37 protein-coding genes and 1 pseudogene (1 of these 38 only partly in view) are annotated in these 49,727 nt (G+C 36.2%); 14 read left to right on the top strand and 24 right to left on the bottom strand.

Features of this window, described 5'->3' with window-relative positions; all coding sequences use genetic code 11:
* Positions 1-145: 145 nt before the first annotated feature.
* The gene (locus COD11_RS02810) at positions 146-502 is read left to right on the top strand and encodes a nucleotide excision repair endonuclease (protein ID WP_098795235.1); all 357 of its coding nucleotides are present in this window, start codon (positions 146-148) and stop codon (positions 500-502) included.
* 96 nt (positions 503-598) lie between these two features.
* Here the strand turns inward: COD11_RS02810 and ahpF are convergent, their stop codons facing one another.
* Both ahpF and ahpC read right to left on the bottom strand, forming a co-directional pair.
* The gene (gene ahpF, locus COD11_RS02805; RefSeq protein ID WP_098795234.1) at positions 599-2,128 is read right to left on the bottom strand and encodes an alkyl hydroperoxide reductase subunit F; all 1,530 of its coding nucleotides are present in this window, start codon (positions 2,126-2,128) and stop codon (positions 599-601) included.
* Positions 2,129-2,140: 12 nt separating this feature from the next.
* Positions 2,141-2,704 (bottom strand): alkyl hydroperoxide reductase subunit C, encoded by a 564-nt coding sequence (gene ahpC, locus COD11_RS02800; RefSeq protein ID WP_098795233.1) that lies wholly within the window; start codon positions 2,702-2,704, stop codon positions 2,141-2,143.
* Between the two features lie 377 nt (positions 2,705-3,081).
* On the opposite strand from ahpC, the gene COD11_RS02795 reads away from it, so the two are divergent.
* Positions 3,082-3,960 carry a TolB family protein gene (locus COD11_RS02795; RefSeq protein ID WP_098795232.1) on the top strand — a complete coding sequence of 293 codons (879 nt, stop codon included), beginning with the start codon at positions 3,082-3,084 and terminating at the stop codon, positions 3,958-3,960.
* A gap of 94 nt (positions 3,961-4,054) precedes the next feature.
* Here the strand turns inward: COD11_RS02795 and COD11_RS02790 are convergent, their stop codons facing one another.
* Entirely contained in the window at positions 4,055-4,393 is a 339-nt protein-coding gene (locus COD11_RS02790; RefSeq protein WP_176550951.1) for a DUF3895 domain-containing protein, read from the bottom strand.
* Positions 4,394-4,636: 243 nt separating this feature from the next.
* Here COD11_RS02790 and COD11_RS02785 point away from each other — a divergent pair, with 243 nt between their 5' ends.
* Positions 4,637-5,569: an L-lactate dehydrogenase gene (locus tag COD11_RS02785; RefSeq protein WP_098795230.1), complete on the top strand. Its 933-nt coding sequence runs from the start codon at positions 4,637-4,639 to the stop codon at positions 5,567-5,569.
* A 29-nt stretch (positions 5,570-5,598) separates the two neighbouring features.
* Positions 5,599-7,170, top strand: coding sequence for an L-lactate permease (locus COD11_RS02780; protein WP_098795229.1), 1,572 nt, complete (start codon positions 5,599-5,601; stop codon positions 7,168-7,170).
* A 46-nt stretch (positions 7,171-7,216) separates the two neighbouring features.
* Here the strand turns inward: COD11_RS02780 and COD11_RS02775 are convergent, their stop codons facing one another.
* The 11 genes from COD11_RS02775 to COD11_RS02725 all read right to left on the bottom strand — a co-directional run bounded on the left by COD11_RS02775 (position 7,217) and on the right by COD11_RS02725 (position 22,203).
* A complete protein-coding gene (locus tag COD11_RS02775) occupies positions 7,217-10,729 on the bottom strand; it encodes a bifunctional 2',3'-cyclic-nucleotide 2'-phosphodiesterase/3'-nucleotidase (protein ID WP_098795228.1) in 3,513 nt (1,170 codons plus the stop codon).
* 357 nt (positions 10,730-11,086) lie between these two features.
* Entirely contained in the window at positions 11,087-12,244 is a 1,158-nt protein-coding gene (locus tag COD11_RS02770) for an endo-1,4-beta-xylanase (protein ID WP_098795227.1), read from the bottom strand.
* 566 nt (positions 12,245-12,810) lie between these two features.
* Complete coding sequence (locus COD11_RS02765) at positions 12,811-13,791, bottom strand: glycoside hydrolase family 43 protein (protein WP_098795226.1); 981 nt, start codon at positions 13,789-13,791, stop codon at positions 12,811-12,813.
* A gap of 628 nt (positions 13,792-14,419) precedes the next feature.
* Positions 14,420-16,366 carry an ABC transporter permease gene (locus COD11_RS02760; RefSeq protein WP_098795225.1) on the bottom strand — a complete coding sequence of 649 codons (1,947 nt, stop codon included), beginning with the start codon at positions 16,364-16,366 and terminating at the stop codon, positions 14,420-14,422.
* A complete protein-coding gene (locus COD11_RS02755) occupies positions 16,356-17,117 on the bottom strand; it encodes an ABC transporter ATP-binding protein (RefSeq protein WP_098795224.1) in 762 nt (253 codons plus the stop codon). The genes COD11_RS02760 and COD11_RS02755 overlap by 11 nt, the downstream gene beginning before the upstream one ends.
* Before the next feature lie 128 nt (positions 17,118-17,245).
* Positions 17,246-18,250, bottom strand: a complete 1,005-nt coding sequence (locus COD11_RS02750) for a sensor histidine kinase (protein ID WP_098795223.1) — start codon at positions 18,248-18,250, stop codon at positions 17,246-17,248.
* Between the two features lie 2 nt (positions 18,251-18,252).
* A complete protein-coding gene (locus tag COD11_RS02745) occupies positions 18,253-18,936 on the bottom strand; it encodes a response regulator transcription factor (RefSeq protein WP_098795222.1) in 684 nt (227 codons plus the stop codon).
* A gap of 16 nt (positions 18,937-18,952) precedes the next feature.
* Complete coding sequence (locus COD11_RS02740) at positions 18,953-19,492, bottom strand: hypothetical protein (RefSeq protein ID WP_098795221.1); 540 nt, start codon at positions 19,490-19,492, stop codon at positions 18,953-18,955.
* A gap of 166 nt (positions 19,493-19,658) precedes the next feature.
* Positions 19,659-20,792 (bottom strand): NADH-dependent flavin oxidoreductase, encoded by a 1,134-nt coding sequence (locus COD11_RS02735; protein WP_231308694.1) that lies wholly within the window; start codon positions 20,790-20,792, stop codon positions 19,659-19,661.
* 193 nt (positions 20,793-20,985) lie between these two features.
* Positions 20,986-21,279, bottom strand: coding sequence for a Dabb family protein (locus COD11_RS02730; RefSeq protein ID WP_098795220.1), 294 nt, complete (start codon positions 21,277-21,279; stop codon positions 20,986-20,988).
* Positions 21,280-21,381: 102 nt separating this feature from the next.
* Positions 21,382-22,203: an ABC transporter ATP-binding protein gene (locus tag COD11_RS02725; protein WP_098795219.1), complete on the bottom strand. Its 822-nt coding sequence runs from the start codon at positions 22,201-22,203 to the stop codon at positions 21,382-21,384.
* A gap of 185 nt (positions 22,204-22,388) precedes the next feature.
* Between COD11_RS02725 and COD11_RS02720 the strand changes: the two genes are divergently transcribed.
* The 6 genes from COD11_RS02720 to COD11_RS02695 all read left to right on the top strand — a co-directional run bounded on the left by COD11_RS02720 (position 22,389) and on the right by COD11_RS02695 (position 31,014).
* Positions 22,389-23,438: an NAD(P)/FAD-dependent oxidoreductase gene (locus tag COD11_RS02720; RefSeq protein ID WP_098795218.1), complete on the top strand. Its 1,050-nt coding sequence runs from the start codon at positions 22,389-22,391 to the stop codon at positions 23,436-23,438.
* Positions 23,439-23,566: 128 nt separating this feature from the next.
* The gene (locus COD11_RS02715) at positions 23,567-24,406 is read left to right on the top strand and encodes an oxidoreductase (protein WP_098795217.1); all 840 of its coding nucleotides are present in this window, start codon (positions 23,567-23,569) and stop codon (positions 24,404-24,406) included.
* A 451-nt stretch (positions 24,407-24,857) separates the two neighbouring features.
* On the top strand, positions 24,858-26,030 hold the full coding sequence (locus COD11_RS02710; protein ID WP_098795216.1) for a ParM/StbA family protein: 1,173 nt from the start codon (positions 24,858-24,860) through the stop codon (positions 26,028-26,030).
* Positions 26,031-26,048: 18 nt separating this feature from the next.
* Complete coding sequence (locus COD11_RS02705) at positions 26,049-26,663, top strand: hypothetical protein (RefSeq protein ID WP_098795215.1); 615 nt, start codon at positions 26,049-26,051, stop codon at positions 26,661-26,663.
* A 574-nt stretch (positions 26,664-27,237) separates the two neighbouring features.
* Entirely contained in the window at positions 27,238-28,980 is a 1,743-nt protein-coding gene (locus COD11_RS02700; RefSeq protein ID WP_098795214.1) for an ABC transporter ATP-binding protein, read from the top strand.
* Positions 28,981-31,014 carry an ABC transporter ATP-binding protein gene (locus COD11_RS02695; protein WP_098795213.1) on the top strand — a complete coding sequence of 678 codons (2,034 nt, stop codon included), beginning with the start codon at positions 28,981-28,983 and terminating at the stop codon, positions 31,012-31,014.
* Between the two features lie 220 nt (positions 31,015-31,234).
* Here the strand turns inward: COD11_RS02695 and COD11_RS02690 are convergent.
* The 5 genes and pseudogenes from COD11_RS02690 to yfcC form a co-directional block, all read right to left on the bottom strand.
* Positions 31,235-31,956 (bottom strand): annotated as a pseudogene (locus COD11_RS02690) (DUF421 domain-containing protein).
* A 103-nt stretch (positions 31,957-32,059) separates the two neighbouring features.
* Positions 32,060-33,310: an MFS transporter gene (locus COD11_RS02685; protein ID WP_098795212.1), complete on the bottom strand. Its 1,251-nt coding sequence runs from the start codon at positions 33,308-33,310 to the stop codon at positions 32,060-32,062.
* Positions 33,311-33,519: 209 nt separating this feature from the next.
* Complete coding sequence (locus tag COD11_RS02680) at positions 33,520-33,960, bottom strand: GNAT family N-acetyltransferase (protein ID WP_098795211.1); 441 nt, start codon at positions 33,958-33,960, stop codon at positions 33,520-33,522.
* 105 nt (positions 33,961-34,065) lie between these two features.
* The gene (iadA, locus tag COD11_RS02675; protein WP_098795210.1) at positions 34,066-35,235 is read right to left on the bottom strand and encodes a beta-aspartyl-peptidase; all 1,170 of its coding nucleotides are present in this window, start codon (positions 35,233-35,235) and stop codon (positions 34,066-34,068) included.
* A gap of 27 nt (positions 35,236-35,262) precedes the next feature.
* Positions 35,263-36,765 (bottom strand): putative basic amino acid antiporter YfcC, encoded by a 1,503-nt coding sequence (yfcC, locus tag COD11_RS02670; protein ID WP_098795209.1) that lies wholly within the window; start codon positions 36,763-36,765, stop codon positions 35,263-35,265.
* Positions 36,766-36,943: 178 nt separating this feature from the next.
* On the opposite strand from yfcC, the gene COD11_RS02665 reads away from it, so the two are divergent.
* Complete coding sequence (locus COD11_RS02665; RefSeq protein ID WP_098795208.1) at positions 36,944-38,956, top strand: sigma-54 interaction domain-containing protein; 2,013 nt, start codon at positions 36,944-36,946, stop codon at positions 38,954-38,956.
* Positions 38,957-39,001: 45 nt separating this feature from the next.
* Here the strand turns inward: COD11_RS02665 and pepT are convergent, their stop codons facing one another.
* A complete protein-coding gene (gene pepT, locus COD11_RS02660; protein WP_098795240.1) occupies positions 39,002-40,234 on the bottom strand; it encodes a peptidase T in 1,233 nt (410 codons plus the stop codon).
* 164 nt (positions 40,235-40,398) lie between these two features.
* Positions 40,399-41,664 carry a DUF5068 domain-containing protein gene (locus COD11_RS02655; RefSeq protein ID WP_255301520.1) on the bottom strand — a complete coding sequence of 422 codons (1,266 nt, stop codon included), beginning with the start codon at positions 41,662-41,664 and terminating at the stop codon, positions 40,399-40,401.
* A gap of 336 nt (positions 41,665-42,000) precedes the next feature.
* Here COD11_RS02655 and COD11_RS02650 point away from each other — a divergent pair, with 336 nt between their 5' ends.
* The gene (locus COD11_RS02650; protein WP_098795207.1) at positions 42,001-43,032 is read left to right on the top strand and encodes a HEAT repeat domain-containing protein; all 1,032 of its coding nucleotides are present in this window, start codon (positions 42,001-42,003) and stop codon (positions 43,030-43,032) included.
* A gap of 60 nt (positions 43,033-43,092) precedes the next feature.
* Here COD11_RS02650 and ade read toward each other — a convergent pair whose 3' ends face one another.
* The 3 genes from ade to COD11_RS02635 all read right to left on the bottom strand — a co-directional run bounded on the left by ade (position 43,093) and on the right by COD11_RS02635 (position 48,119).
* Positions 43,093-44,832, bottom strand: a complete 1,740-nt coding sequence (gene ade, locus COD11_RS02645) for an adenine deaminase (protein WP_098795206.1) — start codon at positions 44,830-44,832, stop codon at positions 43,093-43,095.
* 171 nt (positions 44,833-45,003) lie between these two features.
* Positions 45,004-45,939: a DMT family transporter gene (locus COD11_RS02640; protein ID WP_231308684.1), complete on the bottom strand. Its 936-nt coding sequence runs from the start codon at positions 45,937-45,939 to the stop codon at positions 45,004-45,006.
* Between the two features lie 197 nt (positions 45,940-46,136).
* The gene (locus COD11_RS02635; RefSeq protein ID WP_141549640.1) at positions 46,137-48,119 is read right to left on the bottom strand and encodes a metallophosphoesterase family protein; all 1,983 of its coding nucleotides are present in this window, start codon (positions 48,117-48,119) and stop codon (positions 46,137-46,139) included.
* 517 nt (positions 48,120-48,636) lie between these two features.
* On the opposite strand from COD11_RS02635, the gene COD11_RS02630 reads away from it, so the two are divergent.
* Together COD11_RS02630 and COD11_RS02625 are read left to right on the top strand one after the other, a co-directional pair.
* Positions 48,637-49,392: a threonine/serine exporter family protein gene (locus COD11_RS02630; protein WP_098795204.1), complete on the top strand. Its 756-nt coding sequence runs from the start codon at positions 48,637-48,639 to the stop codon at positions 49,390-49,392.
* A gap of 48 nt (positions 49,393-49,440) precedes the next feature.
* A protein-coding gene (locus COD11_RS02625) for a threonine/serine exporter family protein (RefSeq protein ID WP_098795203.1) crosses the window boundary here: on the top strand, positions 49,441-49,727 show its 5' portion. It continues 166 nt past the right edge of the window; only the first 287 of its 453 coding nucleotides appear in the window; its start codon is at positions 49,441-49,443; its stop codon lies beyond the right edge, outside the window.

Below are 49,727 nucleotides of genomic sequence, written 5' to 3'. Positions count from 1 at the left end.
ACAAAGGGTACATTTTAAATAAGGCAGTCTTTTTTTATTAACTTAATTAGTTTTGAAAACGTAAAATAATCTGATTTAATAATTAATGAATAATGGTGTTAAACTAATGGTAGGATTTAAGGATATAGAAAAGGAGGTCATGTAAGTGATCAAAATATCGATTCCAACACCCGATGTTACAATTACCAAACAGCAGAATCCGGAGTTAAGTAATATTTACGGATTTACTGATTTTCACCTTATCACTAGAGATAAAGGTGGGATTTTTATGTTTTACAATGATAAAAAAGAATTATTGTTTGTTGGAAAGGCTAGGAAGCTAAGACAAAGGATAAAAAAACATTTCGAAGATAATGTCTCTCCTATTAAATTACATAGAGATGAAGTAACTAAGATTAGTGTTTGTTTGGTGGAAGACCCAGTCCATAGAGAAATATACGAAACCTATATTATTAATGAACTTAAGGCAAAGTACAACGTAGATAAAGTTTTTTATCGTTAATAACAAAAACCCTCTCTTCCATTGTAGTTAGAGAGGGTTTTTTATGGAAACTAAAAAATCGACTTGCATCATTCATATGATGCAAGTCGATTTGAATTAATTTCTAATCAAATAATCAAATGCGCCTAAAGCTGCAGTAGCTCCAGATCCCATTGAGATAATAATTTGATTATACGCACTATCTGTGCAGTCCCCAGCAGCAAACAATCCAGGAACGGTTGTTTCTCCGTGCTTATTAACGATAATCTCACCCATACGATTGCGCTCAACGACTCCTTCTAACCAGTCCGTGTTTGGAACAAGACCGATTTGAACGAACACACCCTGTAATTCAACGTGCTTTTCTTCGTTGGTATCACGTTCAATATATGTAATACCATTAACACTATCTGTACCAGTGATTTCTTTTGTTTGAACGTTTTTCAGTACTGTTACGTTTGGAAGGCTATATAGGCGATTTTGTAACACTTCATCAGCCTTTAGCTCTGGATTAAACTCTAGTACGGTAACATGCTGAACAATACCTGCTAAGTCAATTGCTGCCTCAATACCTGAGTTACCACCGCCGATAACAGCCACATGTTTTCCTTCAAACAATGGACCATCACAGTGAGGGCAATATGCTACACCTTTGTTTTTGAACTCTTGTTCACCAGGAACACCTACATTACGCCAGCGAGCACCTGTTGACACAATAACACTTTTACTTTTTAGAACAGCGCCATTTTCAAGCTCAAGCTCGAAAAGGTCTTTCTTTTCAATGCTTTTAGCACGTTGAAGATTCATAATATCAACACCGTACTCTTTAACATGCTCTTCAAGGCTTGCAGCAAGCTTAGGACCTTCTGTGCTTTTTACACTGATAAAGTTCTCGATGCTCATTGTATCAAGAACCTGACCACCGAAGCGTTCAGCAACGATACCTGTGCGAATCCCTTTACGAGCTGCATAGATTGCCGCGCTTGAGCCTGCAGGACCGCCTCCAACAACTAAAACATCGTAAGGTTCTTTGTTCTCAAACTCGGAAGCATCAGGGCCTGTACCGATCTTCGCAAGAATCTCTTCAATCGTCATACGACCACCGCTTAAGAATTCTGCGTTTAGGTAAACAGCAGGAACAGCCATAACGTTTTTACGCTCAACTTCTTCCTTGTATACTGCACCGTCAATCATTGTGTGAGTGATATTAGGATTTAAAACACTCATGATATTTAGGGCTTGTACAACATCAGGACAGTTGTGACAGCTTAGACTAACGTATGTTTCAAAGTGGTGTTCACCAGTAATGCTTTTAATTTGGTCAATCACACTCTGATCAACCTTAGGCGCTCTTCCACTAACCTGTAAAAGAGCCAACACTAAAGAAGTGAATTCATGTCCTAGAGGAATACCAGCAAATGTAACACCAGTTTCTTCACCAACACGATTCACGCTAAAGCTTGGCGTTCTTGGTAAGTCAGCTTTTTCAACAGTAATTTTAGATGACATGGAAGCTAGCTCATTCACTAGCTCCATCATGTCACTTGAAACCTTGTCATCACCAGCACTAAACTTTAGAACAATATCACTTTCAAGTAGTTGAAGATATTGTTCTAACTGTGCTTTAATTTCTGCATCAAGTACCATTTATTGCACTCCTTACAGCTTTCCAACAAGATCAAGGCTTGGCTTAAGTGTTTCGGAACCTTCTTGCCATTTTGCTGGGCAAACTTCGCCTGGGTTATTACGAACATATTGTGCTGCTTTTACTTTGTTAATTAAAGTGCTTGCGTCACGACCAATTCCACCTGCATTGATTTCAACAGTTTGGATGACACCATCTGGATCAATGATGAATGTGCCGCGATCAGCAAGACCTTCTTTTTCATCTAATACTTCGAATCCACGAGTGATTACTTGAGATGGATCACCAATCATCGCATATTTGATTTTACCGATTTTCTCTGAGCTATCGTGCCAACCTTTGTGAGTGAAGTGAGTATCAGTAGATACAGAGTAAACTTCAACACCAAGTGCTTTTAAATTATCATATTCGTTTTGTAAGTCTTCAAGCTCAGTTGGGCATACGAATGTGAAATCTGCTGGATAGAAGCAGAAGATGCTCCATTGACCTTTTAAATCTTCGTTTGTTACATCGATGAACTCACCATCTTTGAATGCTTTTGCTGCGAAAGGTTTTACTTCAGTACCAATTAATGACATATTATTTTCCTCCTATGTATTTGAGATGATAGAAAACATAAAAATATACTATCTATAATCTCTCTAATTTTAAATAAATTATCAAATAAAATTCATTATACGTCAAGGGTAACAGAATGATAAATTATTTGAAAGTGTATTTATAAATTAATAGTATATTAATTCACCTAAATTTTAACTAGTTGTAAAAATATGCTGTAGCTAGCCATTAACCATTATCTCCATTATTAGAACAAAGTATAATCACCTTTTCTCATTTGAATGTAACAATTGATACTAATCTATAGAGAAAAAGTTTATAGTAGAACAGTTATAGGAACTCGTTTAATTCAATAAGATATATAAGGACTAAAATTCAAGTAGTTAGGAGAAACCACATGGATCAATCTAAGGAACAATATGATTTACCCAAAGGGAAAAATATTACAAGCTTCCTGGAAATAATCAATATTGAAACTGGTGAAAGGAAGACACTAGCGTCCTTTCATAAGGTAATCGAAGCACCAAATTGGACCCGTGATGGAAAGCTTATTTATAACAGTGATGGTCATCTTTACTCCTTTGATTTAAATACCTATGAAAATAGCCTCATAGAAACAGGCTTTGCAACCTCCTGTAACAACGATCATGTTTTATCTCCTGATGAATCTCAGATTGCTATCAGTCACCACACTGCCCTGGATCATCAATCACGCATATACATCCTTCCTGCAAAAGGCGGCATTCCAACTCTCGTAACGCCAATGGCTCCATCTTATCTTCATGGCTGGTCACCTGATGGAAAGACATTAGCTTATTGTGCAGAAAGAAATGGCCAGTACGACATTTATACGATCCCAGCATATGGCGGAGAGGAAAAACAGCTAACAGATCTTCCGGGCTTAGATGATGGCCCTGAATACTCACCAGATGGAAAGCATATTTGGTTTAATTCCACTCGGTCCGGTTTGATGCAAATTTGGCGTATGAATGCAGATGGTAGTGAACAAACGAGAATAACATTTGAAGAAAGCAATAATTGGTTTCCACATGTTTCTCCTGATGGAGAGAAGGTAGTTTATCTTGCTTATAAAAAAGGAGAGGTGGAACCTGGGGACCATCCTCCTAATAAGGATGTTGAATTAAGAATCATGTCCAGTACAGGTGGAGAGTCAAGTTTGTTAATCAAGCTGTTTGGTGGTCAGGGTACGATCAATGTAAATTCATGGTCTCCAGACAGTAAGCAGGTGGCATTTGTCAGATACGAACTAAATTAAAGCATAAAAAAAGCAGTAGTTATCCATTTGTAGGGAAATTACTGCTTTTTTATAAATCAATTATAAGTAGTGTTAAATTTCATATCTTCACTTTTTAAAATAAAGTCATTTGCAGATCTTCATAATCATCATTTTTATTGTCATTTTCCTCGATCTTATCACTTTCTTTATGAGAATCATCTGGAATCTCTACAGTTAAGACCTTGTATTTACAATTCTCTTGGTTTTTTTCAAGAGCATCTAGATGCCCATTTTTTTGTAAGTTTTCAAGATACTTCACAACATCCACATATAATTTAGGTCTACCTGTAGAATAGGCATCACTTGAAAAACCATGATTTGTAATAAGATGTTGGCATAAATCTTTTGCAGATATAATGGTGTTTTCTTTTAAATACTGATTTATATAAGAATGAGCTGATTGAATCGTCAAATCATGACCACCTCTTTTGAGCATTTTTAAGGGAAGTAAATAATAGGATTACATTTCATTCTACTACAAATTAGTATCCTAGTTTATTTTAGGATCAATTTTTTTAATACCTTATGTGATCTTTCTCACATTCTTTATAAAATTACGATGTTACAATGATCTCAAGTTGATGATCAACACAACAATATATAATCTCTTGTGAAAAACTTCACAATATAAAACGATAAATTGGAGGAATACAAAATGAATTTAACACTTGGAAATAAAGTTGTATTAGTTGGTACTGGAGCGGTTGGATCAAGTTATGCTTATGCGTTAATGAATCAAGGAATCAGTGATGATTTAGTGCTTGTAGATTTAAATGAGGAAAAAGCGAAAGGTGACGTAATGGACTTAGATCATGGAATTGTTTATGCACCAAATTCTATGAGCATCAAATTTGGTACTTATGAAGATTGCAAGGATGCAGCACTTGTTGTTATTTGTGCCGGTGCAGCACAGAAACCAGGGGAAACAAGATTAGATCTAGTAAGTAAAAATGTGAAAATCTTTGAATCTATTGTAAATCAAATTATGAAATCAGGATTTAACGGAAATTTCTTAGTGGCAACAAATCCGGTTGATATTTTAGCCTACGCAACATGGAAATTTTCTGGATTGCCAAAAGAAAGAGTAATCGGATCTGGAACAGTGTTAGACTCTGCTAGATTTCGCTATTTACTAGGAGAAGAATTCGATACAGCACCAACAAGTGTACATGGCTATATTATCGGTGAACATGGTGATTCTCAGTTACCTGTATGGAGCTCTGCAAATATCTCTGGTACACAGGTTGCACCGAAATTAACAGAGGAACGAAAGCAGGAAATTGCCGTTCAAGTTCGTGATGCAGCCTATAAAATCATTGAATCTAAAGGGGCAACATATTACGGAATTGCAATGGGATTAGCGAGAATTACAAGAGCAATTTTAAAGAACGAGAATGTGGTTTTACCAGTTGGGGCTTATCTTGAAGGGGAAAATGGACACAGTGATGTTTATATCGGGGTACCATCTGTTATCAATCGCACAGGTATAAAGAAAGTTGTTGAGCTTTCTTTAAATGATCAAGAACAGGAAAAATTGACAAAGTCAGTACAAACACTAAAAGATATTCAAGCTACTATTTGGGGTTAGTTTAGAAACCACACAGAGGAGAAATCATCATGTTAGTTGAAACGTTTGACCCATTTCAGCATATCGCCATATCAGCATTAGTTGCAGCCATACCAATCATATTATTTCTATTATGTTTGACAGTATTCAAAATGAAGGGAATACATGCAGCTCTATTAAACTTAGTTGTAACCTTTTTAATTGTATTAGTAATCTTTAAGCTTCCTTTAGGGGAAGCAATCGGAAGTGTCATTCAAGGGGCAATAGTAGGATTATGGCCGATTGGTTACATCATTGTGATGGCAGTATGGCTATATAAAATAGCAGTAGAATCAGGGAAGTTTGATATATTACGAGGAAGTATAGTAGGCATTTCTCAAGACCAACGGATTCATCTATTATTAATTGGCTTTTGCTTCAACGCATTTCTCGAAGGAGCGGCAGGCTTTGGTGTACCAATTGCAATCTGTGCTGTACTTTTAGTTTCATTAGGATTTAAACCATTGCAGGCAGCGATGCTATGCTTGATTGCAAATGGTGCATCAGGAGCTTTTGGGGCAATCGGGATACCAGTAGGCATCATTGATACGTTTCATCTAGAGGGAGTTACATCAATGGATGTTTCAACGATGACTGCCTTAACATTACCAATTATCAACTTTACAATTCCGTTCCTGCTAGTTTGGTTACTGGATGGTTTTAAAGGTATTAAAGAAATACTACCAGCCATTTTAGTCACATCTGCTACTTATACAGTAACACAGGCAATTATTACAGTAACGATTGGACCAGAGTTAGCCGATATTATTCCATCTTTATTAGCAATGGGTACACTGGCGCTATTTCTTAAAAAATGGCAACCAAAAGAAATATTCTTACTTAATGGGAAAAAATGTGAAGTTGAAAAACATTCTATGAGTGAAGTAATCAAAGCTTGGTCTCCATTTTATTTGCTAACCATCTTTGTACTTATTTGGAGTTTACCAGTTTTTAAAGGGCTATTTGCAGAAGATGGCTTTCTTGCAGGAACAGCAGTGAAATTCATAATTCCTGGGTCTTCAATAGGGGTAGGTATCGATTTAATAGGTGCAACAGGAACGGCGATTCTTTTAGCAGGATTAACAACAGTCGCTTCTACTAAACAAATTCAGTTTATGGATAGCTTTAAACTGTTGAAAAAGACGATTTTAGAATTTAGAATTCCAATCATTATGATTTCTGCGATTATTGGTATTGCGAAGCTAATGACATACGGAGGATTAACAATTGCGTTAGGGCAAGCAGTAGCCACAACAGGGGATGTGTTCCCATTGTTAGCTCCAATATTAGGTTGGATTGGTGTATTCATGACAGGATCTGTGGTGAATAACAATACATTATTCGCACCAATTCAAGCAACAGCAGGTAACATCATTGGAACAAATCCATCTTTACTAGTATCTGCAAATACTGCCGGGGGAGTAATGGCAAAGCTTGTTTCTCCACAATCTATTGCCATTGCAACAGCAGCAGTAGGTGAAACAGGTAAAGAGGCGGAACTAACGAAAATGACATTGAAATATAGCTTTGGGTTACTAGGGTTTGTGTGCCTTTGGACGTTTGTTCTTGCATTGATTTTTTAGAAAAATAAAAGGAGGCTGACACAAATTAGGTCGCCTCCTTTTCAGTTTAGTTCACTCTTGTAATTCTTCCTTCAGATTTATAGTCAATCGGAGAAGGTAAACTCTTAACGTACTCAACTGTAGCATCAAGATCTACTGGGCCGACTTCCATGCTTGAAGAAAGTTTTCCAAAGCTAGTTTTAATGTTTTCATACATATAGTTGTTCACAACGACTGTATATTCTGTTGCTGGATCAACCGGAGTTCCATCAGGCAAAAGAATATCCTGGACTTTTCCCGTTTTAGCAGCATCATCATATGTGTAAGTGTATTTAAAGCCTGAAATATGGTAATCAAGACCTCTGTCAGTAATTTGTTCATCTAAAATAACTCTTAAATCTGCACCACTGAGGGTAGCTTTATTTAATACATTACCAAATGGTTGAACTGCGAATAAATCACCATATGTGATTTCATCAGCTTCAAGTGGTGAACGAACTCCGCCACCGTTCATAAGGGCAAAATCAGCGTCCATTGCATCCTTCATGCTATCAGCAATGAGGTTACCAAGTCCATTGTCACCGAACTCATTTGTTACAGTAGGGTAGTCTTTTTCAAGGGTAGATACTGATTCACCTACAACCTGTGCTTTGATTGGGGCAACCTTTGCTGCATACTTTTCCATGATAGCTGTTACTGCAGCATCTGGAGTATATTTATCCTGGAAAACTGTTTTAATTTCTGCTGATTTACTTGTAACATCTCCTGTTAAAGGATCGATAGTAAGTTCAACATCTGAGAAAGCAGAACCATAAGAATAAGCTTGTACAATTAACTTATTATCTACAACTCTATTAACCTTCACATGGTTATGAGCAGCAAAGATAACATCTACTTCATCATCAATTTGTTCTGCTATTCTGCTAGCATCAAAGGAATCGGTATAACCAGTTTGTGTAGCAGGATTGTGAGCTAAAACAACAATTGATTCAATACCTTTTTCTTTTAATTCTGCAGTATATTTATTAATTGCTTCTGCTTCATCTGTAATTTGTAAAGTTTCATTTCCTTTTGTCACGATCATTGAAGGTGTTTCTTGAGTGACAACCCCAATGACACCAATCTTTTGACCACCAGTTTCTAATACTGTGTAAGGATCAGTAATTAGCTTTCCATCTCTTGTGTCATAAGCATTAGCTGCTACAAGTGGAAAGTTCATTCCATCATAGTCTGGAGTGCCATTTGGGTGATTGCCGCCATTCATCATCCGTTTTAACTCATCAATACCCTCATCAAACTCATGGTTTCCTAAAGTTCCAGCATCAAATCCGATTTCTTCTAGAACTTCAATTGTTGGTTCATCTTGAAAAAGAGCTGAAATGAGTGGGCTTCCACCAATCATGTCACCAGAATGAAGAAGTAAAGTGTTTGGATTTGTTGCTTCTTCTGCTTTTAGAGCAGCAGCTGTATATTCCATTTGACCAGCCAAAGAAGTCCCTACTTTTGTAGCGGTATCTAATTGTCCATGTAAGTCATTTAATCCTAAAAGCTGAACTTTTACTCCTTGGTTTTGGTTTAAGTTAATAGTGAAAATTCCAAATCCATTAGCATCCGTTTTCCCTGTATAAGAGAATGGACTTGCTTCCGTAATGTACTGCTCTGCCTTCGGTGAGGTCGTAAATGTAACATTCACATCACCTGAGATTGGTGCAATTGACCAGTTATTATCAGCAGTTGGTGTAACTTCTTTTACTTCAGAAATATAATCCATTAAAATTTGGCGATTTTCATCAGCAGAATCAACCACTAACTCGCTACCTTTGAGACCAGGGAAATTCCCACCGCCACCAGCACGATAATTGTTTGTAACAACAACAAATTCTTGTTCTGGATCAATTGGCTCTCCGTTGTATTCTAAGTTCACAACACGACTAGACTCAGGGTTAATAACATTTCCTTTTGTGTCATATTTAGCAGGCTTTGTAACATCAATTTGATACTCAACTCCGTCAATCACATCAAAGTTATACACTGGGAAAGAAGGATTTAATAATTCTTGTGCTTCGGTTTTAGAAGTGTCAATTGTATTGAACTTACCAGCTGACATTTCAATCCATTCCTTCACGACGGAACCTGTTACTTTTACAGCTTTTAATGTGTTGTCATAAAGATACAAATCACCCGCACTGCGGATTGTTAAATCACCTTGTTTGATTTCTGTATATTCTTCAACACCATTACGTCCTGCTTTGAAAGGTGCTCCAACAGATAAAATTGGAAGATCTTTTAATTCAGGCTTGTTCAATGAGATGTAGTTTTCTACATACCATTTTTGCGCATTTGTTACGACTTGAACAGAAGGATCATCTTGAACAAGAGCAAAATAGCTGTAAATATCATCAGTTGTTGTTCCGATTGGTGTATTTACATAGTCAATTGTGTCTTCATGTGCAGCCTTGACAGCCTTGACAATTTCTTGATCTGGTTGAACTGTTTCTATTGATCTAGTAGAAGATTGAGAGTTAGAAACCTCCCATTTTCCTTTAATCTTTTGAAGAGTAAGGTCGATAATTCCAAGTGCACCACCGCCATATCCTGCTTGAACAGCAGCAACACCATTAATTGTGCCTTTATTATTATCTACTCCAGGTAATGGTTGTCCATCAGCACCTTTGAAAAGGGCATCTAAGCTGCCAACATCCTTAGCAGGAAATGTTTTATGAGTATGTGAGAATGTAATAGCATCAATTCCATCTACTTTACTTAAAGCATAAACCGCATCTTCTGTATTCTCTTCATTTGAACTAAAACCAGAGTGAGCTAAAGCGATCACAACATCTGCACCTTTTTTCTTCATTTGAGGTACATATTTTTTAGCACTTTCGATGATATTTTTTGTGATGACTTTACCATCTAGATGAGCTTTGTCCCACTCGTTGATTTGTGGGGGAGTAAAACCAATATATCCAACTTTGATAACCTTTGTTTTTCCATCTTCATCTTTTACTTTTTTATTAACAATTTTATAAGGGCTATATTTATTAATATCATTTGAAGGATTATCATCATGATCATCAATATAAACATTTGCATTTACAAAAGGAAATTCAGCATCATCATACACTTCATCTAGGTAGTCTAGACCATAGTTGAACTCATGGTTTCCAAGTGTAGCCATGTCATAATCCATTATATTCATTGCTTCAATTGCTGGATGTACCTCGCCGTCCTCTAGTGGATCAATCTTTGCTTTGTAGGTGCCAAGAGGGGTTCCTTGGATAAGGTCACCGTTGTCTACGAGGACAGAGTTATCTACTTCTTTTCTTGCTTGCTTAACAAGAGTTGCTGTTTTAGCTAGTCCTAGTTTAGGGGCTTCAGCATTTTTGTAGTAATCGAAGTTGAGCAGGTTCGTATGAATGTCTGTTGTTTCCATAATTCGAAGCTCTACTTGTGATTGAACCTTAGAAGTGGTAGGTTTGGCTGCATTTACAACGCTTGTCATAAACGGGGTTGATAACAGACTAATGGCAAGGGTGCTAGAGAGAATCGTATGACCTTTGAGTTTTTTCTGCAACTTCATTTGATACATCCATCCTTTAATTTTTTTGAGAGATTACTAGTCTCCAAGGAACATTTTATAATAGTGGAATACTTCAAAAGAATGGTTAATAAATACTGAAAAAATTACAGGAAATATAGAGTAAACTTATATCTAAATACTTAATTTTCAGAAGATAGAGTAAATTGATATAGGCGAAAATATATAATTTCACCAGCTTAAGTAAAAAAAAATTTACGCGTTTAGTCTAAATGGTACAAAACGCATAGGGGCAATGAATGGATTATTTCCGATGAAGGGGATGAAATATATAAACGGGTTATAGAAGAGAGAAGCTGTCTTTATAGTTGTAAGACAGCTTCTCTTCCTAAAAATATTTTATTTATGATCAATTATTGCCCAGTAAGCTGGTTTTACTTTGTAATTCGGATCAAATACAAATGGTGCATCTTTTCCTACGCCATCATTGTACTCCTCAGCACGATCATCTAGCCATGTATGGTTATCAGTAATTCCCCAGAAGGTAACGTTACTAATTTTGTCATCTAGTTTTTCGTATAATTTAAATAATGCATCATAGCGTTCTGCTTGAGCTTTAAAAACTTCAGCTGGGATTTCACCATATGTTTTATAAGCCGGTTTTGGTGGCCAACCATAAAGACTTACATCAAGTTCTGTAATTTGATTATCTAAACCAAGATCTGCAAATAGATTGATAGAATCTTCTGTTTGTTGTAAAGTAGGCCATCCAAGCTGGATATGTGATTGGTGTCCAACACCATCAATTGGCACGCCCTGCTCTAAAAGTTTTACTACTAAATTATATAAGTCATCTCTTTTTGATTCTACTTCTGTATTATAGTCATTAATATAAAGCATAGCATCTTTTCCACCGTATTTATGAGCAGTTTCAAACGCTACTTTAATAAAGTCAGTTCCTGTGAGTTTAAACCATTCTGATTGACGTAAACCACCGCCATCATCAATGACTTCATTAACAACATCCCAAGATTTCACATCATCTTTATAACGCTTAACAATCGTTTTAACATGATTCTCAACACGTTTTAATACTAGCTTTTTATTTTTCATACGTTTTACAGGATCTTTTTCATCAACCATTTTTTTCCCATCTTTATCAAGGAAGAACCACTCTGGAACTTGGCTATGCCAGATAAGGGCATGGAAGCGTAGGTCCATATTATTTTCTTTTGCAAATTTAACAATCTTGTCAGCTTCCTTAAAGTTAAACTTTCCTTCTTCTGGCTGAATATTAATTGGCTTCATCACATTCTCAGCAACGATGCTGTTATAATGGCGCTTCAACATGACTGCATCTTTACCTTCTAATTGACTTGGCTCTACAGCAGCTCCGATTGTAAAGGAGTCTTTATATCTTTGGTCTAACTGTGGTGCTGTTAAGGCACTAATACTAGGTTTTTCCGTAGTAGCAGCAGAAGCAGTACTCATTCCTACAGGTAATAATAAGGCTAGGGCTAATCCAGAAATAATTGGTTTACGTAATACGTTTAACATGTTTTAATCTCCTTTTTAAAATAGATTTGAAAGGCTTTCTAAAACAGCTTCTGAATAACTCTAACGAACCTCCTTTGTATATATTTCAACCAACAAGTAAGGGCTTACATTTCTGCAGGAAGTTAATTATGTATAGGTGAGCCCTAACTGAATTTGATTATAACAACTTCAACTTTGTTTGGCTACTAAATAAACAAAGTTATTTTACAATTTAATAAATTCAGTAAAATAGTAACGATTTGTTTTATAGGTAAAGAAGTTAATCTGTGAAAATTTTCCTATGTTTGGAGTTTTCAAAAGGAGATAGAGAAGCAGGTGTTCTAAGTGAAAGTAGAGTGACTTTGAAAATGTGGAGGTTGAGAATAACTATATGAGCATTCTGGCAGTGATAAGCCAAAGAAGTAGAGAGGAAAAGTCTTACTTCTGGTCTAATTAAGGCATAGCTAGTACCAATGCCATATTTTCTATGATTCTAACACTCTAACACTCTTACAGTAAGAGCTTTATATTCCCATAAAAAAGTAAAAGAACACTACAATAACCACATTGTAGTGTTCTTAAATATCTTACTTATAAGGATCAATCGTCTGAATAGTGCCGTCTTCATTGTAGTGTATTTCTGCATACTTCACACTGCGTTTATGATCGACTCCGTCTGATAAAGAGCAATCATGATAAAATAGATACCATTTATCTTCAAACTGAACAATTGAATGATGAGTGGTCCATCCTGTTACTGGAGTAAGAATTTTTCCTTTATACGTGAATGGACCTTGTGGGTTTTTGCTTGTTGCATAAACGATGCAGTGAGTTGTTCCCGTTGAATAGGAAAGATAATACTCATCATTATATTTGTGGACCCAAGCTCCTTCGAAAAATCTTCTCTCTTCATCTCCAGCTAGGATTGGATGACCATCTTCATCAACAATTGAGATTTCTTGAGGTTCAGATTTGAATGTAAGCATATCATCCTCTAGCTCAGCTACCATCGGACCTAATGCTGGCTCTGATGCTGCAGGACCTTCACCATTTGGATTAAATTTTCCAGTCTGCCACTTTTCTAGCTGACCTCCCCATAGACCACCGAAATAGATATAAGATTTGTTGTCATCATCTACTAATACTGCAGGATCTATACTGAAACTCCCTGGGATATAGCTCTCTTGAGCAGTAAAAGGGCCAGCAGGATTTGTGCTTGTTGCAACACCAATTCTAAAAATATCATCATGATCTCTTGCCGGGAAAAATAAGTAATAGGTGTTGTTTTTGAATGCTGCATCAGGTGCCCATAATTGTTTCTTTGCCCAAGGAATGTCCTTTACATGAAGGACCTCTCCATGATCAATACAAGGAGATTCGAAGTTATCCATTGATAATACATGGTAATCTTCCATTTTATACTGATCACCATTGTCATTTGAAGGTTCATTATGATCCAAGTCATGTGAAGGGTAGATGTAAATTTTGCCTTCAAATACATGTGCTGAAGGATCTGCAGTAAAAATATGTTCTACGATAGGTTGTTTAGGTTGTGGTAGTTTACTCATTTTAATCTCCTTATCTATTAGTAATTTGTAAGCGTTTGTATTAATTATAGCAAACTTTGTTTATTAATTAAACAAACAATACGAAATTATTTTAATTACCCAAATACTTTAATTAGCAAACGGCACATACTAAAATTACCATTTGTTTTTATTAAAACAGCATAATTGGGATTGATGTACTGAATGTGGTATGGTTTTGGATATTTAAGTTGAAATTAGTTTAGAAAGAAAAGTATCTAATGTTATTCATTGTTGATGTGAAGGTATAGGAAGAATAAATAGGAGGAGAAATTCCGCTTAAGGTATATAGTAGGTGTATAAATAGCCGATATAAGCGGATATATTCCGGTTAACCTCTATAAATATAACCAAATCTTTAGATTTGGTTCAAATAAGCGGAAAAATTCCTCATATTTTATGAGAAATGTTGGTTTTTCCTAATTTAAACGGAATTTTTCCGTTTATTTTTCAGAAGACTTAACTATAGAGTGCAAAAAAATGCTTGGAGACACAATGTTCCAAGCATTTAATCATATTATCTGTTAATTTATCATCGAATTACTGTACAGTATTTCTAATTTTACACTTCAAAACCGAACCCGTTAACAAAAAGTAAGGGGCCATCGTACTATAAAGCTTCTTTTATCACTTTTTTATAATGTAAAACAGACAAAATACCAAAGATTGAATATAACGCAGTATAAACAACCATTACCATAATCATCGGTGTCCATACCTCAGTTCCAAATAAAAACCATCCAGATTGAACAGCAAAATAACTATGAAGTAAACCAACAAACAATGGAATACCGAAGTTATAAATTTGTTTCATTCTAATTCCGTTAAGTAGATCTCCTTGAGTATATCCAAGCTTTCTTAAGATCGTATAATTTGACTTTTCATCTTCACCTTCATCCATTTGTTTGAAGTAAAGAATACATCCTGACGTAATCAGAAAGGTTAATCCTAAAAATCCGACGATAAACATCGCTAACCCCATTGTCCTCTTTTGACCGTTTGCCATAGCTAGTTGTGAATCATGTGCTTCATTCTGGTCAAACCCCAGCTTTTGAAAAAGGTCATTAGCTTTTTGTATATGATCCTCATCATTAATATTTAACCCGATGTAAATAGAAGATTCTCTTTGTATTTCCTGTTCAAGATCCTGTTTTAAACGCTCAAATGTAGATTCGTCAACAACTGCGGTAGGTGTTCCACCACTGGTAAAATACCATGAAATAGGATAATGTTTTTCTATTCCTATCAGCTTTTGTGAAATGACCTCATTTTTTCCCTTCAGTTCAATTTGACCGGAGTTTTTCATTTTCATAAACTTTTGCAGAAAATCATTATAGCCAGTAAAAAGAGTTTCATCTGCTGCAACATCAATACCCTTAAGTGCCTTCTCACTAATAACAGGCATTGGCATAGCGCTTGGATGGTAATTTAACCCTTCTAATTTAGCGTCTAAAATATTCGATAGGTTCGTATTGACTTGAAGAACCTCCATTTTCTTTTCCTTATATGCTATATTAGCAGCTTCTAATTCATCTTTAAAAGTATCTGCATCTTCAACATTTGTTATAGCAAAGTCCTCTGGAACACTATTTTGTGCTTGCTTTTCAGCCGAATAATAAGAAATATAACTGAGAGACAGCAAGCCAATGGCTAGAGCTGAAACAGTTGTAATAATGGTAAGTAAAAGGGCATTAGATTTCATCCGAAACATAATAGAAGAAAGAGATAAAACCTCGTTAATATTTAAATATCCACCTTTTTTCCTTCTAATAATGTTTGCAATAAAGCGGACAGAGCTCTTATAAAAAAGGTAGGTTCCGATAATTACGGAAGCTAAAATAAAGGTCATCGCAAAAAATAACACATTAATCGTTGTAAAATCCCCACCAAATAATTTAGAAGACACATAATAGCCTAATATAATAAGAGCTAATCCTAAAACCCCAATTATGGTTTCTATAACTGATATTTTCTTCACTTTTCCTTCTGTTGTAGAAGTTACTCGAAAAAGAGAGAGAATGCTTTGCTTCTTAATAAATAAGGAGTTCATTCCGATAATTAGCAGATAGATTGCCACAAATATCAAAATCGTTTGGACAAGAGCTTGCCAAGAAAAATGCAAGGTAGCAATCTCATCAACCGCTGTTGTTTTATATAAAATCATGGTAATTAGCTTTGAAAAAGAAAAGCCGATAAAGATGCCTATAGATAAAGAGCCGAAGTAGAGAATAAGATTTTCTGTACTTAGAATCCGAAAGATTTCAGCTTTTGTCATCCCAATCAATTGAAATAATCCTATTTCTTTACTACGTCTTTTGATAAAAATGTTGTTTGCATATAAAAGGAAAATACTCACAATCGCTACAAGTAAAATGGATGCTGTTTTAACAGCTGCTGCTCCTTTGACTGTACCCTTTGCTTCATCCATAGAGGGATCATATTGCAAGGTAACGAATGCAAAATAAAGAGCAACACTAAAAATTAAAGCAAACGCATAGAGATAATAGTTCTTAAGATTTTTCTTTAAGCTTCTAAATATAAGCTGATTAGTGGTCATATTTTACACCACCTAATACACCTTGAGTTTTGATAATATCCTGGAAGAAGCGTTGTCGATCTTGCGCACCTTTATTTAATTGAGTATAAATTTGTCCATCTTTTATAAAAATCACTCGATTACAGAAGCTTGCCGCAGTTGGATCATGTGTGACCATCAAAATGGTAGACTGACGGTTTTGATTTAACTCACTTAACTTATGCAATAAATCTGAAGCAGATTTTGAATCAAGAGCTCCTGTAGGCTCATCTGCAAAAATAATACTCGGTTGGTGAATAAACGCCCTTGCTGCAGATGTTCGCTGTTTTTGCCCACCGGATATTTCATTTGGATATTTATCTTTTAGTTCATAAATGCCTAAGGCAGTAGCCAAGTCTTGAAACTTTTGATCAGCTTCTTTTTTAGGTGTTTTTGTGATAGATAATGGAAGAAGGATGTTTTCTTTCACAGTAAGAGTATCTAACAGATTATAATCTTGAAAAATAAAACCCAAATGATTTTTTCGAAATTGTGCAAGTTGTTTATCTTTAAGCTTCGTCATTTCATTGCCTTGGATCATAATAGAACCACTGCTGACTCGGTCAATGGAGGAAAGGACATTCAGTAGCGTGGTTTTCCCTGAACCGGATGCCCCCATAATACTAACAAACTCACCTTGTTTAATCGTGATATCTATTCCCTTTAAAACCTCTTGTTTATTAAACTTATTGCCAAAGCTTTTATGGATTTTCGTTGCTTCTAAAATATTCATTATGGAATAACTCCCTTTCATTACGAATTTATCTTTAGCTTTCATCTCATCTAACTTCATTATAAAAAAGGGAAATCAGCTTTTCCCTCGATTGATCTAACAAAATAGAAAAGCATGTGACAATGTTGTCACATGCTCATTACATTCACAAAGTCATTTCTTTTTGGAAAGGTAAGTATAATGGTTGTTCCTACGCCCACCTCGGATTGAATGGTAATCTCAATTAACAAGGGTTTAGCTACTTTTTTTGCGAGATACAATCCCATTCCTGTGGCTGATTGGTCATCATGATTGGTTGTAGAGGTAAAGCCTTTATCGAATATACGAGGGAGATCTTTCACATCTATTCCTCGACCAAAGTCTTGTATTTGTAAGTATGTATGTTCATCTTGTTGATAGCTTTTAATATGAATATCAGAGTTTTTACTATACTTAACAGCATTTGTTAGAAGCTGTCTTACAATGAAAGCAAGCCATTTTGTATCGCTTAATACTTCTGTTTTTTGAAGATCGATATCAAAACCAATTCCTTTTTGAATGCACCATGATTGTAAGGTTTTTAGTTCCTGAAACAACAAAGCTTCTAAGTCTGTTCTTTCTATTAGCAAATCATTCTCAATAAAAAGCAATCGTTTTTGATGAAGCTGCTGATCAAGAAGTAAGTGAATTCTAAGCCACTCATAGGTTATCTGGGATTTCAATGTATCATCTTCTATTTTTTCAACCATTAAATGCATGGCTGTTAGAGGGGTTTTCACTTCATGAATCCATGATAATAAATCATCTTTTTCCTGCTCTAACATGACTTGATTTTTTGAGGCTATCGTTTTTAAGTAGTCTATTTGCTCAATAAAACTACTTTCTATCATCTGCTCAAACGGACTGTCAGGCTTCATTAAGCGCGTTAAATCAAAATCTTTTTCCCGTTCCTGTAAAGCTTTATAAAACTTTGTTTCTTTTTGATAACGAAAAGCAAGGAATAGGAGTAAAATAAGGGTCATTAAGAAGGTTACATACACTATAGATGGTAGCGAAATTTTTGGGTCAATATAGGCAATAAAAAGGAGAAGCAGGTTTTGGAAAATAAAAAAGACAATCCAGCTTCGTCGCTCCAGAAGATATGTTTTTATCATGTTTATACCTCTTCTACGGCCATATAGCCTTGTCCGACTTTGGTTTCAATAAAACTTCCTAATGAAATCTCATCCAACCGTTTCCGCAAGCGATTTACATTAACAGTTAATGTATTATCACTAACAAAACGCTTATCATCCCATAGCTGATTGATAATGTTCTCCCGGCTAACAATCTTGTTTTTATGTTGAATTAATATTTTTAAGATAAACATTTCATTTTTTGTCAGTTCTATAGAACCAACATCATTGACCACAGTATTTCTTTCAAAATCAACTGTGGCATTGCACCATGTTTTCACTGTTAGCTGTTCAATGCTATAATCATAAACTCTGCGAAGAATCGCTTGAATTTTAGCAATGAGAACATCAAAGTGAAAGGGCTTTTGAATAAAGTCATCAGCACCAAGCTGCATAGACATCACCATATCAGTAGGGTGATCTCTTGAAGAGAGAAAAATAATTGGAACATTTGATTGTGATCTAATCATTCGGCACCAATGAAATCCATCAAATTTAGGAAGCTGTATATCAATGATGACGAGCTCTGGATTAATAGAAATGAACTCCTCCATGACCTTGCTAAAATCAGTAATCCCATGCACCTCATAAGACCAGCCAGCTAATCGGTCTTTTACTTCGTTAAATAGGGTCATATCATCTTCAATAACTAAAAGTTTAAACAAAATTTTCACCACACTACTAGTTTAATTTCTCTCTTTTTCTTAATTTTTTAATAGCTAGAACAACTAAAGTGATATAGCCAATCATCAGTCCATATCCGATTACGATAATGAGCAAAGGTACATAATCAGGATTGGCTCCTGAATCGGTTGACATTGCGGCTAAGAACAAAGGCATAATTGGCAACATGATTATACCAGGACCTGTACTAACGAGTAGCAAGCCACCAGGAATTAAAACAAGCCATGGCCAGATTGTTGTTGATGTTTTTTCTGAAGGTGTACTGGTAGTTAGTAGGGAATCTTGCATGTTCGTTTCCTTTTTCAAAACATGAAAATTTTTAATCTTATCAAAAGAACGCTTCATCGCCCAAATTGCACCAAGAATGATCACAAGGGCAATGATAAGATAAAAGAGTGAAAAAAAATGAAAGAAACCTGATTGATTAAATTTCATTAAAAATAAAAAAATGAAACCAGGAAGGGCATTGATGAGGAATAATGCTCCACCTATTAAAACAAACCATGCCAATAAAGGAGGTTTTTTTTCTGTGCTCATCGTATTTTCCTCTTTCAAAAGATGCTTTTTATTACTATTATAAAATAACCTATTGGAAAAATATACCGTAATAAGTGAGGGGGTACACATATATTATGACAGGAGCTAAGGAGGTATAAAATCACTCACGAACATAGAATTCGTGAGTGATTTTATATAATAAGTATTAAACGCCAGGAAACCAACCTGGTGTATTGATAATCGCGTTCCATAGTGGGTCAGGAATAACGAGTTCCTTTTGTTTATCTTTATTTATTTCTGTAACAATTTCGTCCTCTTTGCCGTCTGTTACCTTTTGAACCCAATCAGGATCAATGATAAGTTCTCTTCCTAATGCAAGAAGAGGTACTCCTGTTTCAAAGGCTTTACGAGCATCCTCGGCTGAGTAGATAGATCCTACACCAATTAGTGGTACACGATCATTAATTGTTTCCTGAAGATAAGAGATTCTAGTTTTTGTTAAATCTTCCACACCTCTTCTAGGTGTTGAGAAGAAATCAAATAATGATACATGTAGATAATCAAGGCCTTTATTTGATAAAGCATCTACAAGAGCTAGAGTTTCATCCATTGCGATACCAGGTGTTTCGGGTTCTTCCGGTGAAAAACGGTAGCCAACAATAAAAGGTTCTTTAGCATGTTCTTGAACAACCTTTTTCACTGTATCAACCACTTCTAAAGGAAAAGTCATTCGCTTTTCAAGGCTGCCACCAAATCGATCTTCACGTCTATTAGAGTGTGGAGAGAAAAACTGTTGAATTAAGTAACCATTAGCACCATGAATTTCTACTCCATCGAAGCCTGCTTTAATCGCACGACGTGTTGCTTCGCCAAAGGCTTGAATGATATCCTCAACCTCTGCTTCCGTTAAGGCTCTTGGTTTCTTCTCAGGTTCTTCAGTTGATACCCCACCGTTTTCAGCTGGAATATCACTTGCACTAACAATTTCACCGTTAGGTACTAATTCAGGAGGACACATTCTTCCGCCATGAAAAATTTGCAAAACAGCTTTAGCACCTTGCTCTTTAATTCTTGTTGCCAGCTTTTCTAAGCTTGGGATCATTTCATCTTTATCTGCACCAAATTCACCATGAAATCCTTTGCCATTAGGCGTAACGTAGGCACAAGCAGTAATGACCATGCTTACTCCATTAGAACGGCGTGCATAGTAATTTACTTCTTCTTCAGTTACAGTTCCATCTTGATGAGAAGAGAAGTTAGTCATTGGAGCCATGATGAGACGGTTTTTTAATTCTATTCCATTAGGTAATGTATATGTAGATAAAAAGCTGTTACTCAATTGTATCTTCCTCCTTGTTTTAGTGTACTTGTTATATTAAGAAAATGATCTTTGTTTGTACATAAATATGCTTAGCAAATGTGTTAGGGTTTATGAAAAAATGTTGAAAGTATATTTTAAGGAGGGGAGGAGGGAAGATAAATTAAAAATAAAAAGACACTACAATTCCTTGCAATGTCTTTTCTCTGTTTAATTAAATTTCAATATCTACACCAATGCTGTCAATTCTACCAGAATCGCGAATGAATGCTGCAACAGCTTGATGATCTTCGTTAGCTGCATAAGCATCAAGGGCTGCTTGATCCTCAAAGCGAACCATTAAAACAATTTGATATTCTTTGCTTTTCTCAGCAAGGTTAAGACCTGCATGAATTTCAACAATGCCAGTTAACACGTTCTTTAATGCTGTAAAACGACTAATCATTTCTTGATATTGTTCTTGTGTTGTTGTTTCTTCGAATTTAATAAGTACAGTACGTTGAATCATCTGTTTCTCTCCATTTCAATGACTTTTATGTATAGTATTTGCCAACTAACTAAGCGGCAATTTCTATCTCATTTTACATTTTGTGTTATTGGATATCAATTATCAAATAACAGCAGTAGAGTGAATAGCAGAAGAATTCTTTTTTAATAAATTATAAGTTATACACATCGGTTTATTTGTACGTGGATCTTTGCCAATTTCAGCATCAATGTTAAAAACATCCCTTAACACATCATGTGTGATAACTTCCTCACAATCACCCGCTTTAATGACCTGACCGTCCTTTAATGCGATGATATAGTCAGCAAAGCGTGCAGCTTGGTTTAAGTCATGCAAAACCATAACAATTGTGCGCTCTTGCTCTTTATTTAACTTTTGAAGAAGCTCTAATACTTCCAATTGGTGAGCCATATCTAAATATGTAGTTGGTTCATCTAAAAAGATGATGTCTGTTTCCTGAGCAAGGGCCATAGCAATCCACACACGCTGACGTTGCCCACCTGATAGCGCATCAACTGGTCGGAACTTAAAGTCAATTGTTCCTGTCACATCAAGTGCCCAATCAATGACTTCATAATCTTTCTTTGTTAAGCGACCAAAGCCTTTTTGATAAGGAAAGCGTCCATAAGAAACAAGTTCACCAACTGTTAAACCTCTCGCACTTTCAGGTGTTTGGGGGAGAATTGCCATCTTCTTTGCAAGAAGCTTGGTGTTTCCCTTGGAAATATCTTCTCCATCTAATATGACAGTTCCAGATTGGTGCGGAATGATTCTTGTAATGGCTTTTAATAAAGTGGATTTTCCGCAACCGTTTGAACCAATAATTGTTGTTATCTTTTTATCTGGAATTTCTATACTTAAGTCTTTAACAATCAGTCGTTCACCATAACCAATTTCTAAGTTATTTGTATATAGGCGAGCCATTATTAACCCTCCATTTATTCATTTTCAACTTATAAATGAAAATGATTCTCAATTTAGTTAGATTCTATAATTCCTATGTTCTAATGTCAATACTCTAAACTATATTGTAAAAAATAACGAATCATAGTATAGTTAAATGAGAATGATAATCATTAATAGAAATTCAAGCTAAGGAGTGAAATGTAATGGACTCACAGGAACTGTTTGATGTAACTGTTATTGGGGGAGGACCAGCAGGACTTTACTCAGCCTTTTATAGTGGATTAAGAGAAATGAAAACAAAAATCATTGAATTTCAGCCACATTTAGGCGGGAAAATTCATGTTTATCCGGAAAAGATGATTTGGGACGTTGGGGGACAGACCCCAATTCTTGGAGAAAGGCTAATTCAACAGCTTGTCCAGCAAGGCCTAACCTTTGACCCAACAGTTGTATTAAATGAAAAAGTGGAGTCCATCTCACGTAATGAAGAAGGAATCTTTATTTTACATACATCTTCAGGGGAAAAGCATTATTCCAAAACAGTGATTGTTGCTGTTGGCAGTGGAATACTAAATCCTCAAAAGCTTGAAATTGAAGGTGCTGAAAAATTTGAGGTATCTAACTTACATTACACAGTAAAATCCTTAAAACGTTTTAAAAATAAAACAGTCATTATATCTGGTGGAGGTAACTCAGCAATTGACTGGGCAAACGAATTAGAGCCGATAGCTGAAAAAGTAATCGTAACTTACCGAAAAGGGGAGTTAAACGGCCATGAAGCACAGATTAGTCAACTAATGAAGAGTAAAGCTGAATGCTATTTTCACACTTCGATAACGAAATTAGTTGCCGGTGCTAATCATGAAGAAATTGAAAGCGTTGAACTAACAAATCATCAAACAGGAGAAGTGACATATCTCCCGATCGACGAAGTGGTAATCAATCATGGATATGAACGAGATTCATCACTGCTTCAAAATAGTGATGTGCAAGTTTCATTAAAAGATCAATTTTATATATCAGGTAATGCAACTAGTGAATCTTCAATAGAAGGAATTTATGCGGCTGGTGATATTTTGGCTCATGATGGAAAGCTTCACTTAATTGCAGGTGCCTTTCAGGATGCTGCAAATGCTGTTAACAAAGCAAAGCAATATATTCAGCCTGATGCTACAAAAGTAGGAATGGTATCTTCTCATAATGAAGTATTTAAAGATCGTAATCGTGAATTGGTTAAAAGAATGATAAATTAAATAGGCTGCTTTTTTAGGAAGAAGTCCTGCGAACCTACGTAGGACTTCTTCTTATTATGCATAATGAAGAAATATAATTATAGATATAATGGAAATAGAAGATACATAAAAGAGGCAGGGGAGTATGTATGATAAAGAAAATAGCTGTTGTTACAGGAGCTTCAAGCGGGTTTGGAATGTTAACAGCATTAGAGTTAGCGAAAAATGGATACGAAGTTATTGCAACTATGCGTGATCAAAAAAGGAACACAACTCTTTTAAGTGAGGCTAATAGCTCTGGAATAGCGGATAATATAACAATTCATGAATTAGATGTGACATCAGCAGAATCAGTTAGTCTATTTAAGGAATTAGTGGGAAGGGTAGGGCAAGTAGATGTATTGGTTAATAACGCAGGATTTGCAGGAGCTGGCTTTGTAGAGGAAATTCCAATTGATGAGTATCGAAGTCAGTTTGAAACAAATGTTTTTGGTGCAATAGCTGTCACACAAGCTGTACTTCCAATAATGAGGAAGAAGTCCAAAGGAAAAATAATTAATGTTAGCAGCATTAGTGGTAGAGTTGGTTTTCCAGGCTTATCACCGTACGTTTCTTCAAAGTATGCGTTAGAAGGGTGGAGTGAGTCACTCCGACTAGAAGTAAAGTCATTTGGTATAGACGTAATATTAGTAGAGCCAGGCTCATTTCAAACAAATATATGGACGAGGGGAAAGAAGGTAACTGAGAATTCTCTCAAAAAAGAGTCACCTTATTATGAAATGATGAGGAAGCTTGAAGATCATATAGAAAGTGGATCAAGTAAGTTTGAAAATCCAAAGAACGTAGCAAGGCTAATCACAGCCATTGCATTAAAGAATAAACCTACCATGCGTTATGCAATCGGAAGAGGGGTTAAGATGACGCTCCTTTTTAAAATGTTGGTGCCGTGGACGATATTCGAAAAAATCGTATTAAGTAAGTTAAGGTAGGGATCAAGCATTAGCTTGATCTTATTTGTTGTTGAGTTATTTCTCTTAAATCTATCAAATTAGGAAGAATTCTATTAAAAATGAAAAAATATTTCTCCAATAACCTACATTTTTCTATAAAAACTGATGTAGAAACAAAAGTTCAACTAGGTCAAAAGGGTTAGAAGATACTGTCGAAAAACACCAAAATTCCACTGTATACGTCGCTGTATACATGTAAACATATTGTGTACATATTGTTTACAATGATGTGTACTTGTATACAAATGCGTATACACCGCGTCATATAAGGGTGTATACAATTTTGTTACAAATGTAGACAAAATTGTATACATGTATTCAAATTGAACACAACGAAAGTAATATTGACGCTTCTCTCCCCTACCTTTACCCTTGAGTTACTAGATTCACTGATTTAGTAACTCACGATTAAATTGAGAGGGATGGTTAGATGAGTAAAACTAGAATTACAGCAGTTGATGTTGGAAATGATTGCGTGAAGGCGCTTTTTGGAAAAGTAGATTACGAATTATATATCCCTAATGTTATTGCAAGAGACACTGAGGACCGACCAGTCATTGGTATAGAAGAATTAAATGATAAAGATCCATTAGATGGGATTCATGTAAGAGTTCATTCCCCTGCCTTAAAGGAAAACAATGCGATCTATCGAGTTGGTAACCTCGCAACAAAAAGTGATAACCCAAGTGAATTGGATCCAGGTAGCACAAAATCAGAAGAAGATCAGACACTTGTTATGCTTTTTACTTCCCTGGCACTAGATGCCGTTCGAGAAGAAAACTCTTCTATTTTCAAAAAAACAAATAATGTTATTGATGCAAATTATACGTTAGGAACAGGTTTGCCACTTCGTGAAGTCAAGGAAGGTAAAGATGTTGGCTATCGCTCACAACTCCTTGGATCTGTTCATCAAGTTGAATTTTTAGTAACTCCTAAATACCAAGGGTTAAAAGTTAATATTAAGTTTGATGAAGTAAAGGTTTATCCAGAAGGATTTGCTGCTTTTATTAATCTTGTTATGGACAAAGATTTAAAAATTATCAATCGTGATTTAATAGATAAGCAAATTTTAATTCAAGATATTGGCGGCTTATCGACGGATATTGCTGTGATTAAAAATCGTAATGTAGATGATGACAAAGCACAGGGCTTTAATCTTGGTGTGTCAGAGTCATTAGAAGCAATTAGAGAAGAAATTCGTAAAAAACATGGTGTAGAGCTCGACAGCCGTCGAGATGTGGTTGATATTATTACACGCAAGAATGATCGCCACCACATCATGGTAAAAGGTAGTCGGACAAACGTACATGATATTACGGACCGCATTCTTCTTGAGCTTGCTAAGAAACAATACCGTCATCTACGAAACGTATGGCAAAAAAATTCACAAACAGAAATCTGCTATTTTGTTGGTGGAGGAGCCATTGTTCTAAAAGATTATATTAAGATGTTAAATAATAGTTTAGATGGCTACAATATTGAGTTTTTTGAAGATGAAAACGAAAGTATTTGGATGATGGCAAATGCTTATTATAAACTAGTTTCCGATTTTGTCAGAAAAACCAGCGAGCCTCCGAAAAAGAATGAGAAGCAAACAGTCTAATTAAAATTGGGTGGTTATATGAATAAAAAGGGCGCACCAACCATAAAAAGGGGACAGGCTATTACCTTTCGCCTTCCCTCTGATACCCCTGATCATTTAGTAAGACAACTGGAGAAACTAAAACAAACAGAGAAAAGAAATTTTTCTAGTACAATCGCTGATTTTGTATTAGAAGGAGTGGGCAGCTCATTAAAAAAAGAGAAAGAAATGATTACACTTCCTTTGCCAAAACAACTATCAAAAGATCAACGAAATTGGCTAAAACATTCTCATTCAGAGGCACTAATGGGAAGTATTGTTTATCAACTATTATCTGATCCAGTCAGAGCAACATCGATATTAGCTTCATTAACTAGTAATTCTCTGGATATAGATGAAGCTCTGTATTTACAGGAAGTTGAAAATGTCCCGATGGATGTAGAAGTGGAAGGTTTCCCTGTTAATCAGGTAGAGAATAATGAAGAAGAAGAGAGTGTAGTAGTAAATGCACTTGAAGATGATATTGCTGATTTTGATATCTTCCCTACAGAAAATGAAGTTGCTGCTACGATAGAGGGTGAAGCGAAGGAAGATGAACCAGTAGATGACTTAAGTGATCTTTTAGGTGACTTTCTGGCTAGTATGAATAAATAATCAAGCTTTTCTGATAGCGTCTATTTTAAGGTTGCCCAACCCTGGGCAACCTTCTTACAAGGTGCGCACAGTGCTTTTCATGGATTAAAGTTAAAAATTAGTCATAATTGTATAATGAAGAAGCATATAACTGAACAGGAAAATAATTTCAGAAAAACGTTGACAGTACGATTTGAAAAAACATACAATAAAAATGAATTAATTTACAAAAATTGGAGGGTTACAAAATGGAAATTGTAAGAGTGCGATTTTATAGCAAAATTTCATATTGTAAGGTGACCCGCCATAACTTTCTTTAAAATGATCTAACACTTAACTTACTTTTCTGCGCAGGTCATCACTATTGTGACGTGCGTTTTTATATTGTCTTTTTTCGGGCATTATGCACTTTACACATGCATAATGCCTTTTTCTGTTTATTCCGGGTATCATATCTGCCCGTTTATATAGATACTTTTTTACAAATGAAAGGAGTTTTGAGCATGTTAAAACAAAAGGTAGTTCGTATTTATTTAGATTGGATGGAAGGTGGCTAACTGAAGACATTTTATTTGATATCAAAGGAGGGATATGAATGTTCTCAGTACTAGGAAAATTAAGATGGTTTTTTTATAAATATTGGAAACGGTACACAGTAGCCATTTCACTACTGATCTTCGTTAGTATTTTAGATGTTATTCCACCAAAGATAATTGGAATAGCCATTGATGATATTCAGTTTGGTCAGATGACTGCTGAACGGTTACGTGAGCTTCTGTTTTTCTTTATTGCGCTCATCATTGTCAGCTATGCGATAACTTATGTATGGATGTATCAATTGTTTGGAGGAGCGCACTTAATTGAGCGGATTTTAAGATATCGTTTTATGAAACACTTGCTTGCGATGACACCTAGATTTTTTGAAAAAAACCGTACCGGTGATTTAATGGCACGAGCAACAAATGACTTAAAAGCTATTTCGTTAACTGCCGGGTTTGGTATTTTAACCTTGGTCGATTCAACTGTGTTTATGATTATCATTGTTTTTGTCATGGGATTCACAATTAGCTGGAAGCTTACTCTAGCTGCACTGATCCCACTTCCGTTAATGGCTATTGCTATTAACTACTTTGGGAAGCTCATTCACGAACGTTTTACTGTTGCCCAGGATGCTTTTGGGAACTTGAATGACAATGTACTTGAATCAATAGCAGGAGTGCGGGTTATTCGCGCATATGTACAAGAAAAAGCGGATGAAGAGCGGTTCAAAGAAATGACAGAAGATGTTTATGAGAAAAATATCGCTGTCGCCAAGGTCGATGCACTGTTTGAACCAACCATTAAAATCCTTGTTGGCTTAAGCTATGTGATTGGCTTGGGCTATGGTGCATATCTTGTGTTCAACCAGTTGATTACTCTAGGAGAATTAGTTAGCTTTAACATTTACCTTGGAATGTTAATTTGGCCGATGTTTGCTGTTGGAGAACTAATCAATATTCTTCAACGTGGAAACGCTTCATTAGACCGGGTAAATGAGACTCTAGCCTATGAAGAAGACGTTAAGGATGTGCAAAATCCTAAACACATTAGCATACCAGAAAATATTGAGTTTTCTAATGTAACTTTCCGATACCCAACCTCAACAACAGATAATTTAAAAAACATCTCTTTGCAGGTGAAAAGAGGAGCGACAATCGGTGTTGTTGGAAAAACAGGTTCTGGCAAAACAACATTACTCAAGCAGCTGCTAAGAGAGTATCCATTAGGTGAAGGGAAACTTCTCGTTTCAGGTCAACCAATTGAAGAGATTCTAATTGATGACATTCATTCATGGGTTGGCTATGTGCCACAGGAACAGATTTTATTTTCTAGAACAATTAGAGAAAATCTTAAGTTTGGAAAAGAAAATGTTAATGAAGATGAAATTAAGTCCGCATTGAATTCAGCAGCCTTTGATTTGTCTATTCTTCCGAAAGGCCTAGACACTCTTGTAGGAGAGAAAGGTGTAGCCCTTTCAGGTGGGCAAAAACAGCGCATCTCAATTGCACGGGCACTAATTAAGGATCCTGAAATTCTTTTATTAGATGATTCCATGTCGGCGGTTGATGGAAAAACAGAAGCAAAGATTATTGAAAACATACGTCATGAACGAGCTGGAAAAACCACATTCATTACTGCACATCGTTTATCGGCCGTCCAGCATGCAGATTGGATTATCGTGATGGACGAAGGAAAAATAATCGAAGAAGGAACACATGAACAGCTTATTCAGCTTGGAAAATGGTACAAAGAACAATTTGATCGTCAACAAGCAGATTCATATGGGGAGGTGAGCTAAATGAAGAATCCCTCAACCGGAAGACGCCTAGTTCAATATGCACTTCACTATAAACGAACAATCTTTATTGCGCTTGCTATGCTAACCTTTGCAGTAGCAGCAGAGTTAACAGGTCCGTTTATAGCAAAAAGGATGATTGATCACCATATGATGGGGGTTGAAAAGTCGTGGGTAGAGGTGTTAGAGGAAGATGAACAATCCGTCACCTATAAAGGTAAGAATTATAAAAAGAGTACAGATATAACTTCAGATCAGATAGTTGGTGAAGCTCAAATACAGGTTGTGCAAGTTGGGCGCTCCTTCTATGTAACAAATGAGCATTTAACATTTGATGGTAAGAGGTCTATAAATAACCAAATATTAACAATTGGGAAAGGGAATGAAACTGCTGACTATCCTGTAAATAAACTAACGAGAGAAGAACTGTTAGCATTTTATAAGCCTGAAATTAAACCGATTATTTCTCTTCTAAGCATTTATGTAGGATTGCTCTTGGTTGCAGCTTTCTTTCAATATGGAAAGTCCTTGCTGTTACAAAAGGCAGCCAACCGTATTATTCAGAAAATGAGAACAGATGTATTTGAGCATATTCAAAGAGTACCACTTTCATATTTCGACAATCGTCCCGCCGGGAAAATTGTTTCACGTGTAACAAACGACACAGAGGCGATAAGGGAATTATATGTAAAAGTGTTAGCAAGCTTTTTCACAAGTGGTATTTATATGACAGGAATTTTAATTGCTTTGTTTTTCTTAGACGTCAAGCTGGCACTGATTACATTGCTTGTTGTACCGATTTTGTTTATTTGGACGGTGCTTTACCGTAAAGTAGCTTCTAACTATAATCATTTAATCCGTACTCGTGTTAGTGATATAAATGGAGTGGTAAATGAGTCGATACAAGGTATGACGATTATTCGGGCATTTCGTCGAAAAAAGAAAACAATTGATGAATTTGAGGTGCTGAATAGAGAGCACTTCACGTATCAAAATAAATTACTAAGTTTAAATGCTTTAACTTCCCATAACTTAGTAAATGTGCTAAGAAATGCCACCTTTGTAGCATTAATCTGGTATTTCGGAGGGCAATCACTAACAGCAACAGGTATCATCTCAATTGGTGTTTTGTATGCCTTTGTAGATTATTTAAATCGATTGTTCCAGCCTGTAACGGATATTGTAAATCAGCTTGCACAGTTGGAACAGGCGCGTGTTGCATCAGAGCGTGTATTTGAATTACTCGATGAAAAAGGGGAAGTAGTGGACACAGAAATCCTTCCTAGATTTCAAGGAAACGTTGCATTTGAAAATGTATCATTCTCGTATGATGGTGAAAATGATGTATTAAAAAATATCTCCTTTGAAGCAAGAAAAGGAGAGACAGTTGCGTTAGTTGGTCACACAGGATCTGGGAAAAGCTCCATTATAAACCTATTATTTCGATATTACGATATCAACCGCGGAAAGATAACGATAGATTCTATGGATACAAGCCAAATTCCGCGTCAACAGCTGCGGAAGCACATGGGCATTGTGTTACAGGATCCGTTTCTATTTACGGGTACAATTGAATCAAATGTTAGCCTCGGAAATGATGAAATTCCTATAGAACGGGTAAGAAAAGCTTTGAGAGATGTAGGTGCAGAGAGATTTATTAAACAGCTACCTAATCAAATTGAAGAGCCAGTTTTAGAAAAGGGTAGCACGTTATCAGCGGGAGAACGACAGCTTATTTCGTTTGCGCGGGCATTAGCATATGACCCGGCAATTTTAATACTTGATGAAGCAACAGCTAATATTGATACAGAAACTGAAGCAATGATTCAACAAGCATTAAATGTGGTAAAGGAAGGACGAACAACATTTATCATTGCGCACCGATTATCAACGATTCGAAATGCAGATCAAATTTTAGTGTTAGATCATGGAGAGATTGTCGAAAGAGGAAATCATGAAGAACTCCTAGAGCAAAAAGGAAAGTATTATAACATGCATCAATTACAGCTAGGAAAAGAAGTATCAAACGTAGGATAAAGAGAGAGCGGGAAGCGTGTTTAACCTCCTATATTCCGGGGAATATAACGAGTAATAGGAGGTTAACAATGAAAAAATTCGTAAAGAATCTAGTAAAGTGGGCTCCTATCATCTATCCAATTGTAAAGAAAATCGTTCGTAACAGAAAAACTAACAGAGTGTAAAAAGAAAAAGATGAAAGGGTGGATTCATTATCCACCCTTTCATCTTTTTTTCTTATCTAATGATATAGGGGAGGAAGCCTTTCACTTTTCTCATCATTGAATGAAATAGATAAATCAAGGTTGCGGTTAAGCGAAACATAAAAGATATTCTCGTAATTATACCCTTGTGTGCTAATTGCTGTTTTAACCACGTTTCGTCTACTTGAAAATAACTCAGTGTGTTCTCATAAATTTTCCCCTCCATCATAACTGGAAAGGAAATGGAGGGGCTAGAGCTATTAAGCTTCATATCTTCTTTTGTTACAGTTTGTTTTTCAGCTTTTTTTAAAACACTTAGTGCTCCATTTGCTTCAATAATTGCCAACTCTACCTCATTTAGATCAAAAGTATTTTTTTCTCTTAACATTTGAAGAACATTATCTATTGAATAATGAATTCGGCTAATATTTTCTCTCAGTAATTTCCCATTTTGAACAACGAGTGTAGGTTCAAAGGTAATGAGCTTTCCAAACTTTCGATTTTTAATCTTCCACCTAGCAACAAGCCTCTGAAATAGTCCAATGACAACAATCGTAAAAGCAGTTGGAAGGTGTTTGATGTTAGGATCTGCAATATCTGCACCAACAACAGCACCTAAAGTGAGGATAATGAGAAAATCGAAAATTGGAAGTTCCCCAATAGCACGCTTACCCATGAAAATGGTGATAAAAAGCAATAAAGGTAGAATCGTGACAACACGTCCTAGGACAATAAGTAAGTCCTTCATTAAGTCCTCCAACCTTTTCACCCCTTTTCATATTAATAGCCAAAGGGTAGCCAAAAGCATTGGATAAAATACACTGAAAAGAAAAAGAGACGAAGAAATCGTCTCGAAGAAGTACTTATGCCTTTGGTTCAGGCACTTTTATTAAAATAAGAATACCGATGATAAACAGAATGACTAAACTAAATACACCACTGCTTGAATTTCCTGTTACTTGAGCCGTTACCCCTACTAGCAAAGGTCCCATAATGGAAGCGAATTTTCCGAAGATGTTATAAAAACCAAAAAATTCATTTGCCTTCTCTTTCGGAATAAGCTTAGCGTAATAAGAGCGACTCAATGCTTGAATACCACCTTGAGAAGTAGCGACGAGCATAGCTAATATCCAAAAATCCATTGTTGAATCAAGAAAATAAGCATAAATACAGACACCCATATAGATGATGATTCCAACGTAGAGCATTTTTTTACCGGTAAAGCGTTCAGATAATCTACCGTATAGAATAGCAAATGGAGCAGCCACAACTTGTGTAACAAAGAGAATAATGAGCAGGCTTGTAGAACTAATACCTAAATCAGTTCCGTAGGCAGTTGACATTGTAATAATTGTTCCAACTCCATCAATATAGAAAAAATAGGCTAATAAAAATAGAAATAAAGCACGATGTTTTCGAACTTCTTTTAGAGTTTGAGCAAGTCGTTTAAAGCTATTAAAGACCGGATTTGGTTCACGCTCAATATAATAACGCTGGTGAACATTTTTAAATAGTGGAATAGCAAAAAGTCCCCACCAAACTGCGGTTATGATAAATGCGATCTTACTTGCAACTGTTGTTGAAAGTGGAATAAGTTCACTTTGTGCTAAAACAATAATGGCAATGCTGATAATAAAAGGTATGGTACTTCCGATATAACCAAGTCCAAATCCACGGGCAGAAATACGATTCATTCGTTCCTCTGTTGTGACATCTACCAAAAAGGCATCATAGAAAATGTTTGACCCAGAGAAGCCAATTGCAGCCAATGTATAGCAAACTAGCAAAAGAAGCCATTGCTCAGAGGGGATAAAGGCGAGTAGTGCGGTAAATCCCATTCCTAATGTAAAGAAGAAGGAGAAAAATCGCTTTTTGTAGCCCTGATAGTCAGCAATTGTTCCTAATATAGGTCCAAGCAAAGCCAATATAAAGGTTGCAATAGAGATTGTATAACCTAAATAGGCAGTAGAGTTTGCGGCACTTACTCCTGCGTTCGTTGCAGCTGCCTTATAATATATGGGAAAAACAGCTGTAGAGATAATAATAGAATAAGCAGAGCTTGCCCAATCATAAAAAATCCAACTATTTTCTTCTTTAGTAAAGCGCTTCATCAGTTTGCCTCCCTAGTAGACTTTCCCTTCTATTCTACAAGAATTTTAAAAAGAAGGAGGATTGTTACTAAAATTTTACATTGAGTTAATAAAGCATTAACAATATCAATGCATGATATTCAGATACAGGGAGAAGAAGAGTGGTGTTAGCGTTTACATTATATGTATGCGAATACTAGAAATAAAAAACCATATGAAGATGGAAAATCTTTTTAATTGATATCCATCTCCATAATGGAAGAAATCTCTTTGAAGCCTAGCTTTTTATACAATGATTTTGCGGGATTACCAGTAAAAACATTTAGTTGAGCTTTGTGATATCCTTCAGACTTTAGCTCATCAATTGCTTTATTCATAAGTTGCTTCCCTATTCCGGCTTTTCGATATTGTGGAAATACATAAAGGGCAATAATGCTGCCTGTTTTTCGAGTATTCATTGGATTAAAATCAGGACCTAGTAGAACCCAGCCTGCTATCACCTGTTTATCAAGTGCAATAAGATAATAAGCACCACTATTTAATAAAGGCACGAACATATTCATTCCCGTATGAAAATCATTTTTAACAGTTCCCATTGAGCTTTCATTCATTGTATTAATTGTCATATGAAGAAGGGAATTTGTTTCATTTTGTGTGGCTTTTCTAATCTTCATAAAAACACCTCATAGGTTATGGTCTGCAACAGTATATGAGGGATTTACGGATGTTGTGAGAAGAAAAATAAAAAGCCTCTAAAATCGAGGCTTTAACTATAATCACTATTGGAAGGTACCCTTCACAAGTGCTTTTCCTTCCGATACCATATGTTGCCCTTTAGCCCAGACAGATTGAATGGAAAGATCCTGATCTAAAAGCACAATATCAGCATCACTACCAGTCTTTAGTTCGCCTTTTTGCTTCAGTTTTAAGATAGTAGCAGGATTACTGGTAATGACTTTTAAGGCGGTTTCTAACGGAATATGTTCTATTTGAACAGCATCTTTTACAGCTTGAAAAAGTGTATTTACCTTGCCAATTTTTAAACCGACCATCTCACCGTCTTCATTAAAATCAGGAAGGCTCGCCTGCCCGTCTGAGGTGAAGGTAATTTGTTCAATCGGTACATCCTCATCTAACATTCTTTTTAAGCCCTGACTGCAGGAGACCTCCCCTTCAGCAAGAAACTTAGGAATGGTACTTGTTGTAAAATCAACCCAGCCACCTCTTTTCGCATAAGAAATGCCTGCTTCAAAAAGATGCGGATTTCGGTTGATATGGGTTGGATAAAATTGACGAATTGGAAGGTCTGTTGTTTCAAGGACCTTTAGAATAAGATCCAGGTGATCTTTACTGTCACCAACATGAATATTAACAATTCCTGCTTTTCCAGAAAGCATCCCACCAATTCGGGCCGCAGATGCGAGCTTCGCCATTTCTTCTACAGTCGGCTGTGAAGATCTGTGATCACTAATCGCAATTTCCCCGACACCGATGATTTTATCAATTAAGATAAGATCATCTTCAATTTTCCCGGTTAGCGTTTTAACAGGAACCTGATAGGATCCAGTATGCACATAACAGGTAATACCTTCTTCCTCAAGAGCACGTGCCTTTGCAATTAAATTGGGCATTGTTCTTGTTGTGCCATCGGTGCCAATCACACCAATAATGGTGGTAATGCCTGAAAAAGTAGCATCTGTTAATTGCAGTTCAGGAGTGCGGGTTTTATAACTTCCTTCGCCACCACCGCCGGTAATGTGAACATGTGAATCAATAAATCCGGGTACAACTTTCATTCCTGTAGCATCGATTACTGTTATATCTACAAAATTTGCTGGAACAGGAATATGGTCTTCGATAAATCCAATTTTATCATGAACGAGAAGAATGTCTTTTTTACCTAAATAATCAGGAGCATATACCTCTCCGTTCCTTATAAGCGTTAACACCTGACATGCTCCTTTCTTAGCTCTAAATTAATAGCCGATAAATACAGCTATAAAGATGAAAATACTAGATAGTACAAACAATAATAACATAAATTTAATGATGAATTTTGCCCATGTGCCCCAGTCAATTCTAGCTGCACCAAGAGCACCCATTAAAGCAGCAGATGTTGGAACAATAATATTGGTTAATCCATCACCTAGCTGAAAGGCTAAAACAGCGACTTGTCGCGTTACACCAGCAGTGTCTGCTAAAGGTGCCATTAGCGGCATTGTTAAAGCTGCCTGACCTGATCCAGACACAACGAAGAAATTAAAAATAGACTGGAAAACATACATAAACCAAGCAGATAATGCTTCTGGAAAATCTCCAATAACTTGCCCAGCTCCATATAACATCGTGTTTAAGACAGATGGTGAATCAGGACTATCACCACCGAGGATAATCACGATTCCTTTTGCCATTCCAACAACTAAGGCTGCAGGAAGTAAATCTTTGGCCCCGTTAGTAAAGCCCTCTGCAATATCGTTTAAAGTCATACCATTTAGTTTAAAGATAACTCCGATGATCCCAGCTACCAAACCGATTGTGAAAAACTGTGAGGCAATTTCAGGAATATAGTAAGCATGCTTAACAACGCCCCATATAATCCAAGAGATTCCAGCCACAATGGTTAAGATAACAAGCCCATGACCTAACGTGAAATTTGAAGAAATGTTTTGCTTTTGAGCTTCTTTTCGAAAATAATCGTCCGTATCATAGGAAGCAGAGCGAGTTGGCTCTTTTCTAATGGATGATGCATATCTCCATGTATAAATGATCCCAACCGTTGTGAAAACAGCCCACATAATCATTCGGAAAGGTGTTCCTGATAAAACAGGTACCCCTGATATTCCCTGGGCAATGGCAACGCCGAATGGATTCATCCATGAAGTGGCAAACCCGATTTGCGTGGCAACATAAGTAATCATGACAGCAGTGATGGCATCATAGCCGAGAACAACCATAAGAGGTACTAGAATCATGGCAAAAGCAATTGCTTCTTCTCCCATTCCAAACACTGCTCCTCCCAAGGAGAAGAGAACGAACATAATTGGAATGATCAAAGCTTCTCGACCTTTTGTACGGTCAATCACTTTCAGAAGCCCCTCATCAATTGCTTTCGTGCGCATGATAATACCAAATGCCCCACCAATGATAAGAATAAAAGCAATAACACCTACTGCTGATCCCCATTTATCACCGGAAACTAAACCTTCAAACACATAGTTTAAAAAGCCTGCTTCACCATAGGGTTCAAACAAACTCGTACCAGGACGGACTAAATTTCCTTCCTCATCTTTTACGTACTCAAAGCTATCAGATATAAGGACAGTTTTTGTATTCTCTTGACCATCGGAAGTGTACGTAATTTCTTCAGTTTGAAATTGTCCAATTGGCACAAGAAATGTTGTAACAGCTGCTAAAATAACAACAAAGAAAACGATGATAAAAGTATGTGGCATTTTCCAAACTTTGTTCTCTTTTTTCATAATATCCCCCACTCACTTTTTAGTTTGTTCATTCATTTATTTGCAAATTCCGTGCCAAGAATATTTTTCGCTGAATAGAGGGCAATTCAACATATTTTGCTATAATAGGTTTATTAAATAACACCTAATTAAATAGATTATCAACCTATTTCAACCCAAAGACAGAAGGATGATGTAGATGAGGAAAGAGCTTGTATTGTTAGCAGGAACAACTGAAACAAAGAAAACACTAAGAAGTCAGTTGAAATCTATTTTTGGTGATGTTGTTACCATTCACAGCTATGCAGTTGAGGAGCATTTACCGAAAACGTTAACTGATCAACTAATTATTTATTCCTCTTACCTAATTGAGGAGGAAGTGAAAGAGATTGTTAGAACAAACTGTAAAGTTATTGTGGCAAATCGAACCATAAATTATGAATATATTGATCAATTATTATCAATACCTGAAGGTGTAAATGTGCTTTATGTTAATGATTTTCTTGAAACCGCACAAGACTCAATCCGGACATTAAAGGCATTAGGAATGAATCATGTGAACTATTTTCCTTATCATCCAGAAAACGAGCATGTCCCATCAAACATTTATGCAGCCATCACACCAGGCGAGATGGAGTTAATCCCTGCACATATACATAGAAAGATGAATATAGGTGTGAGATTGATTGATATTTATACGATTTTTAAAATTGTAGAGCATTTTCAACTCCCAAACTCTATTAGTATGGAGTTTGCAGACCGATACACAAAGAAAATTATTGATTTAACCAAAAAGCTATCAAATGAAAGCCAAAAAGCTTCTACCTTAAATCGTTATTTAAAGCGTGTTGTTGACGGGGTAAATGATGGGATTCTAGCTTTTGGGAAGGATGGAAAAATTACCGTTTTTAATGAAGAACTAGAAAGACTATTAGGCATTTCATCAAGATTTGCGATTGGAAAGCCGTTAAATAGAGTGTTAAATGATCTTGCCTTAATGCGCTTTTTGTCACGAAAAGATGAGGAATCAAACGAGTATTTTACTATAAAGCAAACACCGTATATGGTTCATCGCTTTTTTATGAAAGCTGAAAACACGATTGTTGCTACCTTTAAAAATGTTGATGAAACGATTGATATGGAAAAAGCAAGACGTGTTGCTTTGCAAAAGAAAGGATACGTTTCGAAATACACATTTGCTTCTATTTTAGGAAAAAGCAGATTAATAGAGGAAACAAAGGAAATTGCCTTTCGATTAGCTAAAACAGAGGCACCCATTTTAATAGTTGGGGAAAATGGGACAGGCAAGGAACTGTTTGCACATGCCATTCATCAAGCCTCATCAAGAGTCAACAATCCATTCGTTGCAATCAATTTCAGTGCCCTTCCAGAGGATTTATTAGAAAGTGAGCTGTTTGGATACGAAGATGGCGCCTTTACTGGTGCAAAAAAGGGAGGGAAGAAAGGATTGTTTGAGCAAGCGGACGGTGGCACAATCTTTCTAGATGAAATTGGTGATATCAGTGTGAAGCTTCAAGCAAGATTACTTCGAGTTTTACAAGAGATGGAAGTGAGGAAAATTGGAGGAGAAAAAAACATCCCAATCAATGTGCGTGTCATTGCGGCAACGAATAAAAACTTACCTGACATGATAGAAAACGGACAATTCAGGGAAGATCTTTATCATCGTCTTAAAGTATTATATTTGAAGATTCCTCCACTTAGAGATCGCATTGATGATATCCCCTTTTTCATTCAAGCGTTTTTAGAGCAGTTTAGTGTGAACGAACAACAGAGAATATTGGATGAACATTTGTTGTATTTTTTTAAAAAGCAGCCCTGGAAAGGAAATGTACGAGAGCTAAAGAATGTTTTGCAATATATGGTGGCTGTTGCAAATGGTGAACCTTTGAGAGAGGAGCATTTGCCGACAGACTTTTCCTTTGAGGAAAAAGAGAAAGACGAAGTAAGAATTCTTAATCCTGAGCTAGAATTTGTTCTTAAAGGAATATATGAGCTTTATCAAAATAACAGTGGGATAAGTCGGTTGAAATTAGTCGAGTGGTCCAGGCTTCATTCCCATCCTTTAACGGAACAACAACTACGAACAAAAATGAGTAAGCTTGCTGAACTTGGATTTATTAGCATAGGGCGCGGACGTGCAGGAACAGATATTACACAAAAAACCGTATTCTACTTTAGAAATCAATGATAAAAAGGGGCATTCCTAAGTGAAGGAAATTGCCCCTTTTAACAGTTACGCTCTTTTCTCAAATAGCTTACATATTTCAATTATGGTTTCAGTTGCTTTCACCATATTATCAACCGAGATAAATTCGAACTTCCCGTGGAAATTTTCACCGCCAGTGAACACATTCGGGGTTGGTAATCCCATATAGGATAGCTGTGAGCCATCTGTTCCGCCGCGGATCGGTTCAACGACAGGTGTGATACCAAGGTTCTCCATTGCCTCATGGGCCACATCAACAATATACTTCACAGGTTCAATTTTATCTTTCATATTATAATATTGATCATTGAGCTCTAAAACAATGGAATCCTGTCCATATACAGATTGAAATTCGTCTACAAGCTTAGTGATTGTTTGTTTTCTTGCTTCAAACTTCTGCTTATCATGATCACGGATAATATAATGAACATATGTATTCTCAACATCACCTTGTAAGCCGATAAGGTGATAAAATCCTTCATATCCTTCTGTAAACTCAGGAGCTTCCATTGCAGGTAGCTTGCTTTGAAAGGCCAATGCTATTTTAGCGGAGTTTACCATCTTGCCCTTTGCAGTTCCAGGGTGAACGTTATTCCCTTTAAATGTAATTTTTGCTGCAGCTGCATTAAAGCTTTCGTATTGAAGCTCACCTAAAGGACCACCATCGATTGTGTAGGCAAAGTCAGCATTGAAAGCCGCAACATCAAATTTATGAGGACCCCTCCCGATTTCTTCATCAGGTGTAAAGGCTACGCGTATTTTGCCATGTTTGATTTCAGGATGGTTAATCAGATAGGCCATGCTCGTCATAATTTCTGCAATACCTGCTTTGTTATCTGCACCTAATAAAGTTGTTCCATCTGTTGTGATAAGTGTATGACCTTCGTAGTTATTAAGGTTTGGAAATTGTGATGCAGATAAAATCACATTTAGCTCTTTATTTAGAACAATATCTTTTCCATCGTAGCTTGAGATAAGCTGTGGATTTACATTTTTGCCAGTGAAATCTGTTGCTGTATCTATATGTGCGAGAAACCCGATGGTAGGCACCTCTTTATTTGTATTTGCAGGAAGCGTTGCCATCACATAGCCGTTATCATCCATTGTGACATCCTGCATACCAATTTCCTTCAGTTCTTCTACTAGCTGCTTGCCAAGTGTAATTTGACCAGGTGTGGATGGACATGTATCATTGTTTTCGTTTGATTGTGTATCAACTTTTACATAGCTTGTAAATCTTTCAATGATTTCATTTTTCATCATCATTACACTCCTTACTGTGAGATAGATTTATCTTATCATGTTAAGGAATGAAGAGGAAAATTTAGAGAATATAAAAAAGAGGATTGTAAAAGTGATGCCTCTGTTTTAAATGCAAGGCATCTTTCACAAAATCCTCTTTATTGAGCATTACTTATGCAACTTTACCTAGGTAACGTAAATTCTGCTGTTCTGCCTTTAAATGCTTTTTCACCGTTTTCAGCATAAAAAGGACCAAATTCCATAACAAACTTTTTATATAAACCAAATTCATCTTTTCTAAATAAGAAAACATGGAGTTTTTCCCCAGTTTCCCCAGCAGCAATTGTGGCTGGGTCACGTGGTTCAGCCATTCCCTGACTAAGGACTCTAACTCGGTTATCGTCAACATTTAAAATAGTCCCTAAATTGTTGATACTAACTGGTGTGGTTGATCCGTTATCAATTTTCACTTTAACAGTTAGGGCAGCAACACCACTGTCTCCAAAATCACTAAACATTTCTTTATTTGCTTCGGTTGGAATAACTTCTGTGTACTGTACCCCTTCAACCGTAACATTCACATCACCGATTTTTTTGCTATCATTTATATTCGATTTTTCAAAAATCATTTTCTTATCAGCCCAGTTATCTGATGTTAAACGATCTTGATAGAACTGTGGTTGAGAAGCTGTTGTCTCTGCTTGTTCATCATTGTAGATGAAATCATATGACGGTGAATTTCCTGAAATGCTTCCGCTAAAATCCGAGTTCTCTGCTACTCCGCCTTCTATTACGTATTTAGGCTTAACTGATTTTAACTTTTCAAAATCTTCATTAGTCATTTTAAAAGTTAATAGACCTGTTACTTTTTCTCCTGCTTCGAATAAGGAGATGTCATTTTTGTTCTTTTTAATCTTAAAAATCTGTTGATCTTCTGGTACAAATGCTTTCCAGTCAGAAGGTATGTAATCTAAATCATTGCTTAACTGAATTCGATGAGAATTGTTATAATACATAGGTTTATCTGTTCCATTTTCTATAGTCACTTTAGCTGTCACAACATATCCATCAACTTGATCATCAAAATAGATGGTTGAATATTCATTGACGTCAGTAACTTTTACAAGTTGATATTCATCAACAGAAACTTTAAAGCCTTCCATATCATGAGTATATTGAGGATCTTTATTTGTATAGAGAATTTCCACATTCCCTTCAGAATCTTCAGCAATAAATGGATTTAATGTTTCGTTATCGCCTTGTGGTTGTTCTTCGGCATCTTTTTCTTCAGTTTCAGTTGTTACTTCTTCATTAGCTGTTTGTGTTTCCTCAGCTTGAGCAGGAGCTTCTTCTTGCTTTGTTCCAGAGGCTTCTTCGTCATTTCCACATGCAGTTAGAAGAAGTGTGCTGAAAAACAATGTAGAAAATAAAAATTTGGATTTTTTCACATTTTCACAACCTTTATCAATTTTTTCCCACAGTTATCTATTATAATAGAATTCTTATAAAAAACCCTTTTATTTACATAAATTATTAAAAATGGTAATTAAGGTCTGAAGAGGGAATTATCTATAGAGATAAAGTCATGTTTAATAGGTGGTGTATGCCCTTTCAACTATCTTTGTGAAAATGTGATCATTTGTTCCTGGTTCTTTTGTTATGGGTTTTCGAGATGTGTTTATTTATTTCTAGCTGTCTATAATACAATAACAAGTGCGAATTGGTTTTTTTCATTCAACATGGTACAACATAAATAAGAGAAATTGCAGGAAGGACAACTTTATATGAATTTTGAACAAACAATTGAACCATTTATTACAACGGACGACCTTATTCTTCAGGAGTTTGTTGCTCATACTCTTCATGATTATCCTACAAACAAATCCCGTAAATGGACAAAGAGATTACTTCTTGAAGCTATAAATAAGCCTATAAAGGCAATGTCTATCTTATCGTTTCTTAAGGTCAATCCTAATGATGAAGACCTGGTAAATCTTTTAATTGAGGCAAGACAAGATGCTACTGATCAAATTCGTTATACCTATGAACGATTATTAATAGAGTTTCATCCTCGGATAGCCTTAAAGCATCAAGAAAGATTAACAAATCTTTTTCAAAAAGAAGATTGGCGTGTTTATGAAGTACTGGAGAACGGAACAGAAGAGGATGTATGGGAGGAATATTTTAAAGCTCTAACTGCATTGAATGCTGAACAAGACTTGAATTATTTCTTGTATCAAAGATTAAAGAAAATTGCTTATTCCCTTTTTGAAAAGAAATACATAACAGAAGAACAGGTATTAAGTGTTTTCGCCCAAAATCTTCAGGAGGATTGGTTTGATTATAATGGCTATATAGCTGTTTATTTACTGGGATTAATGAAAATGGATCAGCATGCCGATCTTCTTGCGTCTCTATTAACTAGAGACGACGATATATTAATAGAGGAAACAGCAGAAGCGCTTATCTCGTTTCAAACAGATAAGGTTGTAGAAGCCACAAAGCCTTATTTATTACATGAAGATTCCCTGATTTTTGCAGCATCTGTTATTGAAAACATAAAAACAGAAGCTGCAGTAGAAGCATTACGTGATGTTTATCATCAATTAGAAGGAAATGATGTACAGGGAGTGATCTTCGAGGCACTTGTTCATCAGCTTTCAGTTAAAGCACAAGGTGAGATTGAAGAATATGTTAGCAAAGCAGAAACAACGATACTGATCGATAAGGACCAGCTTGCGTATAGTTATTTTAACATTGTTGGAATCGAGCATCCTCGGCTTGAGGAATGGAAGAGTGCGATTGAGGGAAGGTAAGCGGAAAAAGGGATCGGAATAGCACTGATCCCTTATATTGTAGCTCCCCTTACGGCATTCTCACCTGAGGTTTACTACATCCACATGCTTAAAGTCCTTCACTTGAAACAAGCCCATGTCTGTTAATTTTAATTTCGGAATTACAGGCAGTGCTAAAAACGATAGAGTTAAAAATGGGTTGAAGTTGCCTGTAAAGCCAATATTCATTAAAGCTGCATCAATTTCTTTTAGCATCTTATTTACATCTTTAAAAGATGAGGCTGTCATTAAGCCTGAAATTTCTAACGGTAAGGAAGCAATCACATCATTTTCGTTAATGACAACCAGACCACCGCCCATTGCTTTTAATTCATAAATGGCTTTAAGTAGATCTTGATCATTTGTTCCTAGAGCAATAATATTATGAGAATCATGTGCAACAGTCGAAGCAATTGCCCCACTTTTAAGGCCAAATCCTTTGACAATTCCTAATCCGATGTTTCCAGTTGCTGCATGTCTTTCAACAACTGCCATCTTTAGATGATCTAGTTTAATAGATGGTTGAAAATAGCCATTTTTTGAGTTGATTTCTTCAACAATATGGTTTGTAATGATTTTATTTGGAACGATCTCAATTATGTTAGCGGAAGTTCCTTGTGAACATGAAATTTGCAGATCATCCATTTTAATCTCTTGAATATGAACGGTGTTTGTTAAAGAATCTGAGATGGATGGAGTTGTTTCACTATACTCTGAACAAACAAAACGTCCATTTTCAGCCATAAGCTTGCCTTTTAAAAAGACTTTTTCAATCTTCACATCTTCTAAACTATCTAAAAACACAAGATCAGCATCATAGCCTGGAGCAATAGCGCCTTTTGATGGTAAGCCAAAGCATTCTGCTGCGTTGATGGTGGCCATTTGGTAGGCAAGAATTGGATCTAGTCCTCCTTTAATGGAAAGAGAAATATTGTAATCAATGCTTCCTTCAGCAATTAAATCATCTAAATGCTTATCATCGGTTACAAAGAGACAGCGTCGTGCATTTCTGTCGGTAATAACAGGCAATAAAGCTGAAACATCTCTTGCAGCAGATCCTTCTCTAAGCATAACGTACATGCCTCTTTTCAAACGGTCACGTGCTTCCTCTGGTGTGACACATTCATGGTCCGTTTTAATTCCCGCAGATGCATAAACATTTATGACATCTCCAGATAGACCAGCAGCATGACCGTCTATTTTTTTACCGAGTTTATTGGCTGTTGTGAGCTTTTTCATCATACCCTTCTCTTGATGAAAAACAGAAGGGAAATCCATAACCTCTGCAAGCCCTAAAACACGTTCTTCTTTGTAAAAAGGCTCTAAATCTTCGGCAGTAAGTGAGGCACCTGCATGTTCAAACGGTGTAGCTGGTACACAGGAAGGAAGCATAAAATAGGTGTTTAAAGGGATATCTTTTGCTGAATCAATCATAAATTGAATGCCTTTTGAACCACTAACATTGGCTATTTCATGGGGATCGGCAATGACTGTTGTGACACCGTGTGGAATGACAACTTGAGAAAATTGTTGAGGAGTTACCATTGCGGATTCAATGTGAACATGACCATCAATAAAACCTGGTGAAATATATTTTCCCGTGGCATCGATGGTTGTGTTTCCTTCATAATGACCAACTCCAACGATAACACCATCTGTAATGGCGATGTCTTCTTCGATGATTTCACCATTAAATACATCTATTATTTTCCCGTTTTTAATGACAACATCTGCTTTTACTTTCTTTGCAGAAGCAGCTAATCTTTGAGTGAAGTATTCCATAGATGTGATCTCTCCTTTCGTTTATTAAAAAAATTTAGAAAAAAACCGCAAGAAAAAAGGATAAACTTTTCTTTGCGGCAGTAATCCGATACTAGTATCTCTTATTATTAGTGAATGATAAGTTAAAACAAATTTTAAAACATCTAACATTTAATGTCAACAATTTTAACATTAGTAATCAACCACTCTATTTCTCTTTCGCTTTTGATTTCGAAGAATAGGTTCAAACCCACCAGACCCAAGCACAACACCGAAAATGATGAAAATAAATCCAATCATTTGCGGAAGTGTAATAACTTCTCCTAAAAATATGGATGCACCAACTAATGCAAAAAATGGATTAAGATTAATGAAAACAGCTGACTCAGCTGGCCCTACTTTTCCAACGGCATAATTGTAGATCATATGTCCAACAGATGTTGCTAAAAATGCTGAAGCGAAGAAGACAATCCATATAGAAAGTGATCTTTCAGTCATGCTCTCGAGACCAGCAGGCTCAATAATAAGGCTGATGATAAAGAGTAAAATTGAGCCAATGAAAAGCATATAACCTGTCATCAGGCGTGGATCTAATGTTGACGATACCTTCTTAATCATAATAAAACTAACGGCCTGAACAAAAATAGACAGAAATACATGAACATCGCCAAGAGAAATACCTTCCAAACTATCTCCATTTTGAAACACAATGAATGAAATTCCGATAAATCCAAGAATAATTCCACAAAAGCGAAGGATCGTAATTTTGTTTCGTAAAAATAAAAATGCTAGAATCGTCGTTAAGATTGGCCCAGTTCCTAATATTAATCCCCCATTAGAAGCTGAGGTTTCCTTTAAACCAATCGACAGAAAATAATGATGTCCAACAACATTAAATAAGGAACAGATGATAATGTACTGCCATTCTTTTTTGGTAGGTTTTCTTACAAGCTTTAAAGAAAATAAAATGACAAACACACCAACAGCTGCTGTAAAAATGCGAAAAGCTGTCATTGTAACAGGCATAAAGCTTGTAACAAGAAGCTTTGTTGCAATAACATTGAATCCCCAAAAAATCATCACAACAAATAGCGATATATAAATTTGATATTGATGCTTATTAACCAAGCAGTACCCTTCTTTCTTTATATGTAGACAATCTCTACAAATCTATTGCTCTAAGCAGCAACATAAACATTATATTTAAAAAAGAAAGAAGTAAATACTAAATTCGTCCAACATATTAAGATTTTTACAAAAAGGGCAAAAAAAACACCCTCATTAAAGGAGGATGGTATTCGACAAACTTCGGGTGGTGCCTGTCACTACAACAAGTAACTTCGCACTCCCTTGTTGTCACGCAAGAACACCCCGAGATTATTTTTTGTTTCAATCATTGAACCATTATCTAAGGAGTAGTAAGTAATTTTTTCTTTCCATAATAATGATTCTGGTGTATCAGATGTATCCTTCAACTTCTTCACAGTTCCGTTTTTCATACGGTACCGCTTCAAGGCAGGTTCTTTCTTTCGGATATCATTCAACCAAATGATAAGCTTCAATAAGTTTCCACCAAGCATTTCAAAACTTTCATTCTTCATCGGGCTGCTCGTAAATTGATAAATAGAAAGATTTTCACCCTTCATTACAAGATCAGCTTTTGCTCGAAAAGCATAATGAACATCTCCTGATAAAATTACACACTCACTTGGCTTCCATTTTATCAATTGCTCCAGAAAAGAATAAAAGCCGTTAAGGTTATATTTCCAGGCTTCAAAATCTAGTTTGTATTGAACCGGTATTCCCAATGATCGAAACGGATAAATGTTTTTCTTTAAAAATGACTCTATACTATCAACCCCATAAAGAGGAGTAGCTGAAGTAATTTGTAGCGAGTCCCCTTGTTGCCATGAGCTTTCCTTGATTACCGTATCTAGGAGCTCCCATCCCCTTGAGCCAATTAATATAGAAGGTTTAGAAAGAGTTCTATCATTGCTTTGAAAAGTCTCGTATTCTCGTAGAGTTCGAGTATCGAGACAAAGTGTCATCGGGTTTGTCGGAGCGATAAAATGCCACCCTTCAAAGTCAAGAATCGTGTTTACCCAACGATGATAAGAAGGTGTATTGATCGAAGTTAATTTTAAGTATTGCTCGATATCATGGATAAACGAGGAATCAAAGCTATTCGGATTGTTTCCCCAACCTTGAAAGGCCCAGTATGCCGTTAAACCACTAGCAATCGTATGCTTTCCAAGTGGAGCTCCATAGACTTGTTCTTTCCAATCAGCTGTAATATTCCAATCGTCTGTTACATCATGATCGTCAAATATCATATATGTTGGAACATTCGCTAACACTCTTCTCACCTTTGAAAGACCAGACTGAAAATAATGGACATCTTCAATTTGTTCAAGAAATTGATGTTGAAGCTCATCTTTTTCTTTAGGGTAAAAAGAGTCTATTTTATATAAGTCTTCAAATGCATTTGGGCCATTTGACTCTATCAAGGCATTCCAAAGCGCAGAGCTCCAGTTTAATAAGTACATTGCTGCATACTCCCCAAAGGTAAGCAAATGGTTTTCAGCATGAGATGACGTGAACTTACAGAGATCTTCTGCGATCGATTGCCGGCCGTTAATTTTATTTAAAAGGTGTTGATAGGGTGCCTTATTTAATTTTGGTTCAACCTCAATTAGGTTTTCGTCATCACCAATCAATTCCTGCTTAATTTTCTGAATATACGGTACGAGTGGACCCGCTATATCATCCGCATAGATTTGATCACCAAGCATGAAAAGTGAACTTGGTCTTAATGTAAGATCTTGATCATGTTTTTTTATTAAATCATCTGCTTTGGCTAAAGTGTCTTCCCCTTTACCATGGGGCTTTCTGCAGGACCCATACAGAATGGTTGAATGTTTATTAGTGTTAATAAAAAACGTAGGATAGTCAAACCCATCATACACAAGTGATTCTGGATGATCTGAAGACAAGAGCTGCAGACTGCTTAAATCATATTGCTCTAATCCTTTTTTAAAGAATAAGTTATATCCTAAAAATTGATTAATAGGAAACTCACCTCGTGTTGGCATTAACTTAATGAGATGAATATATAGATGTTTTCCTAAACGAACGGTATTTGTTTTAGTTTTTATGGAAATAGGTTGATTTTTTGAACCTTGTGTTTGCATCTCATATAATCCAGCATTTATTGAATAATCCTTGCTTGTAGCAAGCCAAATAAACACCTGTGAACTTTCCACTCTACGAAGGATAGGACCGGACAGAATAACAGGAAGCTTCATCATTGCCAGTCACCTCTAACTAGGTATTTTTATTACTTTATTCAAGAAAGAGTACATTTGTGAGGCAGGTTGCGTTCGACAAACTTCGGGGGAGTGACAGTGCTCCGGCCTCGAGTTTTTCTAAAAACACCGGGAAGAAGGTGATGGAGACCAAAGTGGTGAGTTGGGGCAAGTGAAACAGTCTTCATAGGGGTGATGAAGACCAAAGTGGTGAGTGGAGGCAAGTGAAATGGTGTTCATAGGGGTGATGAAGACCAAAGTGGTGAGTAAAAGAAAGTAAAACGGTCTTCATAAGGGTGATGAAGACGGAAGTGGTGAATATAAGCAAGTGAAATGGTCTTCATAGGATCGATGAAGACCAAGATGATGAGAATAAGCGAGTAAAATGGTCTTCATAGCTGCTGCACCACCCCAAAATTCCTCGAAAAATTCCGTGAAGTGACAGGCACCACCCCCTTGCCTATTTCCGCCAACTTCTTTAAACTCAAACTAGATATCTTAAGGATGGGGTGAAGGAAAGGTGAGCGTTGACCAAAACCAAACCTTTGATATTATCGATGTTTGCTTGTTAGCCGGGAAAATCATGCTTCGTAGCGGGGCTGAAACGTACCGGGTGGAAGATACAATGATGAGAATAGCAGCAGCTTATGGGATAAAGGAAACTCATAGCTATGTCACGCCAACAGGAATCATTTTTTCTGTAAGCAGTAAAACCCCCACACAGCTTGTGAGAATTGTTGATCGTTCTACCGATTTGCAAAAGGTTGCAAAAGTAAATGGTGTTTCGAGACAAATAAGCAACGGGGAATTGTCTGTTGAAGAGGCATATTCTCACTTAAAAGAAATTGAGCTGGATGCTCATGCCTACCCGATTTGGGTGCAAATTGGGGCAGCTTCCATTGCAAGTGGATGCTTTTTAATTATGTTTCAAGGTGGCTGGACTGACTTTCTTCCAGCAGTCATTGCGGGCGGAATTGGATTTTCAAGCTTAATCTATCTTCATCGATTAGTCGAAATAAAGTTCTTTGCTGAATTTTTAGCATCACTTATCATAGGTCTACTATCTGTTTTATTTGTCACACTTAATATCGGTGCTGAGCTGGATAAGATTATCATTGGTTCTGTTATGCCGTTAGTACCTGGTTTGCTCATTACGAACGCAGTGAGAGACCTCATGGCAGGTCATTTAGTATCAGGAATATCTAAGGGAGCAGAAGCCTTTTTAACCGCATTTGCCATTGGAGCAGGTGTTGCGGTTGTTTTCTCGTTTTATTAACTTTTTCTGGATAGTTAGGTAGCTTTCTTAATAAGGAGGGCTTTAATTATGATCGAACAGATTATTACAAGCTTTATCGCATCAGCAGCATTCGGAATCATCTTTAATGCACCAGTAAAAACATTATTTCGATGTGGTTTCGCCGGAATGGTTGGCTGGATGATTTATATCGGGTTATTCGAGTATTCTAATGACAGTGTTTTTGCTTCTTTAATTGCCTCTTTTGTTATTGCAATTATTAGTCAATACTATGCGAAGAAGCATAAAACGCCTGTTATTATTTTTAACGTGTCTGGAATTATACCGTTAGTGCCTGGTGGACTAGCGTATGATGC

Origin of the sequence: Bacillus sp. AFS040349 (assembly GCF_002577655.1) — a bacterium.
Classification (GTDB): Bacteria; Bacillota; Bacilli; order Bacillales; family Bacillaceae; genus Metabacillus.
Note: the sequence above shows the minus strand (reverse complement) of the source record. Positions and strands in the feature narration are given on the sequence as shown.

Bases quoted from the DNA above. Each gene is read 5' to 3' on its own strand.
- ahpF (WP_098795234.1), bottom strand. From the start codon at position 2,128: ATGGTACTTGATGCAGAAATTAAAGCACAGTTAGAACAATATCTTCAA.
- ahpC (WP_098795233.1), bottom strand. From the start codon at position 2,704: ATGTCATTAATTGGTACTGAAGTAAAACCTTTCGCAGCAAAAGCATTC.
- COD11_RS02795 (WP_098795232.1), top strand. From the start codon at position 3,082: ATGGATCAATCTAAGGAACAATATGATTTACCCAAAGGGAAAAATATT.
- COD11_RS02785 (WP_098795230.1), top strand. From the start codon at position 4,637: ATGAATTTAACACTTGGAAATAAAGTTGTATTAGTTGGTACTGGAGCG.
- COD11_RS02780 (WP_098795229.1), top strand. From the start codon at position 5,599: ATGTTAGTTGAAACGTTTGACCCATTTCAGCATATCGCCATATCAGCA.
- COD11_RS02775 (WP_098795228.1), bottom strand. From the start codon at position 10,729: ATGAAGTTGCAGAAAAAACTCAAAGGTCATACGATTCTCTCTAGCACC.
- COD11_RS02770 (WP_098795227.1), bottom strand. From the start codon at position 12,244: ATGTTAAACGTATTACGTAAACCAATTATTTCTGGATTAGCCCTAGCC.
- COD11_RS02765 (WP_098795226.1), bottom strand. From the start codon at position 13,791: ATGAGTAAACTACCACAACCTAAACAACCTATCGTAGAACATATTTTT.
- COD11_RS02760 (WP_098795225.1), bottom strand. From the start codon at position 16,366: ATGACCACTAATCAGCTTATATTTAGAAGCTTAAAGAAAAATCTTAAG.
- COD11_RS02755 (WP_098795224.1), bottom strand. From the start codon at position 17,117: ATGAATATTTTAGAAGCAACGAAAATCCATAAAAGCTTTGGCAATAAG.
- COD11_RS02750 (WP_098795223.1), bottom strand. From the start codon at position 18,250: ATGATAAAAACATATCTTCTGGAGCGACGAAGCTGGATTGTCTTTTTT.
- COD11_RS02740 (WP_098795221.1), bottom strand. From the start codon at position 19,492: ATGAGCACAGAAAAAAAACCTCCTTTATTGGCATGGTTTGTTTTAATA.
- COD11_RS02730 (WP_098795220.1), bottom strand. From the start codon at position 21,279: ATGATTCAACGTACTGTACTTATTAAATTCGAAGAAACAACAACACAA.
- COD11_RS02725 (WP_098795219.1), bottom strand. From the start codon at position 22,203: ATGGCTCGCCTATATACAAATAACTTAGAAATTGGTTATGGTGAACGA.
- COD11_RS02720 (WP_098795218.1), top strand. From the start codon at position 22,389: ATGGACTCACAGGAACTGTTTGATGTAACTGTTATTGGGGGAGGACCA.
- COD11_RS02715 (WP_098795217.1), top strand. From the start codon at position 23,567: ATGATAAAGAAAATAGCTGTTGTTACAGGAGCTTCAAGCGGGTTTGGA.
- COD11_RS02710 (WP_098795216.1), top strand. From the start codon at position 24,858: ATGAGTAAAACTAGAATTACAGCAGTTGATGTTGGAAATGATTGCGTG.
- COD11_RS02705 (WP_098795215.1), top strand. From the start codon at position 26,049: ATGAATAAAAAGGGCGCACCAACCATAAAAAGGGGACAGGCTATTACC.
- COD11_RS02700 (WP_098795214.1), top strand. From the start codon at position 27,238: ATGTTCTCAGTACTAGGAAAATTAAGATGGTTTTTTTATAAATATTGG.
- COD11_RS02695 (WP_098795213.1), top strand. From the start codon at position 28,981: ATGAAGAATCCCTCAACCGGAAGACGCCTAGTTCAATATGCACTTCAC.
- COD11_RS02680 (WP_098795211.1), bottom strand. From the start codon at position 33,960: ATGAAGATTAGAAAAGCCACACAAAATGAAACAAATTCCCTTCTTCAT.
- yfcC (WP_098795209.1), bottom strand. From the start codon at position 36,765: ATGAAAAAAGAGAACAAAGTTTGGAAAATGCCACATACTTTTATCATC.
- COD11_RS02665 (WP_098795208.1), top strand. From the start codon at position 36,944: ATGAGGAAAGAGCTTGTATTGTTAGCAGGAACAACTGAAACAAAGAAA.
- pepT (WP_098795240.1), bottom strand. From the start codon at position 40,234: ATGAAAAATGAAATCATTGAAAGATTTACAAGCTATGTAAAAGTTGAT.
- COD11_RS02650 (WP_098795207.1), top strand. From the start codon at position 42,001: ATGAATTTTGAACAAACAATTGAACCATTTATTACAACGGACGACCTT.
- ade (WP_098795206.1), bottom strand. From the start codon at position 44,832: ATGGAATACTTCACTCAAAGATTAGCTGCTTCTGCAAAGAAAGTAAAA.
- COD11_RS02635 (WP_141549640.1), bottom strand. From the start codon at position 48,119: ATGATGAAGCTTCCTGTTATTCTGTCCGGTCCTATCCTTCGTAGAGTG.